Origin of the sequence: Staphylococcus pseudintermedius, from assembly GCF_001792775.2 — a bacterium.
Classification (GTDB): Bacteria; Bacillota; Bacilli; order Staphylococcales; family Staphylococcaceae; genus Staphylococcus; species Staphylococcus pseudintermedius.
Genome location: NZ_MLGE02000004.1, coordinates 57,672 through 115,342, shown reverse-complemented (window position 1 = coordinate 115,342; position 57,671 = coordinate 57,672). Strand labels below are relative to the sequence as shown.

General features: G+C 37.0%; 52 protein-coding genes and 2 pseudogenes (2 of these 54 cut by a window edge). 47 read left to right on the top strand and 7 right to left on the bottom strand.

Annotated elements, in window-relative coordinates; all coding sequences use genetic code 11:
- From plsX to ffh, 9 genes are all read left to right on the top strand, one after another.
- Positions 1-774: the 3' portion of a phosphate acyltransferase PlsX gene (gene plsX, locus BJK46_RS04555; RefSeq protein ID WP_103263441.1), read on the top strand. 213 nt of this gene lie to the left of the window's left edge; 774 of the gene's 987 nt are visible here — the last part of the coding sequence; its start codon lies off the left edge, out of view; its stop codon occupies positions 772-774.
- Positions 767-1,693 (top strand): ACP S-malonyltransferase, encoded by a 927-nt coding sequence (gene fabD / locus BJK46_RS04550; protein ID WP_014614125.1) that lies wholly within the window; start codon positions 767-769, stop codon positions 1,691-1,693. The genes plsX and fabD overlap by 8 nt, the downstream gene beginning before the upstream one ends.
- On the top strand, positions 1,686-2,423 hold the full coding sequence (fabG, locus tag BJK46_RS04545; protein ID WP_014614124.1) for a 3-oxoacyl-[acyl-carrier-protein] reductase: 738 nt from the start codon (positions 1,686-1,688) through the stop codon (positions 2,421-2,423). The genes fabD and fabG overlap by 8 nt, the downstream gene beginning before the upstream one ends.
- Before the next feature lie 228 nt (positions 2,424-2,651).
- A complete protein-coding gene (locus BJK46_RS04540) occupies positions 2,652-2,885 on the top strand; it encodes an acyl carrier protein (RefSeq protein WP_014614123.1) in 234 nt (77 codons plus the stop codon).
- Between the two features lie 893 nt (positions 2,886-3,778).
- Positions 3,779-4,510 carry a ribonuclease III gene (rnc, locus tag BJK46_RS04535; protein ID WP_014614122.1) on the top strand — a complete coding sequence of 244 codons (732 nt, stop codon included), beginning with the start codon at positions 3,779-3,781 and terminating at the stop codon, positions 4,508-4,510.
- A 3-nt stretch (positions 4,511-4,513) separates the two neighbouring features.
- Positions 4,514-8,086, top strand: a complete 3,573-nt coding sequence (smc, locus tag BJK46_RS04530) for a chromosome segregation protein SMC (protein ID WP_096535778.1) — start codon at positions 4,514-4,516, stop codon at positions 8,084-8,086.
- Between the two features lies 1 nt (position 8,087).
- Entirely contained in the window at positions 8,088-9,287 is a 1,200-nt protein-coding gene (ftsY, locus tag BJK46_RS04525; RefSeq protein ID WP_063278821.1) for a signal recognition particle-docking protein FtsY, read from the top strand.
- Positions 9,288-9,290: 3 nt separating this feature from the next.
- Positions 9,291-9,626, top strand: coding sequence for a putative DNA-binding protein (locus BJK46_RS04520; protein WP_014614119.1), 336 nt, complete (start codon positions 9,291-9,293; stop codon positions 9,624-9,626).
- A 13-nt stretch (positions 9,627-9,639) separates the two neighbouring features.
- A complete protein-coding gene (gene ffh, locus BJK46_RS04515) occupies positions 9,640-11,007 on the top strand; it encodes a signal recognition particle protein (RefSeq protein ID WP_103263440.1) in 1,368 nt (455 codons plus the stop codon).
- A gap of 632 nt (positions 11,008-11,639) precedes the next feature.
- On the opposite strand, the pseudogene BJK46_RS12620 reads toward ffh, so the two are convergent.
- Together BJK46_RS12620 and BJK46_RS04500 are read right to left on the bottom strand one after the other, a co-directional pair.
- Positions 11,640-11,822, bottom strand: a pseudogene (locus tag BJK46_RS12620) (IS3 family transposase); the annotation flags it as partial.
- 82 nt (positions 11,823-11,904) lie between these two features.
- Positions 11,905-12,795, bottom strand: a complete 891-nt coding sequence (locus BJK46_RS04500; RefSeq protein WP_275327423.1) for a helix-turn-helix domain-containing protein — start codon at positions 12,793-12,795, stop codon at positions 11,905-11,907.
- 613 nt (positions 12,796-13,408) lie between these two features.
- Between BJK46_RS04500 and BJK46_RS04495 the strand changes: the two genes are divergently transcribed.
- The 13 genes and pseudogenes from BJK46_RS04495 (at position 13,409) to rplS (ending at position 23,103) form a co-directional block, all read left to right on the top strand.
- Complete coding sequence (locus tag BJK46_RS04495) at positions 13,409-13,852, top strand: hypothetical protein (RefSeq protein WP_014614114.1); 444 nt, start codon at positions 13,409-13,411, stop codon at positions 13,850-13,852.
- Between the two features lie 223 nt (positions 13,853-14,075).
- Positions 14,076-14,642 carry a CYTH domain-containing protein gene (locus BJK46_RS04490; protein WP_014614113.1) on the top strand — a complete coding sequence of 189 codons (567 nt, stop codon included), beginning with the start codon at positions 14,076-14,078 and terminating at the stop codon, positions 14,640-14,642.
- Entirely contained in the window at positions 14,620-15,162 is a 543-nt protein-coding gene (locus tag BJK46_RS04485) for a hypothetical protein (protein ID WP_014614112.1), read from the top strand. The genes BJK46_RS04490 and BJK46_RS04485 overlap by 23 nt, the downstream gene beginning before the upstream one ends.
- A gap of 62 nt (positions 15,163-15,224) precedes the next feature.
- Positions 15,225-15,350, top strand: coding sequence for a hypothetical protein (locus BJK46_RS12560; RefSeq protein WP_257975747.1), 126 nt, complete (start codon positions 15,225-15,227; stop codon positions 15,348-15,350).
- A 77-nt stretch (positions 15,351-15,427) separates the two neighbouring features.
- Positions 15,428-15,886 carry a hypothetical protein gene (locus BJK46_RS12275; protein ID WP_041613231.1) on the top strand — a complete coding sequence of 153 codons (459 nt, stop codon included), beginning with the start codon at positions 15,428-15,430 and terminating at the stop codon, positions 15,884-15,886.
- Positions 15,887-16,219: 333 nt separating this feature from the next.
- Positions 16,220-17,428 carry an MFS transporter gene (locus tag BJK46_RS04475; protein WP_014614110.1) on the top strand — a complete coding sequence of 403 codons (1,209 nt, stop codon included), beginning with the start codon at positions 16,220-16,222 and terminating at the stop codon, positions 17,426-17,428.
- Between the two features lie 182 nt (positions 17,429-17,610).
- Entirely contained in the window at positions 17,611-18,801 is a 1,191-nt protein-coding gene (locus BJK46_RS04470) for an MFS transporter (RefSeq protein ID WP_014614109.1), read from the top strand.
- Positions 18,802-19,592: 791 nt separating this feature from the next.
- Positions 19,593-19,862: pseudogene (locus BJK46_RS04465) on the top strand (hypothetical protein); the annotation flags it as partial.
- Positions 19,863-19,930: 68 nt separating this feature from the next.
- Entirely contained in the window at positions 19,931-20,602 is a 672-nt protein-coding gene (locus BJK46_RS04460; RefSeq protein ID WP_014614107.1) for a hypothetical protein, read from the top strand.
- Between the two features lie 213 nt (positions 20,603-20,815).
- A complete protein-coding gene (gene rpsP / locus BJK46_RS04455; RefSeq protein WP_014614106.1) occupies positions 20,816-21,091 on the top strand; it encodes a 30S ribosomal protein S16 in 276 nt (91 codons plus the stop codon).
- Between the two features lie 322 nt (positions 21,092-21,413).
- Positions 21,414-21,917 (top strand): ribosome maturation factor RimM, encoded by a 504-nt coding sequence (gene rimM / locus BJK46_RS04450; protein WP_103263659.1) that lies wholly within the window; start codon positions 21,414-21,416, stop codon positions 21,915-21,917.
- Entirely contained in the window at positions 21,914-22,645 is a 732-nt protein-coding gene (gene trmD, locus BJK46_RS04445; protein ID WP_014614104.1) for a tRNA (guanosine(37)-N1)-methyltransferase TrmD, read from the top strand. Before rimM ends, trmD begins: the two co-directional genes overlap by 4 nt.
- 107 nt (positions 22,646-22,752) lie before the next feature.
- Positions 22,753-23,103: a 50S ribosomal protein L19 gene (rplS, locus tag BJK46_RS04440; protein WP_014614103.1), complete on the top strand. Its 351-nt coding sequence runs from the start codon at positions 22,753-22,755 to the stop codon at positions 23,101-23,103.
- Between the two features lie 267 nt (positions 23,104-23,370).
- On the opposite strand, the gene BJK46_RS04435 is transcribed toward rplS, so the two are convergent.
- A complete protein-coding gene (locus tag BJK46_RS04435; RefSeq protein WP_014614102.1) occupies positions 23,371-23,508 on the bottom strand; it encodes a beta-class phenol-soluble modulin in 138 nt (45 codons plus the stop codon).
- 503 nt (positions 23,509-24,011) lie between these two features.
- Between BJK46_RS04435 and BJK46_RS04430 the strand changes: the two genes are divergently transcribed.
- The 3 genes from BJK46_RS04430 (at position 24,012) to BJK46_RS04420 (ending at position 25,559) form a co-directional block, all read left to right on the top strand.
- Positions 24,012-24,440: a hypothetical protein gene (locus tag BJK46_RS04430; protein WP_015729030.1), complete on the top strand. Its 429-nt coding sequence runs from the start codon at positions 24,012-24,014 to the stop codon at positions 24,438-24,440.
- Positions 24,441-24,839 (top strand): hypothetical protein, encoded by a 399-nt coding sequence (locus BJK46_RS04425; protein WP_014614100.1) that lies wholly within the window; start codon positions 24,441-24,443, stop codon positions 24,837-24,839.
- 66 nt (positions 24,840-24,905) lie between these two features.
- Complete coding sequence (locus BJK46_RS04420; RefSeq protein ID WP_014614099.1) at positions 24,906-25,559, top strand: hypothetical protein; 654 nt, start codon at positions 24,906-24,908, stop codon at positions 25,557-25,559.
- 164 nt (positions 25,560-25,723) lie between these two features.
- Here the strand turns inward: BJK46_RS04420 and BJK46_RS04415 are convergent, their stop codons facing one another.
- The 4 genes from BJK46_RS04415 to BJK46_RS04400 form a co-directional block, all read right to left on the bottom strand.
- A complete protein-coding gene (locus BJK46_RS04415) occupies positions 25,724-26,356 on the bottom strand; it encodes a hypothetical protein (RefSeq protein ID WP_014614098.1) in 633 nt (210 codons plus the stop codon).
- A 226-nt stretch (positions 26,357-26,582) separates the two neighbouring features.
- Entirely contained in the window at positions 26,583-29,177 is a 2,595-nt protein-coding gene (locus BJK46_RS04410) for a YfhO family protein (RefSeq protein ID WP_103263430.1), read from the bottom strand.
- Positions 29,174-31,783 carry a YfhO family protein gene (locus BJK46_RS04405; protein WP_014614096.1) on the bottom strand — a complete coding sequence of 870 codons (2,610 nt, stop codon included), beginning with the start codon at positions 31,781-31,783 and terminating at the stop codon, positions 29,174-29,176. Before BJK46_RS04405 ends, BJK46_RS04410 begins: the two co-directional genes overlap by 4 nt.
- A gap of 19 nt (positions 31,784-31,802) precedes the next feature.
- A complete protein-coding gene (locus BJK46_RS04400; RefSeq protein ID WP_014614095.1) occupies positions 31,803-32,186 on the bottom strand; it encodes a GtrA family protein in 384 nt (127 codons plus the stop codon).
- 227 nt (positions 32,187-32,413) lie between these two features.
- On the opposite strand from BJK46_RS04400, the gene ylqF reads away from it, so the two are divergent.
- From ylqF to BJK46_RS04290, 22 genes are all read left to right on the top strand, one after another.
- Positions 32,414-33,286 carry a ribosome biogenesis GTPase YlqF gene (ylqF, locus tag BJK46_RS04395; protein WP_103263431.1) on the top strand — a complete coding sequence of 291 codons (873 nt, stop codon included), beginning with the start codon at positions 32,414-32,416 and terminating at the stop codon, positions 33,284-33,286.
- A complete protein-coding gene (locus BJK46_RS04390) occupies positions 33,279-34,064 on the top strand; it encodes a ribonuclease HII (protein WP_014614093.1) in 786 nt (261 codons plus the stop codon). The genes ylqF and BJK46_RS04390 overlap by 8 nt, the downstream gene beginning before the upstream one ends.
- A 91-nt stretch (positions 34,065-34,155) precedes the next feature.
- Positions 34,156-34,431, top strand: coding sequence for a hypothetical protein (locus BJK46_RS04385; RefSeq protein WP_014614092.1), 276 nt, complete (start codon positions 34,156-34,158; stop codon positions 34,429-34,431).
- Between the two features lie 266 nt (positions 34,432-34,697).
- Positions 34,698-35,864, top strand: a complete 1,167-nt coding sequence (sucC, locus tag BJK46_RS04380; RefSeq protein ID WP_014614091.1) for an ADP-forming succinate--CoA ligase subunit beta — start codon at positions 34,698-34,700, stop codon at positions 35,862-35,864.
- A 21-nt stretch (positions 35,865-35,885) separates the two neighbouring features.
- Positions 35,886-36,791: a succinate--CoA ligase subunit alpha gene (gene sucD / locus BJK46_RS04375; RefSeq protein ID WP_014614090.1), complete on the top strand. Its 906-nt coding sequence runs from the start codon at positions 35,886-35,888 to the stop codon at positions 36,789-36,791.
- 238 nt (positions 36,792-37,029) lie between these two features.
- Positions 37,030-37,917: a DNA-processing protein DprA gene (dprA, locus tag BJK46_RS04370; RefSeq protein ID WP_014614089.1), complete on the top strand. Its 888-nt coding sequence runs from the start codon at positions 37,030-37,032 to the stop codon at positions 37,915-37,917.
- A gap of 83 nt (positions 37,918-38,000) precedes the next feature.
- A complete protein-coding gene (gene topA / locus BJK46_RS04365) occupies positions 38,001-40,070 on the top strand; it encodes a type I DNA topoisomerase (protein ID WP_014614088.1) in 2,070 nt (689 codons plus the stop codon).
- Positions 40,071-40,097: 27 nt separating this feature from the next.
- Positions 40,098-41,402: an FADH(2)-oxidizing methylenetetrahydrofolate--tRNA-(uracil(54)-C(5))-methyltransferase TrmFO gene (gene trmFO, locus BJK46_RS04360; RefSeq protein ID WP_015729042.1), complete on the top strand. Its 1,305-nt coding sequence runs from the start codon at positions 40,098-40,100 to the stop codon at positions 41,400-41,402.
- Between the two features lie 99 nt (positions 41,403-41,501).
- Entirely contained in the window at positions 41,502-42,413 is a 912-nt protein-coding gene (gene xerC / locus BJK46_RS04355) for a tyrosine recombinase XerC (RefSeq protein WP_015729043.1), read from the top strand.
- Between the two features lie 6 nt (positions 42,414-42,419).
- Positions 42,420-42,962, top strand: a complete 543-nt coding sequence (gene hslV, locus BJK46_RS04350; RefSeq protein WP_014614085.1) for an ATP-dependent protease subunit HslV — start codon at positions 42,420-42,422, stop codon at positions 42,960-42,962.
- Between the two features lie 14 nt (positions 42,963-42,976).
- Positions 42,977-44,386 carry an ATP-dependent protease ATPase subunit HslU gene (gene hslU / locus BJK46_RS04345; protein WP_014614084.1) on the top strand — a complete coding sequence of 470 codons (1,410 nt, stop codon included), beginning with the start codon at positions 42,977-42,979 and terminating at the stop codon, positions 44,384-44,386.
- 19 nt (positions 44,387-44,405) lie between these two features.
- A complete protein-coding gene (gene codY / locus BJK46_RS04340) occupies positions 44,406-45,179 on the top strand; it encodes a GTP-sensing pleiotropic transcriptional regulator CodY (protein WP_014614083.1) in 774 nt (257 codons plus the stop codon).
- 166 nt (positions 45,180-45,345) lie between these two features.
- Complete coding sequence (gene rpsB, locus BJK46_RS04335; protein ID WP_014614082.1) at positions 45,346-46,143, top strand: 30S ribosomal protein S2; 798 nt, start codon at positions 45,346-45,348, stop codon at positions 46,141-46,143.
- A gap of 89 nt (positions 46,144-46,232) precedes the next feature.
- Positions 46,233-47,111: a translation elongation factor Ts gene (gene tsf / locus BJK46_RS04330; protein WP_014614081.1), complete on the top strand. Its 879-nt coding sequence runs from the start codon at positions 46,233-46,235 to the stop codon at positions 47,109-47,111.
- 151 nt (positions 47,112-47,262) lie between these two features.
- Positions 47,263-47,985, top strand: coding sequence for a UMP kinase (gene pyrH, locus BJK46_RS04325; RefSeq protein WP_014614080.1), 723 nt, complete (start codon positions 47,263-47,265; stop codon positions 47,983-47,985).
- 17 nt (positions 47,986-48,002) lie between these two features.
- Positions 48,003-48,557, top strand: a complete 555-nt coding sequence (frr, locus tag BJK46_RS04320; protein ID WP_014614079.1) for a ribosome recycling factor — start codon at positions 48,003-48,005, stop codon at positions 48,555-48,557.
- A gap of 243 nt (positions 48,558-48,800) precedes the next feature.
- Positions 48,801-49,562: an isoprenyl transferase gene (locus BJK46_RS04315; RefSeq protein ID WP_063278811.1), complete on the top strand. Its 762-nt coding sequence runs from the start codon at positions 48,801-48,803 to the stop codon at positions 49,560-49,562.
- Positions 49,563-49,576: 14 nt separating this feature from the next.
- Positions 49,577-50,359, top strand: coding sequence for a phosphatidate cytidylyltransferase (locus BJK46_RS04310; protein WP_014614077.1), 783 nt, complete (start codon positions 49,577-49,579; stop codon positions 50,357-50,359).
- Between the two features lie 16 nt (positions 50,360-50,375).
- The gene (locus tag BJK46_RS04305) at positions 50,376-51,506 is read left to right on the top strand and encodes a 1-deoxy-D-xylulose-5-phosphate reductoisomerase (RefSeq protein WP_014614076.1); all 1,131 of its coding nucleotides are present in this window, start codon (positions 50,376-50,378) and stop codon (positions 51,504-51,506) included.
- 6 nt (positions 51,507-51,512) lie between these two features.
- Positions 51,513-52,793: an RIP metalloprotease RseP gene (rseP, locus tag BJK46_RS04300; protein ID WP_103263432.1), complete on the top strand. Its 1,281-nt coding sequence runs from the start codon at positions 51,513-51,515 to the stop codon at positions 52,791-52,793.
- Between the two features lie 24 nt (positions 52,794-52,817).
- Positions 52,818-54,521 carry a proline--tRNA ligase gene (locus BJK46_RS04295; protein ID WP_103263433.1) on the top strand — a complete coding sequence of 568 codons (1,704 nt, stop codon included), beginning with the start codon at positions 52,818-52,820 and terminating at the stop codon, positions 54,519-54,521.
- 916 nt (positions 54,522-55,437) lie between these two features.
- Positions 55,438-57,671, top strand: the 5' portion of a protein-coding gene (locus tag BJK46_RS04290; RefSeq protein WP_103263434.1) for a PolC-type DNA polymerase III. The gene runs 2,074 nt beyond the window's last position; 2,234 of the gene's 4,308 nt are visible here — the first part of the coding sequence; its start codon is at positions 55,438-55,440; its stop codon lies beyond the right edge, outside the window.

The following is a 57,671-nucleotide window of genomic DNA, read 5'->3' as shown; positions in this document are numbered from 1 at the left end:
AAAAAAGACAGCTCTATGGTCCGTATGGCGGAAGCAGTGAAAAATGGAGAAGCAGACGGATGTGTCTCAGCAGGTAACACAGGCGCACTCATGTCGGCAGGCCTCTTTATTGTAGGGCGTTTGCCAGGGGTGGCGCGACCAGCGTTAGTCGTTACTTTGCCGACGGTGAGCGGTAAAGGTGTCGTATTTTTAGACGTCGGTGCAAATGCTGATGCGAAAGCGGATCATTTGTATCAAAATGCAGTACTCGGTCATATTTATGCGCAAAAGTTAAGAGATATTGCAGAACCGAGAGTGGCATTATTGAATATTGGGACAGAAGATAAAAAAGGGAATAGCTTAACAAAAGAAGCATTTCGTTTAATGTCTGAAACAGACCAATTCAAATTTACCGGCAATATTGAAGCAAAATCGATTATGGAAGATGAAGCTGACGTAATTGTGACAGATGGTTTTACAGGTAATATCGTATTGAAAAACCTAGAAGGCACTGCCAAATCATTCGGTAAAATTTTGAAAAATGATTTGTTATCGAGCCTTAAGAATAAATTAGCAGCACTCGTCTTAAAAAATGACATTAAACGTATCGCGAAACAGTTGGACTATTCCGAATATGGCGGTTCAGTGTTGTTAGGATTGGACGGTATCGTGGTCAAAGCGCACGGCAGTTCAAATGCAAAGGCGTTTTATTCAGCGATTCGTCAAGCGAAAATTGCGGGTGAAACAAAAATTGTTGAAAATATGAGAGCAAAGGTAGGCGACACTGATGAGTAAAACTGTGTTGATGTTCCCTGGACAAGGGGCACAAAAGGTAGGGATGGCACAAGACTTGTATCAACAAGATGAAGCGGCGACGAAAATTTTAGAAGCAGCCGCTGAACACATGCCATTTAATTTACTTGAGACGATGTTTGAAGATCCCAATCAAGTGTTAGGGCAAACTGAAAATACACAACCTGCACTGTTAACACATAGCATGGCACTTTATGCTGCGATGGGTCAATCGACTGCTGATTACACGATTGGTCACAGTTTAGGCGAATACTCAAGCCTTGTGATGAGCGGTGTTTTAAAGTTTGAAGATGCCGTACAAATCGTTCGTAAACGTGGCGAATTGATGGCACAAGCATTTCCAAATGGTGTTGGTGGTATGGCTGCAGTATTAGGTTTATCATTTGATGAAGTGAAAGCCATTTGTGATCAAATCTCAACAGAAGATGCTATCGTCGAGCCTGCGAATATTAATGCACCAGGACAAATCGTTGTGTCAGGTCATAAAGTTGCTGTGGATCGTTTAGTGAGTGAAGGTAAATCACTTGGTGCGAAAAGAGTGATGCCATTAGACGTTTCAGGACCGTTTCATTCGTCTATGATGCAAGTCATTGAAGATGAATTTAAAACGTATATCAATCAATTTGAGTGGCATGATGCGACAACCCCCGTCGTACAAAATGTTCATGCAAGACCTGAAACAGACGCAGAGACGATTAAACAACAAATGGTGAAACAATTGTATTCGCCGGTGCAATTTATTGATTCTGTTCAATGGTTAATCGATCAAGGTGTGGATCATTTCATTGAAGTCGGTCCGAACAAAGTATTATCAGGTTTAGTTAAAAAAATGAGTAGAGATGTAAAAATAACTTCGATTCAAACGCTCGAAGATGTAAAGGAATGGATTGGAAATGAGTAAAGTTGCATTAGTGACAGGTGCTTCACGTGGAATTGGCCGTAGTATTGCCTTACAACTTGCTGAAGAAGGATACAATGTTGTCGTTAACTACGCGGGTAACCAAGAAAAAGCAGAGGCCGTTGTTGAAGAAATTAAAAATAAAGGTGTCGAAAGTGTTGCTATGCAAGCAAATGTTGCAAATGGTGATGAAGTGAAAGCCATGATTAAAGAAATCGTCAAAACTTTCGGTTCACTTGACGTGCTTGTGAACAACGCAGGTATTACGAGAGACAACTTACTCATGAGAATGAAAGAACATGAGTGGGATGATGTGATTGATACAAACTTAAAAGGTGTCTTTAACTGTATCCAAAAAGCAACGCCACAAATGTTGAAACAACGTGCTGGACGCATTATCAACTTAACAAGTGTTGTTGGTGCAGTTGGGAACCCAGGTCAAATTAACTATGTGGCGTCTAAAGCAGGCGTTATTGGCATGACGAAAACTGCAGCGCGCGAATTGGCATCACGTAACATTACTGTCAACGCTGTTGCGCCAGGCTTTATCGTTTCAGATATGACTGATGCGTTAAACGATGACTTGAAAGAGACGATGAAAACACAAATTCCATTAGGTCGTTTCGGTCAAGATACAGACATCGCGCATACAGTAGCATTTTTAGCTTCAGATAAAGCAGCATATATTACTGGCCAAACGATTCATGTCAATGGTGGCATGCACATGGAATAATCATGACAGCGTATCGATTATGAAATCTTGAGTGAAAACAGAGATTTTTGTTCAACGCACATAAGATGTTAATGAAATGTATGTAGAACGCGGTGAACTTCATTGAAATGGGTTGTATTTAAGTCGATAAAATGGCAAAATATAACAGTCGAGTACTTCAATTCGATAAAAAAACGCGCAACATGCGTTACATAAACAAAGCATTATTTTATAAGGAGGTGAAACAACGTGGAAAACTTCGATAAAGTAAAAGACATCATCGTTGACCGTTTAGGCGTAGACGCTGACAAAGTCACTGAAGATGCATCTTTCAAAGACGATCTAGGCGCTGATTCACTTGATATCGCAGAGTTAGTAATGGAATTAGAAGATGAATTCGGTACTGAAATTCCAGATGAAGAAGCCGAAAAAATCAACACAGTGGGAGACGCTGTTAATTACATTAATACACTTGACAAATAATGATTATCGGAGCTGGGACATTAAGTTTCCTCAGCTCCTTTACTATATTTTGCTGTGTATACCGAGGAATGGGGCTTGGAAAAATTAAGCCTCAAGCCATACATAGATTGCTGATTCATTAATGACTTTAATACGGTCGGAAAATGAGGGTGAATGGGATAAAAATTGATGCTATTGTTTTCTTGACTTCATAAACTTGCCTTCAGTTCACGATATTTGATTTAAGATTGCTCAGAAGGCTGAGACTCCTGAGGGGATGAATCAAAGACTTAAATATGATTTCTGATATTTATTTAGTGGGTACTATTTATCGCAGTAGCTGTCTGACTTCTCAATGCGTTCCTTTTGAGAAGTCTAGTCAGTCTTTCGGGGGCAGTACGACGAACTCTTTGTTACACATGAGATTTCTGTACTGCTCCCAAAATCCACTAACGCCTCATCAAATGTAATAGTTTAATCAAGCGTGAGTTAGTTGTAGGGCTAGCCCCTAGGAACGCGAAGCCATGAAGGCAATCTAAAGTCATAAATCATAGGAAGGGAAGTTTAACAAAAATATTGCATCAATAGCATCCAATTTTTTATATCCCAATCCTATCCTGATATGAAGTTTAAAGTATGAGAAGTTTTAGTGAATGGATAGGTTTCGGTTTGGATATCACGTATAATGGTAATGGGTATGGATTTTGAAAAGATGGGTCTCACTTTTATTGAACACGATGACAATGTGATGTGCTCACTAAAAGTTTGAGAGCGTATTCAACTATAGCGGTCGTCACAACTTGTAGTATCCCATGTGCGTGTTAACAATGTGATATGCAACTGAGGATGGTCGGATAATCAAATTGAAAATGTCCATGCATCTGATTGAAAGAAATAAAGGAGGAAATGATGGCATGACAAAAGTGCGTAAGGAAACGCTCATCGCTGAGTTTCAAGAGAATTTTGCGAAAAAAATGAAAGCACTGAATTTGACGTATGATAATATGTCACTGTATCAACAAGCTTTTTCACATTCTAGTTTTATTAATGACTTTAACATGGACCGTACTGAACATAATGAACGGTTAGAGTTTTTAGGAGATGCGGTACTTGAATTAACTGTATCGCGTTATTTATTCGATGCATTCCCTAAGTTGCCTGAAGGAGAATTGACGAAAATGCGTGCGAATATCGTTTGTGAACCCTCGCTCGTTGTTTTCGCGCAACATATCAATTTAATGCCGCTTATCTTGCTCGGTAAAGGAGAAGAAAAAACAGGTGGGAGAACACGTCCATCGTTAGTTGCGGATGTCTTTGAAGCATTTGTTGGTGCACTGTATTTAGACCAAGGGCTTGAAGCAGTGTGGCAATTTGCAGAAGCAGTCATTTTCCCACACGTTAAAGGACGCCAACTGATCGGTGTCGTCGATTTTAAAACAAAATTTCAAGAATATGTTCATCAAAACTATTTAGGTGTGATTAAGTATCGGGTTGCAAAAGAAGAGGGACCTGCACACAACAAAACGTTCACCTCCGAAATCTTATTAAATGGGGAAGCCGTCTCTCGAGGTGAAGGTCGTACGAAAAAAGAGTCTGAACAAAAAGCAGCCGAACAAGCATACTTATTGATGACGCATAAGGAGTAGAATATGGTTTATTTAAAGTCAATTGATGCATACGGATTTAAATCATTTGCGGAAGCCACTCAAATTCAATTTGACAAAGGTGTCACTGCCATCGTTGGGCCAAATGGTAGTGGAAAGAGTAACATTACTGATGCGATTAAATGGGTGCTCGGTGAACAATCCGCACGTTCATTGCGTGGCAGTAAAATGGAAGACATTATCTTTTCTGGTGCACAGCATCGCAATGCTCAAAACTTTGCTGAAGTACAGTTGAAACTCGATAATAGCAAGGGTTTGTTGAATTTTGATGCGACAGAAGTTATCGTAACGAGACGCCTTTACCGGAATGGTGACAGTGAATTTTATGTCAATAATGAACGTCGTCGTCTGAAAGATATACATGAGCTCTTTTTAGATTCTGGACTCGGTAAAGAAGCGTTCAGCATTATTTCACAAGGCCGTGTCGATGAAGTGCTCAACGCGAAACCGACTGATCGCCGTCAAATCATTGAAGAGTCTGCAGGAGTATTGAAATATAAAAAGCGCAAAGAAGCATCATTAGAAAAGTTGTCCCATACCGAAGACAATTTAACGCGTGTGGAAGACATTTTGTACGATTTAGAAGGTCGTGTGGAACCGTTAAAAGAAGAAGCGGCGATTGCGAAAGAGTATTTGCAGTTGAGTGACATTTTAAAAGAAAGTGATATTCGTGTAACGGTGCATGACATCGTGTCGCATCAAACGCAAATTGCGGAACATGACACGGCATTGAATGAATTAAAGAGTCAGCAAGCCGATACGCATCATAAAAAGTCGCAAATCTCACATACGATGCAAAAGGCAAAAGGTGAACGTTTTGAAGTCGATCAGCAATTAGAAAAAGTCAACCAACAACTGATTGAAACGACAGAACAAGTGGAGAAGTTGACAGGGCAATATCAATTGATTGAAGAGCGTCAAAAGAATCAATCACAATCTAATGCGCGTATTGAAGAAGAACAAGCGTCTATTGCACAACATCAGCAACAATTAGATCAAGATGTGGCAGAAACTGAAAAAACGCTGAGTCAATTAAAAGAAAAGCGCCAACAATTAAATCAACACATTCAAACGCTCGAAGGACAATTGTATCAGTCTGACGAAACGATGGAAGAAGATGTTGAGACCTTAAAAGATACGTATTATCAATTAATGACTGAACAAGCGGATATTAACAATGACATTCGATTTTTGACGAAAACGATTGAAGAACATAAAGCGAAACAATCTCGTATCGATTCTAGATTGACTGAAGCATATGCGCAGTTAAAAGATGCCCAACAACATATGCACGACATCGAGCAACGTCAACAACAAAAAAAGCGGCAAATGACAAAAATCGAAAATGATTGCAAACAAATTGAGGCATCATTATCAAAAGCGAAATCTGAACAAACCGAGGCAGAATCACAACTGTATCAAGCTTACCGTTACAATGATAAGTTGAAAGCACGCATTGAAACGATGAAAATGAGAGAAGACGATTTGAGTAGCTTTTATCAAGGTGTTAAAGCAGTTTTAAAAGCGAAAGCTCAACAATTACAAGGGATTCATGGTGCAGTAGCACAACAAATCGATGTCCCTTCAAAATATACGAAAGCGATCGAAACGGCTTTAGGTGCGAGCATGCAACATGTCATCGTATCTGATGAAGCAGCAGCCCGCCAAGCGATTCAATTTTTGAAAACGAAAAAGTTAGGGCGCGCCACATTTTTACCGTTGAACGTCATTAAAGCAAAAACATTAGACCCACGCGTCGTCCAAACAGCCCAACAAATGACGGGATTTGTGACGCTCGCTAGTGAAGCGGTAAAAGTTGATACGACATACAAAGCGATTATCGACAATTTATTAGGCCGTACTTTAATTGTAGATGGCTTGAAAAATGCGAATGACATGGCCCGCGCGATTCAATATCAAACGCGCATCGTCACATTAGAAGGTGATGTCGTTAATCCAGGTGGTTCAATGACTGGGGGCGGTACACAACAACGTCAAAGCCTACTCGGACAAAAAGATGAACTGCAACAACTGCAAGCCCAGTTAGAGACATATCTCGAAAAGACGAAGCAATTGGAACTGTTTTGTCAAAATCAAAAATCACAACAAGATACGTTGAGTGAACAATATGTCACAGCACAACAAGATTTCAACACGTATAAACAAGCACTTCACGATTTGTCATTAGAACATGATCGTTATCGTGAAATCGAACAACGTTTAAAAAATGAACATGAAGAGTTTGAGTTTGAAAAAAATGATGGGTATCAAAGTGATAAAAGTGAAGCGACATTAAAAGATAAACAAGCGCGCCAAGTTGAAATTGCGGAACAGCTCGAACAAATGGAGCAACAAATTAAAGCAATGACAGAACAGCGCAAAGTGTCTCAAGCACAAGCATCACAATTACAACAACAACTTCATCAATACAAGTCTGATCTCGCTGTCGTTGTTGAACGTATCAAGACACAACAACAACAGCTCAAACGTATGGAAAAAGAACAACAACAAATCGATGCACAACAACAAAAACTAACGGATCAATTGGCACTGATTAATTCAGATGAAGTCAATGACCGTTCGACACTTGAAAAAATTCAAGCACAAATTACAAAATATCAAGACGCTAAAACACGTCATCTCGAACAACAGCGACAATTACGACAACAGCGTCAAGATATTGAAGACTTGATTGAATCGAATGAACAAGCGTTAGAGTCCATTCATCAAAAATTGTTAGAAATTGAAAACCAGTATCAAAATATCAAGTCTGCACAATCAAGGCTAGATGTCCTCATTGATCAAGCGTTGAAACATTTGAATGAAAAATATCATATGACATTCGAACATGCGAAATCGTCTTATTCGTTAGCCGATGCGAATATTGATGCATTACGCCAAAAAGTGAAGCTTACACAAATGTCGATTGATGAATTAGGCCATGTGAATTTGAATGCGATTGAGCAATATGAAGAAGTGTCTGCACGTTATACATTCTTATCGGAGCAACGCAATGATTTAAGAGAAGCCAAAGCGACGTTAGAACAAATTATTCAAGAAATGGACGCAGAAGTGGCGGAACGTTTCAGTACGACATTCCATGCGATCCAAGACCACTTTGCGAGCGTGTTCAAAAATTTATTCGGTGGCGGTCAAGCGGAACTCATATTGACGGAAAAAGATTACTTAACAGCTGGTGTTGATATTAAAGTCCAACCCCCAGGTAAAAAGTTACAGCACTTGTCGTTATTAAGTGGAGGAGAACGTGCGTTAAGTGCCATCGCCTTACTGTTTGCGATATTGAAAGTAAGGTCCGCACCGTTTGTTATATTGGATGAGGTCGAAGCAGCACTGGATGAGGCGAACGTCATTCGATATGCGACATACTTGAAAACATTGTCGAAAGAGACGCAATTCATTGTCATTACCCACCGTAAAGGTACAATGGAAATGTGTGATTGTCTTTACGGCGTGACCATGCAAGAAATGGGCGTGTCACGACTCGTAAGTGTGAATTTAAATACGATAGATGAAGTATTGAAGGAGGAACAAGCATAATATGAGCTTTTTTAAACGATTAAAGGATAAATTTGCGAAACCTGATAATGAACAACAACTCAAACAAGATTTGCAACAAGATGCGGTTGAACACCAGGAACCTGAACGCACACAACATACTGCTCCTAGTGAAACTGTCCATCAAGACAATGATTTAACTTCGGTTGAAGATGAATTTGATGATGGCTTGATGTCGATTGAGGAATTTGAAGAGCTCGAATCACAAAAAATTGGTGCGAAATTCCGTGAAGGACTCGAAAAATCACGTGAAAACTTCCAAAATCAATTAAACAATTTATTAGCACATTATCGTAAAGTCGACGAAGATTTCTTTGAAGCATTAGAAGAAATGTTAATCCAAGCCGACGTCGGTTTCAATACAGTGATGGAACTGGTCGATGAATTACGCATGGAAGCAAAACGTCGCAATATTACTGAAACAGAAGATTTGCGTGAAGCAATCGTCGAAAAAATTGTAGAAATTTATCAACAAGACGATGAAAAGTCAGAAGAGATGAATATTGAAGACGGCCGCTTGAATGTCATTTTAATGGTGGGTGTGAATGGTGTTGGTAAAACGACAACTATCGGTAAACTTGCACACCGCTATCAAGCACAAGGTAAAAAAGTGATGTTAGCTGCTGGAGATACATTCCGTGCAGGTGCGATTGAGCAACTTGAAGTATGGGGGCAACGTGTTGGTGTTGATGTCATTCGCCAAGGTGAAGGTTCTGACCCAGCCGCTGTCATGTACGATGCGATCAACGCTGCGAAAAATAAAGGTGTCGACATTTTAATTTGTGATACAGCGGGTCGTTTACAAAATAAACAAAACTTAATGAACGAACTTGAAAAAGTGAAACGTGTCATTAGCCGTTCAGTACCTGATGCACCTCACGAAGTATTACTGGCACTCGACGCGACAACAGGACAAAATGCATTGGCACAAGCGAAAGCATTTAAAGAAGTGACAGACGTGACAGGTATCGTCTTAACGAAACTTGATGGAACAGCTAAAGGCGGTATCGTCCTCGCCATCCGAAATGAATTGCATATTCCAGTGAAATACGTTGGCTTAGGTGAAAAACTGGATGACTTACAACCGTTCAACGCAGAAAGTTATGTTTACGGTTTATTTGCAGATATGATTGAACAAAATGTACCAGAAGTAGCGGAAAATCAACCTGAAAATGAGGGATAAACGATGCACCATGACGATGATTTAATTAAAACCGTCCGAATGAATTATCTTTTTGACTTTTATCAGTCACTACTCACTGAAAAACAGCGTAACTATTTACGTCTTTTTTACTTAGAAGACTATGCGCTCAGTGAAATTGCAGAGACATTTGAAGTGAGTCGTCAAGCGGTGTATGATAACATAAGAAGAACTGGTGATTTAGTAGAGGATTACGAACAAAAGTTAGGACTTTATCGCCGTTTTACCCGCAGACAAGAGATTTTTCAACAAATACGAAACCATATTCATGAACCAGAACACATTCAACAATATATCCAAGAACTTGAAGAACTAGAATAAGGAGGGTCACTTTATGGCTTTTGAAGGATTATCCGATCGACTGCAAGCAACAATGCAGAAAATAAAAGGTAAAGGTAAAGTGACTGAAGCTGATATCAAAGCAATGATGCGTGAAGTACGTCTTGCTTTACTCGAAGCGGACGTTAACTTTAAAGTCGTTAAAAACTTTGTCAACACAGTCTCAGAACGTGCATTAGGATCTGATGTGATGAAGTCATTAACACCAGGGCAACAAGTCATCAAAATCGTACAAGAAGAACTGACAACATTAATGGGTGGCGACAACACGTCGATTACGATGGCGAAAAAACCGCCTACCGTTATCATGATGGTCGGCTTGCAAGGTGCTGGTAAAACGACAACAGCAGGGAAACTTGCATTGCTCATGCGCAAAAAGTATAACAAAAAGCCGTTACTGGTAGCAGGTGACATCTACCGTCCAGCAGCGATTAACCAATTACAAACAGTTGGGAAACAAATCGACATCCCTGTATATAGCGAAGGCGATCAAGTGCCACCACAACAAATCGTCCAAAACGCGTTACAACATGCCAAAGCTGAACATTTAGACTTTGTCATTATCGATACAGCAGGTCGTTTACACATTGACGAAGCATTGATGAACGAATTACAAGAAGTCAAAGAAATTTCGAAGCCTGACGAAATCATGCTCGTGGTTGATGCCATGACAGGTCAAGATGCAGTCAATGTTGCAGAATTGTTTGACCAACAGCTCGACGTCACAGGTGTGACATTAACGAAATTAGATGGGGACACACGTGGGGGTGCAGCACTTTCTATCCGTGCCGTCACAGAAAAACCTATCAAATTTGTAGGTATGAGTGAAAAGTTAGATGGTTTAGAGTTGTTCCACCCAGAACGTATGGCATCACGTATTTTAGGTATGGGTGATGTATTGAGTCTGATCGAAAAAGCACAACAAGATGTCGATGAAGAAAAAGCAAGAGATTTAGAGAAAAAAATGCGTACTTCTTCATTTACATTAGAAGACTTTTTAGAACAACTCGATCAAGTGAAAAATCTTGGACCTCTAGATGACATTATGAAAATGATTCCAGGTATGAACAAGATGAAAGGGCTCGACAAACTCAATATGAGCGACAAACAAATTGATCATATTAAGGCGATTATTCAATCCATGACACCTGAAGAACGCGAAAACCCAGATAAATTGAATGTTTCAAGAAAACGTCGTATTGCGGCAGGTTCAGGGCGCACATTGCAAGAAGTAAACCGTTTATTGAAGCAGTTTAATGATATGAAGAAGATGATGAAGCAGTTTACAGGTGGCGGTAAAGGTAAAAAAGGCAAGCAAGCGCAATTGCAAAATATGTTAAAAGGTATGAATTTGCCATTTTAATTTCAGTATAGAAACATCGAGGTGTGTGAAGCATCTCGGTGTTTTTTTTGCGGCTTTTTGCGGAGTTTTTGACATTTCAGTTACATTGATTTTAGCAGGAATCTTTCAGGCTGTGAACCTTAAGGCTCGCGTTCTTAGGGGACTTGCCTCAACTAAATTCGGCTTGATTGAGGTGAACATTGTAATGAAACCGAATTGGATTTTGGGAGCAGTACAGTAATATCATGTGTAACAAAGATTTCGTTGTACTGCCCCCGCAAGGCTGACTAGGCTTCTCAAAAGCAAGCGTATTGAGAAGTCAGACAGCTACTGCGAAAACCATTAACCACTTTCAAGGTTTAAAGACATGCATTTGTATTGAAGTCTATCCCTCAAGAGCCTCGCCTGAGTTCACAACCTGGTGTGAGATTGTCGGAATGAAAAAACAGGGGAGCGAGTTGTTAGACATGTATGGATAATATATAAACGTCAAGATAAATATGTACAATTGTGCTTAAATAAGCATGTATTGATCTATGTCAAGAAATCGGACACAGAAAAAAGAGGATTCTACCGTGCTTCGCTTGCTGTCCTAGCCCATCATGTACTTTTTGATTTTTAAAAGTACATGATGGGCTAGGTGATTTTGTTGCGTATTTCTTCTCAAATTCAATGGGGCTCATATCATTTAACGTTGAATGCACGCTTTTAAAATTGTAAAAAGTAAGGAGATATGCCACAATGCTAAACATCGCTTCATTCCTGGTATTATAGTTCTGATGATGTATCAATTCCTTTTTGATGATGCTATGAAAAGATGCTATACATACGTCATTCTTAAACCGCGAATAAACGACATTTTCAAATCGCTATTGACACCAGAAAGGATGAAATATAAATAGTAGATAATCATTTCGTTTATTTATTGTTTACCAGTTTATCAAAATGGCTAGTATAACGTAATTTTAACTTGTCTTCTCCTAAAATATGAAGTATTTGTATAGCTTGTTTCATTTTTTCAATTCCGCTAATTGATTGGCGATGCTTAAATTCGAAGTAACCAGTTGCATAGAGAAAAACTGTCTGTTCATAAAAGTTTAATTCGTTATCTAACAAAGCTTTTATCTCATCAATTAAATAGAAGCAATTAGTAAATTCTTCCGTATCTATGCTAAGGATTAAACAATTTATAGCAAGTTGAGTGACAAGTTGTTTATTGGTTTTGTTCAATGAAGAGTATATGTGATTGTTTAACATTTCTTTCGTCAATAGAAAGTATGAGTTGTAGTTAATTGTTCGCACACAGTTGCCTAACAAAATGATTTCATAATACCCCCATTTTTTAACTTTAAAGAGATAATCTGTTAGTTGGAGCAATTCGTCGTCCGTTGGAAAGATATTTGAATCCATCGTGTAAAGAATTGATTTTACCATTGTTTTTTCAAAAGAATTTAAAGTGTAATTTGACGGAGCAGAAAGTAGAGATTTTATATTATCGATATTTTGTAATAAATATTGTTTACGAATATACTGGACCAAATTGGCGAATGATTCGGTTTTTGAGTAGCCTTCATTGTGTAAAATAAGAAACTCATCCAAAGTAATGTGTAATTTCTCTAATATATTAATCAATCGGATACATGATATTTCTGACTCTCCACGTTCAAAACGAGATATTTGCGATTTTGAAAGATGCTCATCAGCAAGAGAGCATAGACTGATTTGTTTGCCGTTGCGAACTTTTCTAAGTGTGATGCCAAGTTTTGAATTCATAATTTTCCCCATTTTCCCATTTTCCCATTTTCCCAACAAAAAGTTGACTATGTTTTATTTATTGTACAATGAATAAAAACTGAAAGGAAGTCTAAACATGAAGAAAATTCTAAAAATTCTCTCTATTTCCTTGTTAGTAATGGATGTTATTATCATTGTCGGTGGCTATATGCATAGGTTTACACCTAAATCTTTAGATACAATATAGAATTATTAAGATATTCACATTTCTAGTATATATAGTGAGTACCTTTGAAATGTATTTATGGCTAGAAAACGAATGTAAATTGTCTAAATAGCTATGAAATTTCGAAATTTTCATGCGAAAGAAATAAGGAGTTGTGTTGAGTATATTAGATTTTATAAAACCAAAGAAAGATTTTGTTCATGCACCGTTGAACAGTATTAGAATAAAAATCACAGATAGCTGTAACTGGAATTGTTGGTGGTGTCATAATGAAGGAAGCCATAATAGAAATCAGAAACTTAAAAAATATTGACTTTTTAGATAAAGCATTTTTCTCACATTTTCTTGAAGTTACTAAAAAAATAAATATTATGAGGTTCGCCTGACAGGGGGTGAGCCTAGTTTGCATACTAAAATTGACTATATAATCAGAAAGTTGAAGGAAAACGGATTGATCGCAAAATGATTTCTATTGGTGGTAACAAACGCGTCTTTGACAAAATAATCGAATCAGGAATTGATGGTATAAAATTCAGTTTATATGCGATAGATAAATATGAAATGTATAGCAGACAAATTGATCGTTCTGAGCGATGGATAGAACAGAACCATAAAAAATTGATAGAGTTGATAGAGTATGTAAGTTCTAGAGGTGTATACGTTAAAATAAATACTGTCGTAGCTTCATCAGATGATTATAAGAGAGCTTATGATGTGATGAGATGGGCTACAAAGAGAAAAATTGGTATTAGAATCCTTAATGAGTTAGAAAGAAATGAAGAATCGCTAGAAGCTATTAAGTGTTTCTTTGAATCGTTAGGGGGGGAATTGAGAAATATCGGAAGTATATTCGTGGCAGTTCATCCGGTACAATATTTTATGATGTTCCTGAAATTGGTGAAGTAGGTTTTAAGATATTGATTTCAAACTATTTACAAAGTATGTGTAAAGATTGTAAAGATAGAGAAAAAGGGGAGTGCGGAGAATATTTTTATGGAATACGTTTAGAAAACCTGATGGGAAATTATAACATAAGGCTCTGTGTCCATAAGACATCCCCTGAAACATATTACAGATTGAGTGAGTTTAAATATTCATCAGCTTTTAGTGAGTGACAAGGAGAAATTTAATGAAAGAATTAGAAGTTAGGTTTTCAATTGCTGATAAAGATGATTATCTTAAAGTGATTGAATTTTTAAATCAAAATTATCAATTTAAATCAGAGAATAGACAAATAGATAAGTATTATAAAGACCGTGGAAAAGAAACAGAAGAAGATGTTTCGGGGAGTTTTATTTATCGATTTCGTCAAGAAAATGATTCTACAATAGGTGTTTTTACTAGGAAAGACACAGTGAAACCTGGTTTCTGGAAGGAAGATGAAGTAGTATTAGAATCGCAACAAATGGATTTTGTGAAAAATATTCTAGATGCTGGTTTCTCTAATATCATGACTATTGACAAAGATAGAAAATCATATACTAATCTTGAAAAAAATAGAACTATAAACGCTGACATAGTGGAAGGGCTTGGATATTATATTGAAGTTGAAATCTTAGGCGACTTTTCTGAGGATGATTACGATTCCTTTGTAAAAGAAACAGAGACAGAGTTTGAATTTATCAATTCAAAAATTGAAACAAAGGGCTATGTACAATTAATGAGAGAAAAAAATGAACGTACAAGAGATAATTGATAAATTTTACCTCTATGGAAAGCGTAGGGGATTTCATGAACTAAAAGAAGGAAAAGTAGTTAGAGAATATGGTTCCGAGACAGTATTTAACATGTCTGCTATATCAGAACGCATTGATTTGTTTGATGAACTCTCTTCAACAGAATCTCTAGAAAAGTATGTAACAAAGCAATTATCTTATTTTCCAAATAAGCTAGATGGCGTTGGGTTTAATAGGTTAACCAATCCAATGGAAATAGGACTATCATTTCTAGTTAAAAACAGTAAATATCCGATAGATATCGTAAATCAATCGTTAGGGTTTATAGAAACTATAGGGTTGCTCAAAGACAAAATGTATATTAGATGTGATAAAGAAGTCGATTTTTTGGGATGGTATGTCAATACGGGGATTCCGAAAGATAACATATATGAATGGGAAAATATTGAAAAATTTCATATTGGTAAACATCGACCAACTGGAAATTATTCTTATTTGTCTATAAGTATCTTAACGGAATTGTTCCCTTTGGAGCAGTAGCTATCATTAAAAAACAGAATAATTATTATTTCGATATAGCTTTTTATGCAGGGCGTCTTGCAATGATACTTGAAAGAAAAGAAGCTATTTGGCAGATAGATGAAATTAACTTTTTAGCACCAGTAATAGAAAATTTGGAAATTAATACTAGTAATAAAGCTAGATTTACGCTTTTTTTAGAATTTTAGTTTTATTAATTCATGGTGGTTTAGGCGTTGTATCAAACAAAAAACACGGATATTTTTAAAAAAGAATTCTTCGAGAAATGGCTTTTTTGCTTGATGGAAAAACTATTTCAGAGTCGTACATTAGAGAGCTTAGTATGCGTTCTTCTGATATTGTTCTTTCTTTAGGATACACTGATTTAAATGACGACCAAAGGAAACAAGTCGAGCAAAACATGAGGAAAATAAATTATTTCTCTGTTGATATAATTGCTAGATTAAAAAAAGTAGAATCACTCATTACATGGATACCAGCACAAAATGGGTATGTAAAATCTATCCCAACATTAGATTTGGAAGGGCTTATCGATATAAGAACTAAACAATATAAGAATGTTCGTTTTACTGGATTAGAAAAACAGATGGATTACTTGTTAACTGTTAGTTTTTTTGGGAATGATATGAAAGAACTTCTTCATAAAGCTATTTATATAAAAAATTTTTATATCAAGTCGATTGATTGGTCGGAAACTATTATCGATACGTGGTTTACTACTTAGAATTTAGGTTCGCACTGTTATTTTGCAAAGCCCAACTAAGCTATTAAAAATATAGTTAAACCTAAAGATTAAGTGTATCGATTTTTCAATAGTAATTATAAAATATAGTTTAACTAACTTGGTGTAGCTCGTTGGTAATACAAATATTTTCTTCTTTCAAGAATTATTATAATTGAATTACTTTATCCCGCACCATAATAGTGATGATATCTTTTAGTGATAATTTTTTGTTGTAAAGTTACTATGGAATTAGATAGTGCTTGGCATAAATTATTACACCTATTAGACTTTGGTAATGGCTGATCTGACAAAAGATTAAATGGGGTAATGTTGATGAAAAATAAGGTTAAGAATGTAAGTTATCTTATCACGAGTAAAGGGATATCAAAAATTGGAGATATTTTATTTGACTTTGCTAACAATACGTTTCTTGCTAGCCTTAATCCAACATCTTTATCGATGGTCGCCATCTACCAATCATTAGAAAGTGTGATAGGTGTTCTATTTAATTTGTATGGTGGGGTTATTGCTGATAACTTTAAACGTAAAAAAATTATTATTGGAACTAATGTCTTAAGTGGCATAGCTTGTATGGTCCTTTCGTTCATAACCCAAGAACAATGGTTGGTTTATGCGATAGTTATAACAAATGTATTCTTGGCTTTAATGAGTGCTTTTTCTGCGCCGTCATATAAGGCATTTACGAAAGAAATTGTGAAGAAAGATTATATAACGAAGCTAAATTCCTATTTGGAAACAACTAGTACACTTATAAAAGTTACGGTCCCTATGGTCGCAATTTTCTTATATAATATACTGGGCATACATGGTGTATTATTATTGGATGGATTCTCATTTTTAATTGCTGCGTTACTGATTTTCCTTATTGTACCTATTAATGAAGAGGTGTCAAGTAAGGAGAAGATGACAATAAGTGGAATCTTTAATGATTTAAAAATAGGGTTTAGGTATGTTTATAGCCACAAGCCAATCTTGATGATTATCACTCTATCTGCTTTTGTTAATTTTTTTCTAGCAGCCTATAATTTATTGTTACCGTATAGTAATCAAATGTTTTTAGAAATTTCATCTGGACTTTATGGGACATTTCTAACGGCGGAGGCAATTGGTGGATTTGTTGGAGCAATATTAAGTGGTTTTGTCAATAAATCTTTGTCGATCAAATGTTTAATGGTCTTTTTAGCATGTTCGGGTTTGATGTTAATGCTAACAACTCCGATTTATTATATATTCCCTAACATTATTATTCTAGCTATTTCTCCTGCACTATTTAGTTTATTCCTTTCCATTTTTAATATCCAATTTTTCTCTATTGTTCAAAAAGACGTAGACAATGAGTTTCTTGGTAGGGTCTTTGGAATCATATTTACCGCTGCTTTTCTTTTTATGCCGATTGGTACAGGATTTTTTTCTGTGGTTTTAAATCCAAACAATCCATTTAATCTTTTTATTATTGGTGTATCTATAACTATATTATCACTAGTATTTGGTGAGTTATTTAAACGGTATAATATGCGTTGACTGAAAACTAATGTCATAATAATTTCCCCTTTCAAATTTTTATAATTCAGCTAAATTTATTGTGAGTCATTATCATATTTATCATTAAAATTCCACGCAATATATATTGGCGGAATTTTCGGAAATATAAAGGCTTTCAAAAAAATTTTTTTAGATTAAACTATTATAAAGGGGGAGATAGTATGAATAAATCAATAATATTAATAACTTTTGAAACAATATCTATATTTTTTTCTTCAATTTTTACCTTCGCATGTGGTTTTTATGTACTTAAAATAACTCATTCTGGTTCTACTTTTGGTACTTATTTAGCTATACTTGCTGTAATAACAACAGTTTCATCACCTTTTTTAGGTAATTTAATTGACAGAAATTCAAATAAATTAATTTTAATAATAGGCCAACTTTTAAGTATCAGTATTTTGTTTGTTTTCTTTTTAATATACAATGATGAAGTTTACGCAATATTTCTTGTAATGGCCGTCTTAGTTTTCGTGGACTCGATAGTAAAAACAGCCATTTCTTCTAATTTAAAATTTATAACCGGAGATTATTTAGAAAAAGTGGTGTCAATTAGACAAACAATACAATCATCGTCAGTTCTAATTACACCTTTATTGGGAGGTTTAATTGTCACTCTAATTGATCTGAAATATTTGGCATTAATCAATGCGTTTACAGAGTTTGTCGCATTTCTTTTATTATTACTTTTAAAATTTAAATCAGGAAATATAACAAGTAGAAGCCAGAAATTCACACATAGTTTTTTGGATGGGATAAAGCATTTGATTTCTATAAATAACCTGAAGATTATTTTTATCATTAACTTATTTATTAATTTCTTGTGTAATTCTCTTATTGTAGGATTGCCGATTATAATCATTAATCATTTAAATATGAATGCTAAATATTTGGGATTAGCGGAAGGTACTTTAGGGGGTGCAATAGTAGCTTCATCACTATTAATTTCAATATTAAATATCCAAAATCGATTGAAATTTTTATATTTATTTTCAATGCTACTACAAGCCATATCTTTATTTATCGTCTCCCTGACTTATTTTGATACTATAACTAAATTTTACATATTTATTATTATATTAATATCAAATCTATTGTTGGGTTTCTCAGTTGCATTAAATAATATACCTTTTCAAGTCATGTTACAAAAGATTGTTGATGAAAATTATAAATCCAGAGTTTTCTCAATAATTCAAAGTATGAGTTCATCAATAACTCCAGTATCTTATGTATTATTTGGTTTCTTAATTCCATTGAATTATTTCTTAATTTACTTTTTTTGTTCGATAGGTATGCTTATTTTATTAGTTATATTCAAGATAAAATTTAAAGATGCATATGAACACATTTAATTTTTTTCATTATTAAAATCTAGCCCATTCACTATACTACTTATGAGCGATGGGTTAGATTTTAAAAAGCACTAACTTTATAAATTTTATAAAAATCACTCATGCTCAAATACCTGTAATTAAGTATATGTTTGACCTATCACGCCTCTAATCGATGCGTTTTTTGTTCAAAAATTAGAGTTGTCCAAATGGAAAAACATCTTTTGCTCTAACTATCTTGTTTTTGATCTACTGCTGACCGACCTGTACCCTAAGTTAATGTGATAGTTTTATCTTCTATTATCTCTTTGTAATGTAAATAAGAACCCTTTATAAATCTCTAAAGCATCATGATTGAACATTTAAATGGCGTTATAGTGATTTCTTTTCATCATAAGAATACAATGAATAATGGAAGTTTTGTGGCCAGTTACACCTCTCAAAGTGTGTAAAAAAAATGCAGCGCTGAAAAAATACGGTTACATTTATGTGATGAAACTAAAATGAGACTCCATAGCCTTTGGTTGTAACTGAAAATCTATCCTGTGTCACTTATATATTTTTTTAAAACAATAACACGCTCCCTATATTATATCAATAGGGCTTATTCTAAATATCAATGAAGAATCGTTCAGCAATTAATAAGGTTGTAAATACATATGTTACGGAAATGGTCTAAAACACTTCAAACCTTTCCAATACACAATATATCGTTTTCTAATGATTAAAGCACGAATAAATATAAAAATCCCACCACACAAATGCATAATATATTATAATAAATTGTAAGAGAAACAAAGGTAGGGGATCTTATGGTTTACCAAAGAGAATTCGCATTAGAAAAAGAAATGATGGCACAATTAAAATCTAATGGCTATGAACCTGTGACCATTCGAAATGAACAGCAGCTATTGGATAATTTTCGTCAAATATTAAACGAACGCCATGCAGATAAATTAGAAGGCAAACCACTGTCAGATAAAGAGTTTCAACGCTTACTAACGATGATTAATGGTAAAGGTATTTTTGAAAGTGCGCGTATTTTACGTGATAAATTGCCGTTGAAACGTGATGATGAGTCTAATGAAGAAAAAGTGTGTCATTGATTGAGGGAATCAATGTCGTAGGGTGAAGTAAGGGGGAATGTCTAATGGTGGAAGATATTGCGTCTCAATTGCAAAGTGTTTTACATGAGGATGAGTGGATGTTGTCGCTAACGCAGTCTGATTCCAATGGTTCGATTTATGTGTTGTTTCGAAAGGGTGCTTTTGCGTATATACCGATTCGTATTAGCAACCATAAAAATCATTCGTATTTCTCCAATAAAACTTTTTATACGACAATAGAAGAAGATGTTTTACTCGATCAAATCAGAACACATTTGGATCATAGTGATTGGTATATATTTAAATATGAAGACTACTTCACACTTAAGATGTTAACGAAGCTCACTATGAAAAATTTAAGGATTTACGTTGATAACTCAATGGGGATATACGATGGCGCGCTGATGGGCTTGTTGTTCTATCAAATTCGATATTTTAATCGAAACCATAAAGAGATGAATACGGTGTCAGAATCGTTTCAAAAATATTTGAGGCGGTTGTTTGCGGCAGGACTGTTGAATGGTTATAGACAAGCGAACAATGATTTGTCTGTATATGTGACGCAAATGGGGAAATCCATGCTTACAGAGTATTGGCACGTCTATCAGGAGCGTTATCTCACTGATATAAAAAAGATTGATTATCGGTATGTTGAAGTGCCTATGGATGAAATTTTATATACAATTGATGACGACCATAAGATTATACAAGCGTGATGAACGTATGATGTCATTGTGAGACGGATGATTGTATGGACGGTAAAAAGGGATTGGGATATAGAAAATTTTTGTGTCCCATCTACATATGTAGCACAGTGCGACAGAAATTTTAAAATGGTAAAGTATTTTCTCTTTACAAAACCATGAGTTCCTGTTATTATAATTTCTTGTAGATAACAAAACTTATGACATTAAAGGAGAGAATTATAAATGGCAGTTAAAATTCGTTTAACACGTTTAGGTTCAAAAAGAAACCCATTCTATCGTATCGTAGTAGCAGACGCGCGTTCACCACGTGACGGTCGTATCATCGAACAAATCGGTACATACAACCCAGCAGCGGTAAATGCACCGGAAGTTAAAATCGATGCAGAATTAGCACTTAAATGGTTAAAAGACGGTGCAAAACCAACAGATACAGTTCACAATCTTTTATCACGTGAAGGTATTTTAAAAACTTTTGACGAACAGAAAAAAGCAAAATAATGTAAGCGTATCAACGGGGAAGGGATAGACACCTTTCCTATTTGATTTTAGGCGTTAACGTTTGTTGACGTCGCGGTGATTCAAGCGGATAGGGCATGACAGGGTCGATAAGCGTAGTCGTGCAAGAAGTGACTGACTTTAAAACAGTAAATTTCAAGTTTTAAAAATCGAGTCGCCTTTTTAGAGTTCAAGTTGAGAGATGCTTTGAAACTCTACATAAATGGAATCACCAATCATGAGGTGAGACGAGAAGTGACTTGATGAGAGGTGCTTCGGTCTCATCTCTTTTTTGTATAAATAGTGATAATAGGAGGCTCCCGATATGAAAATAGAAGTGGGTAAAATTGTGAACACACACGGGATCAAAGGCGAAGTCAAAGTTCAGTCTCATTCGGACTTTACAGAGATTCGCTTTCAACCTGGCGAAGTGTTACAAGCAGAATATCAAGGTCAAACGCTCCTTTTAACGGTGAAGTCCCATCGTATGCATAAAGGATTACATATGTTAACGTTTGAAGGTTATACGAATATTAATGACATCGAACATTTGAAAGGGACACATCTCTATCAAGAGCGTGATCATGAAGCGATTGAATTAGATGAACATGAATTTTATTACTCAGACATTATCGGGTGTACGGTGTTTGACGGTGATCGTCCGATTGGTCGCGTCACGGAAATTTTTGAAACAGGTGCGAATGATGTGTGGGTCGTGAAAGGTGACAAAGAACATCTCATTCCATACATTGCAGATGTTGTGAAAGAAGTCGACATTGAAGGACGTCGTATCGTCATTACACCGTTAGAAGGGTTGTTAAACGAATGAAAATCGATTACTTAACGCTCTTCCCAGAAATGTTTGAAGGTGTGCTCAATCAGTCTATTTTAAAACGTGCAAGAGAAAATGAGGCATTAACGACGCGATTGATTAATTTTCGTGATTATGCCAACAATAAACACAATCAAGTCGATGATTATCCTTACGGTGGCGGACAAGGCATGGTATTGAAGCCAGAACCGATTTTTAATGCGATGGCAGATTTGGAAGTTTCAGATGACACACGCGTGATTTTGATGACGCCACAAGGACAACCGTTCAATCAAAAGTTGGCGGAATCTCTTGCTGAAGCGGAACATCTCGTTTTTATTTGCGGCCATTATGAAGGCTATGATGAACGGATTCGCGAACATTTAGTTACAGATGAAATTTCTGTCGGCGATTATGTGCTGACAGGGGGCGAGTTGCCTGCGATGGTCATGACAGATGCGATTGTGCGTCTCATCCCGGGTGTACTAGGGAATCAAGTGTCGCATGAAGATGATTCATTTTCGAGCGGCTTATTAGAATATCCACAATATACGCGTCCTAGTGATTATGAGGGGATGACGGTACCTGCTGTGCTATTGTCTGGAGATCATGCGAAAATTGCACAATGGCGTCATGAGCAATCATTGACACGTACTTGGTTGAAACGTCCTGATTTATTGGACCATTATCCATTGACAGACCAAGACCAGAAATTTATTCAAACGTTAAAAAGAACATTGAAATAAGACCGAATGTATGCTAGTATATTTTAAGTGTGGAAACACGAATATCACTATGATCCGCTGCTATATATTGTCGAGGCAAGAACATAGGTTGAAGGAGAGAATTAATCATGACAAATCACAAATTAATTGAAGCAGTAACAAAATCACAATTACGTGACGATATCCCATCATTCCGTCCTGGTGACACTTTACGTGTACACGTACGTATCATCGAGGGTACTCGTGAGCGTATCCAAGTATTCGAAGGTGTTGTCATCAAACGTCGTGGTGGCGGTATTTCTGAAACATTCACTGTTCGTAAAATCTCATCAGGTGTAGGTGTTGAACGTACGTTCCCATTACACACACCAAAAATCGAGAAAATCGAAGTGAAACGTCGCGGTAAAGTACGTCGTGCGAAACTTTATTACTTACGTAGCCTTCGTGGTAAAGCTGCACGTATCCAAGAAATTCGTTAATTTGAGTCTTAAGGACACGCATATCAAACAGGGTTGGGACAATTCAGTGTCTCAACCCTGTTTTATTGATGTAACGATTTAATTGCAATGCATTATTGTTGTTTGAGGACTGTGATCAGGGCTAGGATATTTATTCACCCTAGCCCCCAAATGTGATTGAATCAGAAGTTACAGTTCATATCTCTGATGTGTGTTTGCATTTTATGCTTTTCATTTTCCAAGTTCTCCAGTGGGCGTGATTAGGAGATTTTTCTATAGTTTGCATTCCTAACCCAAACCGAATAATTTTGCGATTAATTCGACACCGTGCTGTACTGTAGCGACAATCGCAGCACCCATGTTCACCCAGTCGTGCTGAATGGCAGAAGTTACAATGTTTGTGATTGACTCAAACAAATCACCCATTCGAAACACCTCCTTTTATTGTATAACTTTATTTTAAATCCTCTTATACATAAATTTATGATTATTTCATAGTTAGAAATATAATATGCTTAAATGCAAATCATTTTATATAAAAATACGTTAAGGCATGCCTAAATGTCGAAAATGAAGACGATATAGAGTGCATAACTGAATGTGATGAATAGCGTTTTCGGGGGAAGTAGAACTAATTGATATTCTTTAATAAGTTGAAAATGAATAGAGCATACATTTCAATAAACATATTAAGTCATTCTATTTTTGTAATATAGAATGTTTCCCAAAGTCCATGCTATGGTGTATATTATATATAAACTGACTATACTGAAACCATTTCGTAAGTACACAAATTGTAACTGTATCTTTGGCAACTTAATTTAGAGGACGCATGTAACATAGAGACTAAATAGCTGTAATTATTGTTGAGACACAGTGAAGATCTAGAAATGAAACAGAACTTTATCGTTATAAGGGAGGGGTATATGATGAATCATTCATTCATAAAAACGTATGAAATGATAGACTTCGATAATAATAAGGATAGGTTGTTTAAAGAATTTTTAAGTCTTGCAGAAGAAGTACTGATTTCATTTCAAACTAGAGAACGATATTTAGAAAAAGAAATCAAATGGATTAATCAACACTTTATATCCTTAATTAAAGATATAAGTCTAATAGATCAAAGGAAACATAAAAAAAGTTTGTTGGAAATGGCCATTTCAGAATTAGAGTTACTCATTGATTATGATGATGATGACGAAGATAAAGCCTTTGATTTTATTGAATTGGTAATTAATTTAATTAATAAAGTAAAATACTTAAATCAAAAACAAGATGATATAAAGGCTTATTTTGTGAGCAATGAGAATTATGAAAGATATGCTAATTTAGGAAAAGAAAGCGTTGCAAGTTAAATGGATAATAAATTTCATATTCAGTTAGATGAGTTCAATTTACAAGCTATTAACTTTATTAAATTTGATAATTACGATGAGTCTCTTGATTCAGCAAAAAGTGAAGATAAAGACCCTAAGTATGAGGTTTTTATAGAAAAAAATACGTCTTCCGTAAAAATAGTATTTTTGCATGTCACTCTTGAAACAGCTGAGTATAATTTGAATGCAATGTTTAAAGGTGTGTTTAAAGATATTAACAATGAAAGCATCGACAATAAGAAATTAAGTTCAATAGCACTTTCGCTTATGTTGCCACTTGCTCGACCTATTATTTACCAAAACCTATTACAATCTAATTTAAACGCTGTATTTTTGCCTATTTTAGATATTCAAAGACATTTGGAATCATATGATTAAGCCAAAAAATCTGGTCTAGGTAAACAAAAAAGGTTTTTTAATGAAATAGAAAGTGTAGCAATTAGTTTGAATTTCTTAAAAAATAAATTTCAAGTTATCTATGATGAGTCTTTAGATTTGATCAATGGGATAGTTAGAAACCTACACTCTTTTAATAAAAATAGATGCAAAGAAAATATGGCTAGGAAAACTGAAATAGCTATAATAAAAAAATTAGATGATTTCGAATTAAACCACCTTAATTGGAAACATGCGGGACTGAAAATGCATCTTCCAAATTTATCTAAAAAGATTAAAAAGATTGCTTATGAATTAGACACACTGAGTGAGAGAGAAGTAAATGATATTAGAGGATTGCTCACAGAAGCTGTTGCGTGTTCTTTTTTAGGAGATGTTAGAGCTCAGAATAATCTTATCTGGGATTGTTCGTTTTTTAATAACAATAAATGTATAAGCGTTGGTAAGACTAAAACTACCGATATTTACTATAAAGACTTTCATGTACATCTGTATGAATGTAAAACTAAACCTTATTTTAAAACAGCACAATTCGATTTTATGTGTAAAGTTCAGGAAGAATACGCTAAAGAAGGAACACAAGTTAGTTTGTTTACTTTTGTTTTACAATATAGCCATCATCCAACATTCGACGAAGAAATAAGAAAAATTCCTAATCACTTTGAAATAAAAACATTAGAGAGTTTAAAACAGTGTCATTAATGCCGCTATTTTAGATAAAATAATAACTCAAGTTTTTATGAACCCCCTCATTTTGATATTGAGGGGGTTTTTCTTATTTTGAATATGCGATTGATTAATGTGAAAATCGGAGTATAATGATAAAGCTCGTATTCCTCCGCTATAATCTTTATTCCAAAATCCATTTACTTCTTTTCTTTATGACTTTCTGCAAGCCCCATATACGTTAATTCGATAAACCGTCTATATTTCGCGATAAAGGCCTCATCAAATAAAACGCCACTATTTCTTTTAATATCCATGGCTGTGTCATAAATGTTAGCTATAATTTCGCTCGGGCGGTGATGGTCTTTCGCATAATCCATCGTAAGGAAAAGATAAGCGTTGTACAAATTTTCAATCGTTTTGAAGTAGCCGTACTTTGCGATCGATTGACACGTGAATGCAGGTGTATGAACGAGATTAAAATAATAATCATATGGTGTCATTTCATTTTCTAACATCGGGTTCGGGTCGATATTCACACGATTCCTTAAATCTTCCCCGTATTCACGAATTTGTTCATGTTCTGACCCTTCCATTTGTGATTCCAATTGCTTCATATTTGAAAATAACACACTCACTTTACCGGCACTGCTTTCATAATCAACGCCACTCACTCGCGTCAGCATTTTTGAAATATCTTTCCTAAAAATAATGATGACGATTAAAATGAGCCAAGGAAAATTAAAATGTTCATATAAGGATGTTAAAACATGAGAGAGTCCACTTAAACTTTGAAGTAAAAAATCTAGAAAAACATTTTCAGTGTGGTTCAAAAAATCACCGCCTCTATTTATTTGTCATGTGACATCATTTTAACCTTTAGACATATAAAATTCCACAATGATACGATAAAAAAATATTTGTTTGGTGAATTTGGAATGTGCGATAGGGAATGTATGATAAATCAAAAGCGATGCCTCGACTTAACTCAATAGTAGCTAAAATTTGTGAATTTGCTCAATTCTAACATACTGAGTCGACGAAGCATCGCGCATTCGGTTAATATTTGATTGTTCGACGGAGCCACCAGCGATAAACGATGGCACCTACAACACCTAATATAGTCAGCAGGCTTAAAATATGCCAATATGGTAGTGAATAGGTCACCGTTACGTCACGATCCCCTTTTTCGACAGGCACAACGGTCATTAAGCCATTGCCTTGAAGTACAGGTCTTGGTTCACCATTGACTTCAGCGTGTAAACCTTGTCTGTAAGGTATCGGGAGTACAAGGTATTGGTCTTTGTCTGTTTTGAAATGTGCATGGATGTGTTGACGATCCTGCTCAATTTGTACGGGTTCGACTTCTGAAGCGGCTCGTTTAAGCGTACTGTAATCTTCGCCGTAAATGCCTTTAAGCTCAAAACGATAATCACCTTGTTTTAACTTCAGTTGCATCGTGTCACGAACCGGTACACGCACGGTAATTGGTGTGATAAAACGACGATAGGCATAGTTGAGTTTGGTACGACGTTGATAAAAGTCATCCAGTTTTAAATAGTGCGGTTGATTCGGTGATAACAGTTCGATGTCCATCTCTACATAATAGTCGTTGTACCGTGCTTTTACATTTTGAGGTAAATCGATATTCACACCACCGTCTTTTTCGTGAACGGTTAAAATTTTACCATTCATCGATGCATCTCGAGGTGTCACTGTCGCTGTGGATAACAAGTTTGGATTCGCTTGGAATGTTTCATTGGCTTGTTGATGATGGAGTACTACACCTTGTAACATTGCTTGTTCACGATCTAACGGTGATTTTAAATCTTTGGCATCATAAACACGTGAGGTCAGATGTGCGCTTGGATAATCGATTGTTTGATGCGAATGGATCCAAGCATGGTTGTCATCTTGAATCGTTTGCACTTTTTTCATTCCATACGGCATTGTACGGTCGGATGCATCTTTAATACGGTCTGTCACACCCCATAATGCATATAAATTTTCACGGTCACCTAATAAACGATAGGTACTGTTACTGTCATATTCCATGTTAATTTGCATTTGACGGTCATAGTAATCAAAAATATTGCCGTCGAAAATGCTGGAATACAGTGCGACCCCATTAAAGTCGTAAATCATACTAGAGTTCACAGCGTAAGTGCTCATGTAATCGATACGTTGTAACGGTGACTGGTCATGCTTTATCGTATCGATCTGCTGTTGTAAAGTTGCACTATGATAATTCGGTGCTTTCATATCGTCCATCGTTGACTGATACGGGGCAATATTGTTGTGATGATAGTTCAGTAATAAAATGAATTGTTGCACGATAAAGAGTAATAACATGACGCCCTGCATCCAACCTGTCAGTGGACGACGTTGGTAAATATGATAAGCAACCACCATTAAAATGATGACACTGACAAGCATCCACCACATGGCTCCGCGTGAAAAGAATACTGTTGCAATCGCAAGTACCGCAATCGGAATGAGTGATTGTAGAAATGATTGTATAGTCAACTCGGTCAAATATTTGAGCCATAATGCGATTAATGCACTTGTTGTTAATGCAAGGATATACACCCAACGACGCTGGGGGAATGAAAAGCCGTTAAATGCACTGTCAAAATAGGGTGAAAACGAACCGATTAACAAAATCCAAGTGAAAATCGCGACCATTTTGTAATGATAATGACGATACAGCTTGAACGAAAACAGTGCGACGAGTGCAATAAACGTCACTGTAATGTAAAAACCATTTGTAAAGATATGGTACTTTTGAGAAAAGTCGATAATCGGTGAAATAAAAACATCATTCGTTTGACGATCATTATTTAAAAATGACCGGACACCGGTTAAAAAACCTAACGCTGCGATACACAAACTACAAAGGACAGCTGGAATCAGTAAATACAATTTTTGCCAGCGACCGACTTGATCATCACGATGCGGCCAAATCATGCGATAAACTAAGTACACTGTTAAAATAATTGCTTCATAATAACTAAAGTAAAAGTTAGAAAATAATGTTAATGCAATTGCGATAATAAATAATCCGATGCGCCGACTTCTGAAAAAGCGTTCAATTCCCCAAATTGAAAGGGGCAAGTAAATTAAAATATCGCCAAAAAATGACCATGTAAAATTAAAGTAATAGACCACAGTAGAAGTGGCATAAAGGATGGCACCTAAATAGCAATAAAAGCGTTCGAGTTTAAATTGACGAAACATGCCATAAGCGGCAAGAAATGTAATGACACATCGCAAATACGCCGTGAAAATTTGGTTGCCTGGCCAAAATGCAATGTCACTCGGATTGATATGTAATAGCCATTGCCCGAGACCTACAAAAATGAAGTTCACATACATCATAGGTGAGGTCGTGTAATAGTAGGCGAGGTCTGTAAAATAATCACCACCGAGTCCAAAACCATTGTCATAAAGCGAGCGGAGATGAGAAAAATGTTCATACAAAAAGCGTTGGAAAGGCATCATTTGTTTAAAACCATCGCCGTTTCCACTATAAATGATGCCGTCATGTATGAAACGAAACGCGACCGGTACGTATACGATACATCCGACGAGGCAGGCCGCAATAAAGACGATTAAAACGCGTGATAAATGACTTTTTTGTTTCTGTTTTTTCAATGTTTTTCACTCTTTCTCGATTGTTTATGTTGATACCAGCGACTGTAAATGATGCTGCTGATAATAGAGATAATGGACAAGACGACCATCGTGTTGAAATAAGGTGGCCGGTAGTGAATGACAATTTGTTTCGCATGCGGCCCAATTTTGATCCCCGTCATCATGCCATTGACCTTTTGTGGTGTGACAGCGTGTCCGTCAACGATAGCGGTCATACCTTTACGATAAGGGATATTGATGACCGCCACACCCCCAGAATGTTCGGCTAACTGAACTTTAATCTTTCCTTGATGTGCTTCATAGTGATGAGGGGCTTGATTATGATATGCCCGTTTTAACGTATCGTAATCTTCACCGTATAAACCTTGTATATTGAATTGGTACGATCCTGTTGGTGATATACCGAGATGAATTTGGCCATTGTTGTCAGGTTGCACACGATACAGCAAAGTGTTTTGACCTGTACGATATTTCGAATTGTTAAATAGGCGGTGATTTTTATAGCCACTGACATCGAGTGTGCTATTACTATCTGGCGCATTACGTTTAAAATAGACAACAAGATAAAAGTCTTCGTACTGTTCGCGCAATGTTTCTGGAAGTTGCAGCGTCACACCGCCATTCAGTTCAGTAACTGTTAACGTATCTGAGCGCGTCCATTGGGCATCATAGGTCGTCATTTCAACTTCATGAATAAGGTTTTGCGCTTTTTTAGGATATGTTTGACCTTGATGATCTAATACGACGCCATCTAACATCGCATGTTCACGATCAATCGGTGTCGTTAAATCTTCCCCGTTATAATATTGATGGCTCACACGTACAGCAGGTAATGGATATTGATTTTCGTATATGACATATTGCCCATATTGATGCACTTTTTCAAAATTCGCAGGTTGCTGGTGCTGATAGTCTTTCTCCATTTGATAGCGCACAGACAACAGACTCGCAATGTTTGATCGACCACCTGTTGATTGATAACGGCTGACAGATTCTTCTTTTAAGTTAATCATTAAATAGCGATAATAAAATTCAATGAGCTGTCGGTCGAAAATACTCGAATATAAACTTAACCCTTTAAAATGTTGATACATCGGTGTATTATCCTGCTCATTCACACGCCAATCGATGCGTTCATCTTCGTGTTTTTCGGTATTCATTTTGTCGACCAACGACTGCTGTAAAGGTGTATTGTACAAACTGGCCTGTGCATAAAACGTATTGGCACGTTTTTCATGATCTGTATGGAAAACTTGATTTTTAATAAACACTGCCGATATCGCAAATTGTAAGATAATGAGTGCGCATGCAAAGCTTACTGTTACGAAATGACGAGGCTTATTATCATGACGTGCAATCGTTAAGACAAGTAATCCGATGAGAAATACGATAGGAATGAGACCAACCCACCAGACTACCCGATCATACGCGTATGCACTGATGAAAACGACAGCCATTGTCGGTATCGCGGTTAAGCTATATGTAAGGCGTGATAATGATTTGAAATGTTGTACATAAGTCGCAACTAAACCACTTGTCACAAATGCTAATAAGTAATGCCAACGCTTTTGTGGTGCTGAAAAGCCGTTGAAAATACTGTCCACATACGGTATAAATGCTGCGATAATGGTTAAAATGCTCAGTATTGCGAACAATCTAAAGTAAAAGTGACGGTACAATTTGAATGAGAGTAACGCTTGAATCACGACAAATGAAATGACGATTAAATAGTTGTCATAAAAAAGATTCGTATTTTCATTGAATGGTTCAATGAATGGAATGTCACCTTCAAAAGGGATACGTTGATTGTTGAAAAAGCTACGTGCCCCATGAAAGAAAAAGAATAAACTTGAACCGACACCTAAAACAGCTGCAACGCTAAGTGGTAGAACAGTTTTCATGCCTCTTTTTTGATCATCAGGATGTGCGTGAAACATGCGCAGGTTATAGTAAATGAGTCCCATCAACACTTGATAATAGGCGAAGTAAAAATTGTTCGCAAAAGAAATCGCTGTCATGATAATAAATAGACCTAACTGACCTGATTTCAAAAAACGTTCAATACTGAGCAAGAGTAATGGTAATAAAATAAATACATCACTAAAAAAAGGCCAGTACACGGTGAATCGGAAATAAAGGGGCGACATGGCGAATAACACCGCAAATACGACCGATGAGACGTGTTGAAGTTTTAACTGACGTGCATAGTAATACGTTCCAATCATGGCACCGGTACATTTTAAAATTGAAACAACCCATGCTTGGGTGAACCAATACATCATGTCTTTAGAATCTACAAGATGTGTAATGGATAAAAGCCATGTGATGCCTGCAGTTAAAATAAATATGAAGTTTGTCGAAAAATAATACGATAGATCTGTAAAAAAATCACCGCCAAGTCCAAAATCGGTGGCATAGAAAAAGGTACCTTCAGACCATTTTTCGTATAAAAACATCTGAATCGGTACCATTTGTTCCATACCGTCATTGGGACCCGTAAATAACAGACCGTCTGCAAAAAAACGATACAAAATATAAGCATGCCCTATAAGTGACATGCATAAAAATAAAACAATAAAGCTGATGGGTTGAATGTAACGTCTCATAATCCGAACCTCACTTTGATTATCGATCTTTAAGAATAAACTTAGATAAAATATAAGTAATTGGTATCGTAACGATGAGTCCTACAAACGGTGCAAGGGCTGCGTTGAAATGCATGAGGTCCACAAAAATAAAAATGAGTAACGTTTGTGTCCCCATATTGACCACTTGTGTGAGTGGAAAGGCTAGAAATTTCTTTAACGTCGGTCGTACTTTATAGACAAAGTAACAATTTAAATAGAAAGAAACGACGAACGAAAAAATGAAACCGACAATATGGCTGATGAGGTAATGGACATCAAATAAACGCAATAATATTAAGTATACGATATAATAATTCAGTGTATTAACACCACCGACTAATACAAAACGGAAAATTTCAAAAAAACGTGCTGAGTTCACCATTTAATATACCTACCTTTATTCAACGATATGTGATTGTAAATAGCTATTGACGATAAAGTTGATTATACTTAAAGTGGTGTATATCAAATTTTGTTATACAATACATGATGCGGATGCTTTAATTCGTCATGCAATATCATATGTTTATATCTTTAAAACTAACAATTAATATAACATATAACATTAAAAAAAACGATTTGGAAGAATAATTAAGAGGAGTTAAAACTATGGTGATTCAATGGTATCCAGGTCATATGGCCAAAGCGAAACGAGAAGTAACGGAACAACTGAAGAAAGTGGATGTGGTCTTTGAATTAGTTGATGCACGCATTCCTTTTAGTTCAAGAAACCCTATGATTGATGAGGTGATTCAACAAAAACCACGCGTCGTCATTTTCAATAAAAAAGATATGACCAATTTAAAAGAAATGGAAAAATGGTATGCGTTTTTTAGAGAAAAAGGGGCTTATCCTGTAGCCGTTGATGCGAAACATGGTAAGGGCTTGAAAAATGTAGAAGCGGCTGCGATTGAAGCAACACGTGAAAAGTTTGAACGTGAAAAGGTAAAAGGGTTAAAACCGAGAGCCATACGCGCAATGATCGTCGGTATCCCTAACGTGGGGAAATCGACTTTGATTAACAAGTTAGCGAACCGTTCGATTGCACAAACAGGGAATAAACCGGGTGTAACGAAACAACAGCAATGGATTAAAGTGGGCAAATCTTTACAGTTGTTAGATACACCGGGGATTTTATGGCCAAAGTTTGAAGACCAACTGATTGGTAAAAAGCTGAGTTTAACAGGTGCAATTAAAGATAGCATCGTCCATTTAGATGAAGTGGCGATTTACGGATTAGAATTTCTCATTGAACATGATTATGAAGCATTGCTCGCCCATTTTAAAATTGATGTCCTGCGAGATGCAGAAATGCTGGATTGGTTTGATGCGATAGGACGTAAACGTGGGCTGTTACAACGTGGAAATGAAGTGGATTATGAAGCGGTCATTGAGGCACTGATTTATGACATCAGAAATGCAAAAATCGGGACATATTGCTTTGACTTATATTCTGAGTGGCAGGCTGAGACCGATGCGTAAAGGAAAAACAATTCAAGCGATTAAAGCAGAATTGAAACACTTGACGTCGTTAAAGGAGTTAGCGCAACATCCTGATTTCCAAGATGAACGAAAAGGGGTCCAACAAGCTTTTGTGCAACGTCAACGTCAACTTGAAAAAATAGCGTTACAACAACAAAAATATCGTGACATGTGTATATACGAAACAGAAATTTTAAATGTGCAACCAGAGGCATTGATTTGTGGTGTAGATGAGGTTGGACGCGGGCCTCTTGCTGGACCTGTCGTCGCAAGTGCAGTCATTTTACAGCCCGGACATGACTTTGTAGGTATTAACGACTCCAAACAGTTGTCTGTCACACAACGGAATTTGTTGAACACGTCATTAAAAGAGCAAGTGCGTGCTTGGGCAGTGGGAGTTGCAACACCTGAAGAAATTGACGAACACAATATTTATGTGGCAACACAAATCGCGATGTACCGTGCGATTGAAAATTTGTCAGTCACACCGACACATTATTTAATTGATGCGATGACGCTCGATCATTTGACTGCACCACAACAAGCGATTATTAAAGGAGATGCGAAAAGTGTGTCCATCGCTGCAGCCAGTATTATCGCAAAAGTGTATCGTGATGACTTGATGGCAGAATATGCAAAACAATATCCTGGTTACGATTTTGCACAGAATGCTGGTTATGGTACGCAAAAACATTTAGATGGTTTGAAACAATACGGCGTGACAACTATTCACAGGAAGACTTTCGAGCCTATTAAATCAATGGTTTCAAAGTTTTAAACGAAATAGATCAGCATATAAAAAGTTTTCAAAAAGTTAGAATTATGTTTTACTAGTAGTAATTTCTAATAAAGAAAGGAATAAGAAACTCATGGATGAAACATTGCGAAAATTATATAAAGTGCTCGTACACTTTGAAGAAAAAGAAGTTGAAATTACTGAAGATGAAGCGAAGTTAAAGAAGATTAAAGAAGAGATTGAAGAGAATTTGAATATTTCGATTGAGGATGAACAGCAGGCGGAGTTGATTCGTTTGTTGAAGGAGCATCAGTTTGTGGTGGAGTCAACTGAGGATGAGCAAAAGATTGTGCAAGTACCGATGGATGATGATACACAAATTTCGTTCCAGGTGAATGATGAGGGTTAGTGTAGTGTATCATAGGCTAGGATGAGGCGGAGTTGTTTCCGTTTTGTCCTAGTTTTTATTTTAGGAACATTTTATTTGCGTTAAGCTCTGTGTGCTAAAAAATAATTTTTATCATTTGATATCTGCTGAAACAATGTATTGTGTGTGATGCAAGAGGTGTTAGCCTTTATAAAACATCTTGATACGAAAGGGAATCTGTTTACAATAGCGCTTACATTTCCTATAATTGTACTTGAACTTAACCTTAAGAAACAGGAGGATGGAGTATGAATATCCATGAGTATCAAGGAAAAGAAATTTTTCGCTCAATGGGCGTAGCAGTACCAGAAGGGCGTGTGGCTTTTTCTGCTGAAGAAGCCGTTGAGAAAGCGAAAGAGTTAGTCACAGATGTATATGTTGTTAAAGCGCAAATCCATGCGGGAGGACGTGGTAAAGCTGGTGGTGTGAAAATCGCTAAGTCTTTATCAGAAGTTGAAGCATATGCAAATGAGTTGCTTGGAAAAGTTCTCGTGACACACCAAACAGGTCCTGAAGGTAAAGAAGTGAAGCGTCTTTACATTGAAGAAGGTGCCAATATCCAAAAAGAATATTATGTCGGCTTTGTTATTGACCGTGCGACAGACCGTGTGACTTTAATGGCGTCTGAAGAGGGTGGCACTGAAATTGAAGAAGTTGCAGCGAAAAACCCTGAAAAAATCTTCAAAGAAACAATTGATCCAGTCATTGGTTTAGCGCCTTATCAAGCACGCCGTATCGCGTTTAACATCAATATTCCTAAAGAATCAATTAACAAAGCGGTTAAGTTTTTAATTGCTTTATATAATGTGTTCATTGAAAAAGATTGTTCAATCGTTGAAATTAATCCACTTGTTTTAACGGGTGAAGGTGATGTTTTAGCACTTGACTCTAAAATCAACTTTGATGACAACGCATTATTCCGTCACAAAGATATCGTTGAATTACGCGATTTAGAAGAAGAAGATCCAAAAGAAATTGAAGCTTCTAAATACGATTTATCTTATATTGCATTAGACGGTAATATCGGTTGTATGGTGAACGGTGCAGGTTTAGCGATGGCAACAATGGATACGATTAATCACTTTAATGGTAACCCAGCTAACTTCCTTGACGTAGGTGGCGGTGCAACTAAAGAAAAAGTTACTGAAGCGTTCAAAATTATTTTAGGCGATGACAACGTTAAAGGTATTTTCGTTAATATCTTTGGTGGTATTATGCGTTGTGATATTATCGCTGAAGGTATTGTAGCGGCAGTAAAAGAAGTGGAATTAACATTGCCATTAGTTGTACGTCTTGAAGGTACAAATGTTAAAGAAGGTAAACAAATCTTAAAAGACTCAGGTTTAGCAATTGAACCAGCGAATACAATGGCTGAAGGTGCACAAAAAATTGTTAAACTTGTAAACGAAGCGTAAGGAAAGGATGGGACAACTACAATGAGTGTATTTGTAGATAAAAATTCAAAAGTAATCGTACAAGGTATTACAGGGTCAACTGCCCTTTTCCATACTAAGCAAATGTTGGAATATGGTACGCAAATTGTTGCAGGGGTAACACCAGGTAAAGGTGGACAAGTTGTTGAAGGCGTACCTGTTTTCAATACTGTTGAAGAAGCGAAAAAAGAAACTGGCGGCAACGTATCTGTTATTTACGTACCAGCACCATTTGCAGCTGATGCGATTTTAGAATGTATCGACGCTGAATTAGACTTAGCAATTTGTATTACTGAACATATTCCTGTTATTGATATGATTAAGGTTAAACGTTATCTTGAAGGTAAAAAGACGCGCTTAATTGGACCAAACTGCCCAGGTGTCATCACTTCAGATGAAACGAAAATTGGTATTATGCCAGGATACATCCACAAAAAAGGCCATGTCGGCGTTGTTTCACGCTCTGGCACTTTAACATATGAAGCGGTACATCAATTAACTGAAGAAGGTATCGGCCAATCTACAGCTGTAGGTATCGGTGGGGACCCAGTTAACGGTACAAACTTTATCGACGTGTTAGAAGCATTCAACAATGATGATGACACGAAAGCTGTTGTGATGATCGGTGAAATTGGTGGTACGGCAGAAGAAGAAGCTGCTGAGTGGATTAAAGCGAACATGACCAAACCTGTTGTCGGCTTCATCGGTGGTCAAACAGCACCTCCAGGAAAACGCATGGGTCACGCTGGTGCAATCATTTCAGGTGGTAAAGGGACAGCTGCAGAAAAAATCAAAACATTAAATGAATGTGGCGTTAAAACAGCAGCAACGCCTTCTGAAATCGGTTCAACTTTAATTGAAGCCGCTAAAGAAGCAGGCATTTACGAATCATTACTTACTGTTAAATAATTGAATTTCAATACAAACATCAGCGGTGTGTCAGGCAACTGAACTGATACACCGCGATTTTGAAGCTATTCATACATGGGCTGTTAATGTATCATCACTAACAGGGCGTGTGATGATAGCTTGATTTTGATATCCTTTTTTATTCCCCTTTAAACATGCCGTTTATGTTTGGCACAACTTCTTTTATTTTCCGCATCATCCATCACGCTTATTCTACATCAAGAGGTGACCACCACGTATGAAACAATTACTACTATTATTACTGTACGCTGGATTTTCAACACAACAAATTCAATACTATTACCCTAAACTTTGTACTTTAACAGGAAATCTACCTCAGCGCATTCAAGCCTTCAAATCGATGCTTTCACACATGTCGCAATTCCATTTACAACAAAAGCTCATACGACTCGATATGCTTAATATTCATACGATTGAAGCGACGTTACATGAACATCAAATTGTCCCGATTATGATAGACGAACCGCTTTATCCACCACTGTTAAAAGAAATTTATGATCCCCCGTTGATTTTATTTTGTAAAGGACGACTTGAACTGCTTCAACATTCTACTAATAGTCTTGGCATTGTAGGCGCAAGGCAACATACAGCATACACGCCACAAGCGCTTGAAACACTTTTTAACACATTTCAACATTTTCCACTAACGATTATTTCAGGGCTGGCACACGGTACAGACGCACTCGCACATCATTATGCGATTCGACATGACTTGTCCACGATCGGTGTGCTCGCCTTTGGGCATTTTCATCATTATCCTAAAAACACACAAGCATTACGCCAGAGGATGGAACAACATCATTTGACTATAAGCGAATATCCACCTTACACGCCTATTGCTAAATTTAGATTTCCTGAACGCAATCGCATTATTAGTGGTTTGTCGAAAGGAATACTTATCACTGAAGCAAAAGAAAAAAGTGGCGCGCTCATTACGTTGGATCAGGCATTAGAACAAAATCGTAATGTTTATGTACTGCCGGGGGATATGTTCAACGTGCATACGAAAGGTAATATGCTACGTGTCAAAGAGGGAGCAGAAATTGTATTATGTGCCCAGGATATATTGAAAGATTATGCAAATTTAAATGTTAACGCTTTGTGAAATAAATACAAAAGATTGACAAATATAAAAATAACCGTTTATCATTTATCTTTGTAAACAGAAAAAGCAAGGGGGTAACTACTTTGGCAGATAATCTTGTCATTGTTGAATCGCCTGCAAAAGCGAAAACAATAGAAAAATATTTAGGCAAAAAATACAAAGTGATTGCATCAATGGGTCATGTGAGAGATCTACCACGTAGTCAAATGGGCGTAGATGTTGAACATGACTATGAACCTAAATATATTACTATCCGAGGTAAGGGGCCAGTTGTTAAAGATTTGAAGAGACATGCGAAAAAAGCAAAAAAAGTTTTTCTCGCAAGTGACCCCGATCGTGAAGGTGAAGCAATTGCATGGCACTTGGCAAACATTTTAGAACTAGAAGATAGTAAAGAAAATCGCGTGGTTTTTAACGAGATTACGAAAGACGCTGTAAAAGAAAGTTTTAAACACCCACGCGGTATCGAAATGGATTTAGTCGATGCGCAACAAGCTCGACGTGTATTGGACCGTTTAGTAGGTTATAATATTTCTCCTGTATTATGGAAAAAAGTAAAAAAAGGTTTATCAGCTGGACGTGTACAATCTGTAGCGTTACGTCTTGTGATTGACCGTGAAAATGAAATTCGTAACTTTAAACCTGAAGAATATTGGTCGATTGAAGGCGAATTTCGTTATGGAAAATCAAAGTTTAATGCCAAGTTTCTTCATTATAAAGATAAACCGTTCAAGTTAGCGACGAAAGATGATGTGACAGTCATTACGAAAGCGTTAGACGGTAATCAATTCACAGTATCTAATGTGACGAAAAAAGAAAAAACACGTAAACCTGCCAACCCATTTACAACCTCCACTTTGCAACAAGAAGCGGCTCGGAAATTAAATTTCAAGGCGCGTAAAACGATGATGGTGGCACAACAACTTTATGAAGGTATTGACTTGAAGCGTAAAGGTACAATTGGGCTTATTACTTATATGAGAACGGATTCGACCCGTATTTCGAAAGATGCGCAAAATGAAGCGAAACAATTTATCGAGTCAGAATATGGTAGTGCGTATTTATCTAAAGTGACGAAAAAGGGTAAACAAGGTGACCAAGATGCCCATGAAGCGATTCGTCCAACGAGTACGTTAAGAACACCTGCTGAGATGAAAGACTATTTAACACGTGATCAATATCGCTTGTATAAATTGATTTGGGAACGCTTTGTGGCGAGTCAAATGGCACCTGCAATTTTAGATACGGTTGCTGTCGATTTAACGCAAAATGATGTGAAATTTAGAGCAAACGGTCAGACGATTAAGTTTAAAGGTTTTATGACACTGTATGTTGAAACAGATGATGACAAAGGTAAAGAAAAAGAAAATCGTTTGCCAAAGCTTGAAGTCGGTAATGAAGTGTTGGCGACTAAAATTGATCCGGCACAACACTTTACACAACCACCACCACGCTATACAGAAGCACGTCTCGTTAAAACATTAGAGGAACTTAAAATCGGTCGTCCTTCAACATATGCGCCAACAATTGATACGATTCAGAAGCGTAATTACGTGAAGAATGAAAGTAAACGTTTCGTCCCAACTGAATTGGGAGAGATCGTGCATGAACAAGTGAAAGAGTACTTCCCTGAGATTATCGATGTCGATTTCACTGTGAACATGGAAACGTTACTCGATAAAATTGCGGATGGCGATGTAGCTTGGAAAAAAGTGGTGGGTGACTTTTTCAATAGCTTTAAACAAGACGTTGAACGCGCGGAAAAAGAAATGGAAAAGGTTGAAATTAAAGACGAACCCGCAGGCGAAGATTGTGAAGTGTGTGGCAATCCAATGGTCATTAAAATGGGACGCTACGGTAAGTTCATGGCATGTTCTAATTTCCCTGATTGTCGTAATACGAAAGCGATTACGAAGCCGATTGGTGTGACATGTCCGAAATGTAAAAAGGGCGATGTCGTTGAACGTAAATCTAAGAAAAACCGTATTTTCTATGGTTGTTCAAATTATCCAGAGTGCGATTTTGTTACTTGGGATAAACCGATTGGCCGTGATTGTCCGAAATGTCAACATTACTTGGCAGAGAATAAAAAAGGACGTGCGACACAAGTTGTATGTTCGAATTGTGACTATAAAGAAGAAGTTCAAAAATAATATGTGTATTAAAGTGAGGTAAAAACCATGACATCTGTTAATATTGTCGGCGCTGGTTTAGCAGGGTCTGAAGCAGCATTTCAATTGGCGGAACGTGGCATTCACGTGAACCTTTATGAAATGCGACCAGTGAAACAAACACCGGCGCATCATACGAATCAATTTGCTGAACTCGTATGTTCCAATTCATTAAGAGGGAACGCGCTTACGAATGCTGTCGGTGTATTAAAAGAAGAAATGCGCCGTTTAGATTCATTGATTATTGCAGCAGCGGATCATGCCCGTGTACCTGCGGGTGGTGCGTTAGCTGTAGATCGCCATGACTTTGCAGGATATATCACTGAAAAGCTAAGAAATCATCCGAATGTGACTGTGAGTAATGAAGAGGTGACGTCTATCCCTGAAGGTCCAACGATTATCGCGACCGGTCCATTAACGACAGAACCACTTGCGAAAGAAATCGTTGCATTAACAGGCAAAGACCAACTGTATTTCTATGACGCAGCTGCACCGATTATTGAAAAAGACTCTATCGATATGGATAAAGTGTATTTGAAATCACGTTACGATAAAGGTGAAGCCGCTTATTTAAACTGTCCAATGACTAAAGAGGAGTTTGACCGTTTTTATGAAGCCGCGCTCGCAGCTGAAGTCGCACCGATGAATGATTTCGAAAAAGAAAAGTATTTTGAAGGTTGTATGCCGTTTGAAGTGATGGCAGGCAGAGGTGAAAAAACGTTACTGTTCGGACCGATGAAGCCAGTCGGATTAGAAGACCCAAAAACTGGAAAACGTCCTTATGCTGTCGTTCAATTAAGACAAGATGATGCTGCAGGGACTTTGTACAACATTGTAGGTTTCCAAACGCGTTTGAAATGGGGCGCACAAAAAGAAGTGATTCGTCTTATTCCAGGACTTGAAAACGTCGATATTGTAAGATATGGCGTGATGCACCGTAACACATTTATCAACTCTCCAGAAGTGTTGAGTGAGATTTATGAATTTAAAAATCGCAAAAACTTATTCTTTGCAGGTCAAATGACAGGCGTGGAAGGTTACGTGGAAAGTGCTGCAAGTGGTATGATTGCGGGAATTAACTTAGCGCATCGTATGTTAGGTAAAGCAGATGTCGTCTTCCCTCGTGAAACAATGCTCGGTAGTATGGCGTATTACATTTCACATGCAACGAACAATAAAAATTTCCAACCGATGAATGCGAACTTTGGTCTCGTACCGCCGCTTGAACAACGTATTAAAGATAAAAAAGAGCGTTATGAAACTTTAGCAAATCGTGCATTAGAACATTTGGATCACTTTAAACAGACGTTGTAATGAAACTGTAATTAATGGCAAAATAAGCAAAATTTTGATAAATATAAAAATTCAATGTATAATCAATGCAGTTCCCCTCATCATTATGCTACAATGCTAATGATGGAGGGGTTTTTTGAATTGAAACAAATCCAAGAGCAATTTTTAGATATGTTAAAAAGGGAACGTTTTTTCTCAGACCACACGTTGAAGGCTTATCATGATGATCTCGTCCAATTTAATCGATTTCTTGCACAAGAACAATTATCGCTCACGGCATTCAAATATATAGATGCAAGAAATTATTTACAGACGCTTTATGATTTGGGACTTCAACGGACTACAGTATCTCGAAAAATATCTACATTACGGAGTTTTTATGCATTTTGGATGACGCAAGACCACGAGATAGTGAATCCATTTGTTCAGTTGGTCCACCCGAAAAAAGAACGATATTTGCCAACGTTTTTTTATACTGAAGAGATGGAAGCCTTGTTTCAAACGGTCATGCAAGACGCACACAAAGGATTGAGAGACAGAGTGATTTTAGAGTTGTTTTATGCAACAGGAATTCGTGTTTCTGAATTAGTGTCTTTAAAAACAGAAGACGTTGACCTTGAAATGTGTTGGATTAAAGTGTTGGGTAAAGGTGGCAAAGAACGTATCGTACCTTTTGGAGAATTTTGTAGACAAAGTATCGAACAGTATTTGGCGGAGTTTGCACCGATTCAAAATGTACAGCACCCATATTTAATTACGAATTTAAAAGGTCAGCCGATTACAGAACGAGGTGTGCGTTATGTGTTAAATGATATTGTCAAACGTACAGCGGGTGTCACATCGATACATCCACATAAACTGCGACATACATTTGCGACACATTTGTTGAATGAAGGGGCAGACCTTAGAACTGTTCAAAGTCTACTTGGACATGTTAATTTATCAACAACAGGACGTTACACCCATGTGACGAATCAACAATTAAGAAATGTTTATTTACAGGCACATCCACGTGCGAAAAAAGGAGAGTAATCATACATGAGTTCATCAATACATGCAACAACGATATATGCAGTGAGACATAATGGTGGCGCAGCGATGGCAGGTGATGGCCAAGTCACTTTAGGTGAAAAAGTGATTATGAAACAAACTGCCAAAAAAGTAAGAAAGCTATATAATGGCAAGGTCATTGCAGGTTTTGCTGGTAGCGTGGCAGATGCTTTTACACTTTTTGAAAAATTCGAAGCCAAATTACAACAATATAGCGGTAATCTTGAAAGAGCAGCTGTAGAACTTGCGAAAGAGTGGCGTGGCGACAAACAATTACGTCAACTGGAAGCGATGCTCATTGTGATGGATAAAGAACATATCCTCGTCGTGAGCGGGACAGGCGAAGTCATTGCGCCGGATGATGATTTGATTGCAATCGGTTCAGGTGGCAATTTTGCGTTAAGTGCCGGTCGCGCGTTTAAAAGACATGCATCACACTTAAGCGCACGTGAAATGGCATATGAAAGCTTGAAAGTAGCCTCAGACATATGTGTATTCACGAATGACCATATCACAGTGGAAGAACTTTAATGGAGGTATCGAGCATGGATCGTAATGCGATTAAATTTACACCCAAAGATATTGTAGATCGATTAAATGAATATATTGTAGGTCAAGAAGAAGCTAAGAAGAAAGTTGCCATTGCATTGAGAAATAGATATCGTCGTAGTTTGCTTGATGATGAAGTGAAACAAGAAATTGCACCTAAAAATATTTTGATGATGGGGCCGACAGGTGTAGGGAAAACTGAAATTGCACGCCGTATGGCCAAAATTGTCGGTGCACCGTTTTTAAAAGTAGAAGCAACGAAATTCACTGAGGTGGGGTACGTCGGTCGCGATGTTGAAAGTATGGTCCGAGACCTAGTTGACGTTGCTGTTCGTTTAGTTAAAGATCAGAAAAAAGCAAATGTTGTTGAAGCAGCGACACAAAAAGCGAATGATAAATTAGTGAAATTGCTTGTGCCGAGTTTAAAGAAAAAAGCAAGTCAAAATACCAACAATCCATTAGAGTCTTTATTTGGTGGCGCCATCCCGAACTTTGGACAGCACAACGAAGAAGATGAGGAAGAACCACCAACAGAAGATATTAAAACAAAGCGCTCTGAAATTCGTGTACAGTTACTGAACGGACAGCTTGAAGAAGAGAAAGTTAAAGTGAAAGTAGAGCAAGACCCGGGCGCCCTAGGTATGCTCGGCACGAACCAAAATGAGCAGATGCAAGAAATGATGAATCAACTGATGCCGAAGAAAAAAGTTGAAAAAGAATTGCCGGTGAAAACAGCACGTAAAATTTTAGTTGACCAATTTGCTGATGAGATGATTGATCACGAAACAGCGAACCAAGAAGCACTTGATTTAGCAGAGCAAATGGGTATCATTTTTATTGATGAAATTGATAAAGTTGCAACGTCAAATCAAAATAGTGGTCAAGATGTTTCGAGACAAGGTGTACAGCGTGACATCCTGCCTATCCTTGAGGGTAGCGTAGTTAAGACGAAATATGGTACTGTTAGTACGGAACACATGCTTTTTATTGGCGCTGGAGCTTTTCATGTATCGAAACCAAGTGATTTAATTCCGGAGCTACAAGGACGTTTTCCAATTCGCGTAGAATTACAAGATTTATCAGTAGATGATTTTGTACGTATTCTTAAAGAACCGAAATTGTCCTTAATTAAGCAATATGAAATGTTATTGAAAACAGAAGAGGTTGTTGTGAACTTTACAGATGAAGCCATTTATCGACTGGCGGAAATGGCATATCATGTCAACCAAGAAACGGACAATATCGGTGCGCGTCGTCTGCATACGATATTAGAAAAAATGTTAGAAGACTTGTCTTTCGAAGCACCCAATATGCCGCATGCACAAGTGGACATCACACCACAATATGTTGATGATAAATTAAAAACGATTTCGACAAACAAAGATTTAAGCGAATTTATTTTATAAGAAAAAAAGGAGTAATGACATGAGCTTATTATCGAAAACAAGAGAATTGAGTAGTTTGTTACAAAAACATAAGGGCATCTCAGTAGATTTCAAAGATGTTGCACAAACAATTAGTAAAGTGACTGTAACTAATGTGTTCATTGTTTCTCGTCGCGGTAAAATATTAGGTTCTAGCTTAAATGAATTACTTAAGAACGAACGTATTATTAAAATGTTGGAAGACCGACATATCCCTGAAAAATATACCGAAAAGTTAATGCATGTTTATGAAACGTTATCTAACATTTCAATTGATGATGAATTATCTGTATTCCCACCAGAAAATGAATCAGTATTTAAAGATTCAAAAACAACTGTATTCCCAATTATTGGTGGTGGCGAACGTCTAGGTACACTCGTTTTAGGACGCGTGTCTGACGAGTTTGAAGATAATGACCTCATACTTGGTGAGTATGCTGCAACAGTAATCGGTATGGAAATATTGCGTGAAAAACATTCAGAAATTGAATCTGAAGCGCGTGATAAAGCAGCAATTTCTATGGCGATTAACTCATTATCTTATTCAGAAAAAGAAGCAATTGATCATATTTTTGAAGAACTTGGTGGTAAAGAAGGTTTACTGATTGCTTCTAAAGTAGCTGACCGCGTAGGTATTACACGTTCAGTGATCGTTAACGCATTAAGAAAATTAGAAAGTGCGGGCGTGATTGAGTCTCGTTCACTCGGTATGAAAGGGACATTCATTAAAGTTAAAAAAGAAGCATTTTTAGACGAGTTATCTCGCACAGAATAAATGGCTTGACTTGTTGCAATTTGTCACATCTTGTGATATATTAATATGCGGCTGAAAAAGTCAAAACACACACGTGCATCAAAGTATAAGAGGGTGCGATAAGGTTATTTATCGTTTTTATACGAGTGGACGTGGCGGATGTAAACCAATAGGAGGAATTTATATTATGGCAGTAATCTCAATGAAACAATTATTAGAAGCTGGTGTTCACTTCGGTCACCAAACACGCCGTTGGAACCCAAAAATGAAAAAGTACATTTTCACTGAAAGAAATGGCATCTATATCATCGACTTACAAAAGACAGTGAAAAAAGTTGAAGAAGCTTACAACTTTGTTAAACAAGTTTCTGAAGAAGGCGGTAAAGTTTTATTCGTAGGTACGAAAAAACAAGCGCAAGAATCAGTGAAGGCTGAAGCAGAACGTGCTGGCCACTACTATGTCAACCAAAGATGGTTAGGCGGAATCTTAACAAACTACAAAACAATTTCTAAACGTGTTCAACGTATTTCTGAAATTGAAAAAATGGAAGAAGACGGTACTTTCGATGTACTTCCTAAAAAAGAAGTTGTAGAACTTAAAAAAGAATATGACCGTTTAATTAAATTCTTAGGCGGTATTCGTGAAATGAAATCAATGCCACAAGCATTATTCGTAGTTGACCCACGTAAAGAGCGTAATGCAATTGCAGAAGCGCGTAAATTAAACATTCCTATCGTAGGTATTGTTGATACAAACTGTGATCCAGATGAAATTGACTACGTTATCCCAGCGAACGATGACGCAATCCGTGCGGTTAAATTATTAACTGGTAAAATGGCGGACGCAATCTTAGAAGGTCAACAAGGTGTATCAAACGAAGAAGTGGCTGCTGAACAAGACATCGACTTAACAGAAGATGAAACAGCAGAAGGCGAATCAACTGAAGCGACAGAAAACACTGAAGCAACTGTTGAATCTAACTAAGACGCATCTTGAAATGGGTGATAAGATAAATATGCTTATCACCTTTTTTTAAAATAAATTAAGCATTTTTTAAATTGGAGGAATTATGAATGGCAATTTCAGCTAAACTTGTTAAAGAATTACGCGAAAGAACTGGCGCGGGTATGATGGACTGTAAAAAAGCTTTAGAAGCAACAGATGGAGATATCGAAAAAGCGATTGACTACCTTCGTGAAAAAGGTATTGCCAAAGCAGCTAAAAAAGCTGACCGTATTGCAGCTGAAGGTATCACACATGTTGAAGTGAAAGGTAATGAAGCAGTTATCGTTGAAATCAACTCTGAAACGGACTTCGTTGCTCGTAACGAAGGTTTCCAACAGCTTGTAAAAGAAATTGCTAACCAAATTCTTGATACAAAAGCAGCAACTGTAGAAGAATTAAATGAAACAACATTACCAAATGGTAAAAAAGTTTCTGAACATATGACTGAAGCAATTTCAACAATCGGTGAAAAATTAAGCTTACGTCGTTTCGAAATCAGAACTAAAACTGATAACGATGCATTCGGTGCTTATTTACACATGGGTGGTCGTATTGCAGTACTTTCTGTTGTTGAAGGTACAACTGATGAAGACGCAGCGAAAGACGTTGCAATGCACATCGCAGCAATCAACCCTAAATATGTATCTTCTGAGCAAGTAAGCGAAGAAGAACTTAACCACGAAAGAGAAGTTTTAAAACAACAAGCTTTAAATGAAGGTAAACCAGAAAACATCGTTGAAAAAATGGTTGAAGGCCGTTTACGTAAATATTTACAAGAAATTTGTGCAGTTGATCAAAACTTCGTTAAAAACCCTGATCAAACAGTTGAAGCATTCCTTAAATCTAAAGGTGGCAAACTTGTTGACTTCGTACGTTACGAAGTAGGTGAAGGCATTGAAAAACGCCAAGAAAACTTTGCTGATGAAGTTAAAGGACAAATGAAATAATTAACACGGTTTTGTATAAGAAAGAAGACACCTTTCGTGTCCTCCTTAGCATGACTTCAATGCATGATTGAAGCCGTGTACAAGGAAGATACCTATTGTGTCTTCTTTACTTGTATTGTTTTACATATTACGAATAGAGAGGTTAAAAATAATGACTGAAACTTCCAAATATAAGCGAGTAGTTTTGAAATTAAGCGGAGAAGCACTAGCAGGCGATAAAGGTTTTGGTATTAATCCAATGATTATTAAGAGTATCGCAGAACAGGTGGCAGAAGTAGCTAAAATGGACACTCAAATTGCTGTAATCGTAGGCGGTGGTAACATTTGGCGTGGGAAAACAGGTAGCGATTTAGGTATGGATCGTGGTACAGCTGACTATATGGGGATGTTAGCAACTGTCATGAATGCATTAGCTTTACAAGATAGTCTTGAGCAATTGGATTGCGACACACGTGTATTAACTTCAATCGAAATGAAACAAGTTGCCGAGCCGTACATTCGTCGTCGTGCAATTCGTCACTTAGAGAAAAACCGTGTCGTTATTTTTGCAGCTGGTATTGGAAACCCTTATTTCTCAACAGACACAACTGCAGCATTACGTGCAGCCGAAGTGGAAGCAGATGTGATTTTAATGGGTAAAAACAATGTGGACGGCGTTTATTCAGCAGATCCTAAAGTTGACCCAAATGCTAAAAAGTATGATCGCTTGACTTATATCCAACTATTACAAGAAGGTTTACAAGTAATGGATTCAACAGCCTCTTCATTCTGTATGGACAACAATATACCGTTAAAAGTCTTCTCTATTATGGAAGAAGGCAATATTAAACGTGCTGTTCAAGGTGAAGATATCGGTACAATCATTACAAAATAATATAGAGGTGCGAAACAATGAAAGAAATTATTCAAGATGCAAAAACGCGTATGAAAAAGTCAACTGAGAATTTATCTCGTGAATTAGCTCAAATCAATGCGGGCCGTGCGAACTCAAACTTACTAGCAGGTGTTCAAGTCGATTACTATGGTGCGCCTACGCCTGTACAACAACTTGCAAGTATTAACGTTCCCGAAGCACGTTTACTCGTTGTATCTCCATATGACAAAACGTCTTTGGCTGACATTGAAAAAGCAATCATCGCAGCAAATTTAGGGGTTAACCCAACGAGTGATGGTGATGTCATTCGTATTATGGTACCTGCTTTAACTGAAGAACGTCGTAAAGAGATTGTTAAAGAAGTGAAAAAAACGGGTGAAAACGCGAAAGTTTCTATCCGTAACATTCGTCGTGATGCGAACGATACGTTAAAAAGACAAGAAAAAGATGGCGATATTTCTGAAGATGAGTTACGTAACGGATCTGACGAAGTGCAAAAAATTACTGATAGTTCAATCAAAGAAATCGATCAGTTAGTGGCAGACAAAGAAAAAGATATCATGTCAGTCTAAATCGCGCTGTCATTCACCTTATCATGTTGGCTTAATCTATGTAAGGTGTGTGAACTCAGTCCAATTTAATAGGAAGACTGTAGAAAAAGTTTGTCTACTTTTAAGCTGTACCGAATACGACTTTGGTACAGTTTTTTTCTTTGTTTATTCAATGCGGGTATTGAGTGTGATAAAATGGTAGATAATTGTACGCTTATGAGATTATAATATTTTAAGAGACGAAATAGGCTCGGAGGAACACGCATGTTTAAGAAATTTATGAAAAAAAATGACACTCAAAACCATATCGAAGCGCTCGATCTACATAATATACCTGAACACATTGCAATTATTATGGATGGCAACGGGCGTTGGGCGAAACAGCGTAAAATGCCAAGAATTAAAGGGCATTATCAAGGCATGCAAACGATCAAAACAATTACGCGTGCGGCAAGTGATTTAGGGGTTAAGTATTTGACCCTTTATGCTTTTTCAACGGAGAATTGGTCGCGACCGGATGAAGAAGTCAACTACATCATGGGCTTACCTGTTAATTTTTTAAATACGTTTTTGCCAGAATTGATTGAGAAAAATGTGAGAGTCGAAACGGTTGGCTTTATTGATGAATTGCCAGAAAAAACGATTCAGGCGATTGAAGAAGCGAAAATTAAAACAGCTGACAATACGGGATTGACTTTAATATTTGCGATTAATTACGGTGGTCGTGCGGAGATTGTTTATGGTATTCAAACATTGATGAAAGAGATGCGTCATGCGTCTGATCAAGATATCGATGCGTTAACAGAACAACATTTTCAAAAGTATCTCATGACTCGTGATTATCCTGATCCAGAATTATTGATTCGTACGTCTGGGGAACAACGCGTTAGTAATTTCCTGATTTGGCAATTGTCGTACAGTGAATTTATTTTTAATTCTAAAATGTGGCCAGATTTTGATGAGGAAGAGTTAAAAGCATGTATTAAAACATATCAATCACGACAAAGAAGATTTGGAGGATTGTAGATAGGAGTAGTGGGATGAAGGTTAGAACAATCACAACGATAGTGGCACTCATTGTTTTTTTACCTATTTTGCTCATTGGTGGATCAACATGGATGTATTTTACATTTTTACTTGCATTAATTGCGTTAAAAGAACTTTTAAACATGAATAGAATCCAATTATTGTCAATACCTGGTCTTTTGAGTGCATTGGCATTAGTCATTATGATGCTCCCGCAAGATTTTGGGGAGTGGGTTATCGTTTTGCAACAAAAATCACTGATTGCGATGAGTTTTATTATTTTAAGTTATACAGTGATGTCAAAAAATAGATTTAGCTTTATGGACTCTGCCTTTTGTTTGATGTCTGTCGCATACGTAGGTATTGGTTTTATGTATTTTTATGTAACGCGAGAAGCAGGGTTAGAATTTATCTTATTCGGATTACTGATTGTATGGTTGACAGATACTGGGGCATACATATTTGGACGCCTTTTAGGAAAACGTAAATTATGGCCAACGATTAGCCCGAACAAAACGATTGAAGGATTTATCGGTGGGTTAATTTGTAGTTTAATTGTGCCACTGGCATTTATGTTTTTCGTTGATTTTGATTATCCAATGGTAGGACTCTTACTCATCACCGTCGTATTGAGTATGTTCGGACAATTGGGCGATTTAGTAGAATCAGGGTTCAAACGTCATTTTGGTGTCAAAGATTCAGGACGTTTACTACCAGGACATGGTGGGATTTTAGACCGCTTTGACAGCTTTATGTTCGTATTACCTTTAATGAATATTTTCTTAATTCAAATGTAAAGAGAAGTGAGAAATGATGAAAAATATCGCTATTTTAGGTGCGTCAGGCTCTATTGGTCAACAGGCTATTGATGTCATTGAACGTCATCCTGAAAACTTTAATTTAATCGCATTCACTGTAGGAAAAAACATTGATTTTGCAATTGAAGTGATACAAAAATTTAATCCTGAGATTGTTGCTGTACAGGAAGAAAGCGCAGTTGCACAATTGAAACCTTATCACAGTCATATTGTCAGTGGTCGTGAAGGGTTAATTGAAGTTGCGACTTACAATAAAAATGATTTAGTGTTAAATTCATTGCTAGGTAGCGTAGGGCTTGAACCGACGATGAAAGCAATTGAAGTAGGGAAAGATATCGCATTAGCCAACAAAGAAACGTTAGTCGTTGCAGGTGAATTAGTGATGGCACATGCGCGTCAACATGGGGTCAATATTTTACCAGTAGACTCAGAACATGCTGCGATTTTTCAATGTTTAAATGGCGAAGAGATGCGCAAAGTGAAAAACGTGGTCATTACGGCAAGTGGTGGTTCATTCCGTGACTTGACACGTGATCAATTGGCTTCAGTTACGGTGGAAGATGCCTTAAATCACCCGAACTGGTCTATGGGTCATAAAATTACGATTGATTCTGCAACGATGATGAATAAAGGCTTCGAAGTGATTGAAGCGAAATGGCTGTTTGACTTAGATATTGATCAAATTCAAACCATTTTGCATAAAGAAAGTATCATTCATTCAATGGTCGAATTTGTTGATACGAGTGTGATGGCACAATTAGGTACGCCAGATATGCGCATGCCGATTCAGTACGCTTTCACATACCCTGAACGTATAGAGCATCAAGCGCCATCATTAAACCTTGCAGAAGTAGCGCAATTGAATTTTAAACCTATGGACTTTGATCGTTATCGCTGTTTACAATATGCGTATGATGCACTGCGTATCGGTGGTACGATGCCGGTCGTATTAAATGCTGTTAATGAAGTAGCAGTGGCTAAGTTTTTAAACCGAGAAATTGCCTTTTTAGATATTGAAAAAATAATCGAACGTGAAATGGCCGCACATGAGGTCATTCAAAATCCAACTCTGGAACAAATTTTAGAATTAGATTATTACTATAAAACAAAAGAATATGAGGTGTAAGTAACTGTGCTCATAACCCTTATTGCATTTATTATTGTCTTTGGTGTACTCGTATTTGTACATGAATTTGGTCATATGTATTTCGCGAAACGTGCGGGCATTATGTGTCCTGAGTTTGCGATTGGTATGGGTCCAAAGATTTTTAGTTTTCGAAAAGATGAAACACTTTATACTATTCGTTTGTTGCCGGTAGGTGGCTACGTGCGTATGGCGGGAGACGGGATGGAAGAGCAACCTGTTCAACCTGGTATGCATGTGAGAATCAAAACAAATGACGCGAATGAAGTGACGCACATCATTTTAGATGATCAACATAAATTTCAACAGATCGAAGCGCTAGAAGTGAAACAAGTCGATTTAACTGAGGACTTATTTATTGAAGGTATAACGGCTGATGATGATGCACGTCATCGTTTTAACATTGCTGAAAAAGCATTCTTCGTACAAAATGGGAGTTTGATCCAAATTGCACCACGACATCGTCAGTTTACGCATAAAAAGCCGTATCAAAAGTTTTTAACACTTTTTGCTGGTCCATTATTCAACTTTATTTTAGCTTTTGTGTTAATTATCGGTTTGGCGTATTATGAAGGTGTCCCTGTGCCTAAAATTGCGCAAGTTGGAGAAAAATCACCAGCGCAACAAATTGGCTTGCAAAAAGGTGATGAAATTAAAAAAATCGGTAATCATGAGATCCATCGTTTTAATGATGTGAAAAAGCAACTTGAAGCAACAGAAGGCAAGCCGACAACCATCGTCATTGAACGTGACGGTAAAACGATTGAAAAAGAATTCTCACCGAAAAAAGTAGAAATTCAAACGACAAAAACAACTAAACAAACAGATTATCAGCTGGGTTTTATGCCTGAAAGAGAGCGTTCGCTGTTTGAACCGCTTCTATTCGGTATCCAACAGACGATAGAATACGGTAAAATTATTTTCGTTGCTGTAGCCAGTATGATTGCGAGTATTTTTACAGGTGACTTTAGTTTTGATATGTTAAATGGTCCAGTCGGTATTTACAAAAATGTCGATACGGTAGTTAAAACGGGAATTATTAACTTAATCAGTTGGACGGCCGCATTAAGTGTGAATTTGGGAATTATGAATTTATTACCGATTCCTGCACTGGATGGTGGGCGTATTTTATTCGTGATTTACGAAGCGATATTTAGAAAACCTGCCAATAAAAAAGCAGAAACAGTTATTATTGCAGCAGGTGCGGTTTTTGTATTAATCATCATGGTGCTCGTCACTTGGAATGATATACAACGTTATTTCTTATGATAGGACAAGGAGGAACAATCTAGGATGAAGCAATCAAAAGTTTTTATTCCAACATTGAGAGAAGTACCTGCTGAAGCTGAGGCAATAAGCCATCAATTGTTATTAAAAGCAGGGTTAATTAAACAAAATGCTGCGGGGGTATACAGTTATTTGCCAGTAGCAACACGTGTCATCCATAAAATTTCAGATATTATCCGTCAAGAAATGGAACGTATTGACGCAGTAGAAGTTGTGATGCCGGTATTGCAACAATCTGAACTATGGAAGGAATCAGGACGTTGGGATGCTTACGGTATGGAATTGATGCGTTTACGTGATCGCAACCAACGTGAATTTGCATTAGGGCCAACACATGAAGAAGTCGTAACATCACTCGTACGCGACGAATTACGTTCATACAAACAGCTTCCATTAACGTTGTTCCAAATTCAAACAAAATTCCGTGATGAAAAGCGTCCACGTTTCGGTTTATTACGTGGTCGTGAATTCATTATGAAAGATGCGTATTCTTTTCACACTGATGAAGAATCACTCATGGAAACGTATCAAAATATGTACAACGCATACAGCACAATTTTCAAACGCGTTGGCTTAAATGTGCGCCCAGTTGTAGCAGATTCAGGTGCGATTGGTGGAAATCATACACATGAATTCCATGCATTAAGTGCCATTGGTGAAGATACGATTGTATATAGCAATAACAGTGATTATGCTGCGAACATTGAAAAAGCTGAAGTGACATATTATGAAACGGTAAACACTGCTGAGGCATTACAACCGTTAGAAAAAGTAGAGACACCTAATGTTAAAACGGCGCAAGAGCTTGCAGACTTTTTAGGCCAACCGTTAGAAAATATCATTAAGACGATGGTCTTTAAAGTGAATGGCGCGTTTATTTTATTACTCGTTCGTGGTCATCATGAAGTGAATGACGTTAAAATTAAGGATTACTTTAAAACAGATGATGTCGCTATGGCAACGGATGATGAAATTCGTAATTTATTAGGTGCATCACCAGGTTCATTAGGCCCTGTGACAGATCGAGATGTCAAAGTATATGCAGACCAATTCGTGCAATCATTACGCAACTTAGCGATTGGTGCAAATGAAGATGGTTACCATTACGTGAATGCAAATGTTGAGCGTGATTTCCAAATTGAAGGTTATGGCGATTTCCGTTTCATTCTTGAAGGCGAGCCATTGGCAGATGGTTCTGGCCCAGCGCAATTTGCGGAAGGTATCGAAGTGGGTCAAGTATTCGTACTCGGTGAAAAATATTCTGAAGCGATGAAAGCGACGGTGTTAAATCAACAAGGGCGTGAACAAAACTTAACGATGGGTTGTTATGGCATTGGTGTCTCAAGAACATTGAGTGCGATTATTGAACAACACCATGATGATAACGGTATTATTTGGCCGAAATCAGTGACGCCATTTGATGTCCATTTAATTTCAGTGAATCCTAAAAAAGACGAACAACGTGCATGTGCAGATCGATTGTATGATCAATTATTAGGTACTTATGATGTATTGTATGATGACCGAAATGAGCGTGCAGGTGTGAAATTTAACGATGCAGACTTAATAGGTATTCCAGTTCGTGTCGTTGTCGGTAAAAATGCATCAGAAGGTATCGTAGAAGTGAAGCGTCGTGATACTGGCGACAGTGAAGATGTGCATGTGAACGATTTAGTGACACACCTTGAAAAATTATACGAACAAATTTAGTAGCTATCATGACTGAATTTGTTATAATACGATTAATCGTTGAACAATGTGAAGTATGATGGATGAACATTTGATATTTTGTTTTTATTGGTTGTTCACTTGGGCTCGCATTCCTAGGCGCCTCACTTCCACTAACCAACGCTTGTATGAATTATTATATTCTTGAAGCGTTGGTGGATTTTCAGTTTCGGCTCTATGCCTCAGGAGTCTCGCCCAGATTCACAATACAATCAGTCCAGGTGAATCATCATCGTTTGCTGTTTCAATAAAATTTGAAATATCATGGTTGTCAATGTATTTCACAATTTTAACTGATATCATTTGAGGAATAGCAAAGTTAACGTCTTGGACAGTTCTTACAAACATAGAAAGTGTTATTGAAATTCAAAAGTGGATAGGGTGAAGTGATGCATTGTTGATAACGCGAATAGCCCTAGTGCAGTGTAAGGCTTAAATTGATTTTAGAGGCTGGGACATTCAGTTTGTCCAGCCTTTTCTATTGTTTTCATGTACATGTGTAAAATTAAAATGCACAATCAAATTATTATTAATGGAAACCAAATTTTTGATACTCAATTGAGCTTAATTCCAACTTTTTGATTTCATTGATTAGTGGTCCTTGGTATCAAATTGCTAAAATGGATGAGACTCCCGAGGGATCAGCTGAACCGGAAAATCCACCAACGCTTCAACAATGTAATAGTTCAATTAAGCGTTGGTTAGTTGGAGGTTTCAGTCCCTGGGAAAGCGAATCCATGGCGGCAATTGTAATTAATATAGCAATCATATCAAAATAGATAAGTTTAGCAATTAAAAGAAAAGCAAATCTAAAAATGAACCGATCGTATTCATGAAAATTGTTCAACATTAATGAATCCAACGCATACACGGCTATTCAAATAAGGTGGTTAGAAAATTGACATTACAGAATCAAGAAAAATTTAAGATTCTTCTTAAACAAGTGAATATGTTAGACCATTTTGATCAAGACTTCATTGATCAAGGCCAATTGACACGTGTAGATGTATCCCCAAAATCACGAAAATGGACGTTTTATATTCGGTTGCCACGATTGTTAAAATATGAAGATTATGCAGTCTTTACCCATGCGATGAAAGAAAGCTTCCAACATATTGCAGATGTAGATTGGAAAATTACGGTCAATGATGTGTCACAACAAGATGAATATTTACTGAAATATTTAGGTGATTGTATAGAACAAACACAATTGTCGCCTAAAGTGAAAGGGCAACTAAAACAAAAACGTATGATTGTCTCAGGTGATGTTGTTAAAATTCTCGTCCAAAATGATATTGAGGGGAACCATTTCAATAAAGTGTGCAACGGCAGCTTAGTGCGCGCGATGCAACGATGTGGTTTTAATATTCAAAAAGTTGTATTTGAAACAGATGAAAGTGGTCACGACGAAGATTTAGCATCATTAGAAGCTCATATTCAAGAGGAAGATGAACTAAGTGCACGCGAAGCAACTGCTAAAATTGAAAAAATGAAAGAACAACGTGCACAACAAGATGATGAAGTGGCCGTCGAACGTTGTCAAATTGGTAAGCCGATTCAAGTTGAAAATGTTCGACCGATTGAATCGATTATTGAAGAAGAGTTTAAGGTGGCAATTGAAGGTGTCATTTTCGACATTAATTTAAAAGAGTTGAAAAGTGGCCGTCACATCGTTGAATTAAAGGTGACAGACTATACGGATTCACTCGTACTTAAAATGTTTACACGTAAAAACAAAAACGACTTAGACCATTTCAAATCATTAAAAGAAGGTCAATGGGTGCGTGCACAAGGTCGTATTGAAGAAGATATGTTCATTCGCGACCTCGTGATGATGATGTCTGACATTGAAGCGATTAAACGCACACCAAAAATGGATAAAGCTGCGGAAAAGCGTGTAGAATTCCATTTGCATACATCAATGAGTCAAATGGATGGTGTGACGCATATTGGTGATTATGTCGCACAAGCTGCACAATGGGGACATGATGCGATTGCAGTGACGGATCATAACGTCGTACAAGCTTATCCTGATGCACATGCTGCAGCTGAAAAGCATGGTATTAAAATGATTTATGGAATGGAAGGCATGCTCGTTGATGATGGTGTGCCGATTGCGTATAAACCGTCGGATATTATGCTCCAAGATGCGACATATGTTGTATTTGACGTCGAGACTACCGGATTATCCAATCAGTACGATAAAATCATCGAGTTGGCCGCCGTGAAAGTGAAAAATGGTGAAATTATTGATAAGTTCGAACGATTTAGTAATCCGCATGAAAAGTTAACTGAAACGATTAAAAACTTGACGCATATTACAGATGATATGTTAAAAGATGCGCCTGAAATTGAAGAAGTGCTTACTGAATTTAAAGCATGGGTAGGCGATGCGATTTTCGTTGCACATAATGCATCGTTCGATATGGGCTTTATCGATACCGGTTATGAACGTCTCGGGTTTGGTCCTTCGGCAAATGCGGTTATTGATACACTTGAGTTGTCACGTACGATTAACACAAGTTATGGCAAACACGGCTTGAACTTTTTAGCTAAAAAATATGGCGTGGAGCTCACACAACATCACCGTGCGATTTATGATACGGAAGCAACAGCTTATATTTTCGTGAAGATGTTGGCGCAATTAAAAGCGTTAGATGTGCACAACCACCAAGATATCAACAAAAAATTATCGAATGAAGATGCTTATAAACGTGCACGCCCGCAACACGTCACATTAATTGTGCAAAATCAAACCGGTCTTAAAAACTTGTTTAAAATTGTCAGTGCGTCTCTCGTGCAATATTATTACCGTACACCACGTATTCCACGGTCATTACTAGATGAACATCGTGAAGGCTTGTTAGTCGGTACCGCATGCGATGAAGGTGAAGTATTTACTGCCGTCATGCAGCGAGATCAATCTGAAGTTGAACGGATTGCGAAATATTATGATTATATTGAAGTGCAACCGCCTGCTTTGTACCAAGATTTACTAGATCGTGACTTGATTCGTGATAATGAAACGCTTGTCGAAATTTATGAACGTATTTTAAAAGTGGGAGAAACGAATCAAATTCCAGTAATTGCGACAGGCAATGCCCACTATTTACATGAACATGATGCGATTGC

What these genes read in the sequence shown, in the direction of transcription:
- fabD (WP_014614125.1), top strand. Translation starts at nt 767, where the DNA reads ATGAGTAAAACTGTGTTGATGTTCCCTGGACAAGGGGCACAAAAGGTA.
- fabG (WP_014614124.1), top strand. Translation starts at nt 1,686, where the DNA reads ATGAGTAAAGTTGCATTAGTGACAGGTGCTTCACGTGGAATTGGCCGT.
- rnc (WP_014614122.1), top strand. Translation starts at nt 3,779, where the DNA reads ATGACAAAAGTGCGTAAGGAAACGCTCATCGCTGAGTTTCAAGAGAAT.
- smc (WP_096535778.1), top strand. Translation starts at nt 4,514, where the DNA reads ATGGTTTATTTAAAGTCAATTGATGCATACGGATTTAAATCATTTGCG.
- ftsY (WP_063278821.1), top strand. Translation starts at nt 8,088, where the DNA reads ATGAGCTTTTTTAAACGATTAAAGGATAAATTTGCGAAACCTGATAAT.
- BJK46_RS04520 (WP_014614119.1), top strand. Translation starts at nt 9,291, where the DNA reads ATGCACCATGACGATGATTTAATTAAAACCGTCCGAATGAATTATCTT.
- ffh (WP_103263440.1), top strand. Translation starts at nt 9,640, where the DNA reads ATGGCTTTTGAAGGATTATCCGATCGACTGCAAGCAACAATGCAGAAA.
- BJK46_RS04495 (WP_014614114.1), top strand. Translation starts at nt 13,409, where the DNA reads ATGATTTCTATTGGTGGTAACAAACGCGTCTTTGACAAAATAATCGAA.
- BJK46_RS04490 (WP_014614113.1), top strand. Translation starts at nt 14,076, where the DNA reads ATGAAAGAATTAGAAGTTAGGTTTTCAATTGCTGATAAAGATGATTAT.
- BJK46_RS04485 (WP_014614112.1), top strand. Translation starts at nt 14,620, where the DNA reads ATGAACGTACAAGAGATAATTGATAAATTTTACCTCTATGGAAAGCGT.
- BJK46_RS12560 (WP_257975747.1), top strand. Translation starts at nt 15,225, where the DNA reads ATGATACTTGAAAGAAAAGAAGCTATTTGGCAGATAGATGAAATTAAC.
- BJK46_RS12275 (WP_041613231.1), top strand. Translation starts at nt 15,428, where the DNA reads ATGGCTTTTTTGCTTGATGGAAAAACTATTTCAGAGTCGTACATTAGA.
- BJK46_RS04475 (WP_014614110.1), top strand. Translation starts at nt 16,220, where the DNA reads ATGAAAAATAAGGTTAAGAATGTAAGTTATCTTATCACGAGTAAAGGG.
- BJK46_RS04470 (WP_014614109.1), top strand. Translation starts at nt 17,611, where the DNA reads ATGAATAAATCAATAATATTAATAACTTTTGAAACAATATCTATATTT.
- BJK46_RS04460 (WP_014614107.1), top strand. Translation starts at nt 19,931, where the DNA reads ATGGTGGAAGATATTGCGTCTCAATTGCAAAGTGTTTTACATGAGGAT.
- rpsP (WP_014614106.1), top strand. Translation starts at nt 20,816, where the DNA reads ATGGCAGTTAAAATTCGTTTAACACGTTTAGGTTCAAAAAGAAACCCA.
- rimM (WP_103263659.1), top strand. Translation starts at nt 21,414, where the DNA reads ATGAAAATAGAAGTGGGTAAAATTGTGAACACACACGGGATCAAAGGC.
- trmD (WP_014614104.1), top strand. Translation starts at nt 21,914, where the DNA reads ATGAAAATCGATTACTTAACGCTCTTCCCAGAAATGTTTGAAGGTGTG.
- rplS (WP_014614103.1), top strand. Translation starts at nt 22,753, where the DNA reads ATGACAAATCACAAATTAATTGAAGCAGTAACAAAATCACAATTACGT.
- BJK46_RS04435 (WP_014614102.1), bottom strand. Translation starts at nt 23,508, where the DNA reads ATGGGTGATTTGTTTGAGTCAATCACAAACATTGTAACTTCTGCCATT.
- BJK46_RS04430 (WP_015729030.1), top strand. Translation starts at nt 24,012, where the DNA reads ATGAATCATTCATTCATAAAAACGTATGAAATGATAGACTTCGATAAT.
- BJK46_RS04425 (WP_014614100.1), top strand. Translation starts at nt 24,441, where the DNA reads ATGGATAATAAATTTCATATTCAGTTAGATGAGTTCAATTTACAAGCT.
- BJK46_RS04405 (WP_014614096.1), bottom strand. Translation starts at nt 31,783, where the DNA reads ATGAGACGTTACATTCAACCCATCAGCTTTATTGTTTTATTTTTATGC.
- BJK46_RS04400 (WP_014614095.1), bottom strand. Translation starts at nt 32,186, where the DNA reads ATGGTGAACTCAGCACGTTTTTTTGAAATTTTCCGTTTTGTATTAGTC.
- ylqF (WP_103263431.1), top strand. Translation starts at nt 32,414, where the DNA reads ATGGTGATTCAATGGTATCCAGGTCATATGGCCAAAGCGAAACGAGAA.
- BJK46_RS04390 (WP_014614093.1), top strand. Translation starts at nt 33,279, where the DNA reads ATGCGTAAAGGAAAAACAATTCAAGCGATTAAAGCAGAATTGAAACAC.
- BJK46_RS04385 (WP_014614092.1), top strand. Translation starts at nt 34,156, where the DNA reads ATGGATGAAACATTGCGAAAATTATATAAAGTGCTCGTACACTTTGAA.
- sucC (WP_014614091.1), top strand. Translation starts at nt 34,698, where the DNA reads ATGAATATCCATGAGTATCAAGGAAAAGAAATTTTTCGCTCAATGGGC.
- sucD (WP_014614090.1), top strand. Translation starts at nt 35,886, where the DNA reads ATGAGTGTATTTGTAGATAAAAATTCAAAAGTAATCGTACAAGGTATT.
- dprA (WP_014614089.1), top strand. Translation starts at nt 37,030, where the DNA reads ATGAAACAATTACTACTATTATTACTGTACGCTGGATTTTCAACACAA.
- trmFO (WP_015729042.1), top strand. Translation starts at nt 40,098, where the DNA reads ATGACATCTGTTAATATTGTCGGCGCTGGTTTAGCAGGGTCTGAAGCA.
- xerC (WP_015729043.1), top strand. Translation starts at nt 41,502, where the DNA reads ATGATGGAGGGGTTTTTTGAATTGAAACAAATCCAAGAGCAATTTTTA.
- hslV (WP_014614085.1), top strand. Translation starts at nt 42,420, where the DNA reads ATGAGTTCATCAATACATGCAACAACGATATATGCAGTGAGACATAAT.
- hslU (WP_014614084.1), top strand. Translation starts at nt 42,977, where the DNA reads ATGGATCGTAATGCGATTAAATTTACACCCAAAGATATTGTAGATCGA.
- codY (WP_014614083.1), top strand. Translation starts at nt 44,406, where the DNA reads ATGAGCTTATTATCGAAAACAAGAGAATTGAGTAGTTTGTTACAAAAA.
- rpsB (WP_014614082.1), top strand. Translation starts at nt 45,346, where the DNA reads ATGGCAGTAATCTCAATGAAACAATTATTAGAAGCTGGTGTTCACTTC.
- tsf (WP_014614081.1), top strand. Translation starts at nt 46,233, where the DNA reads ATGGCAATTTCAGCTAAACTTGTTAAAGAATTACGCGAAAGAACTGGC.
- pyrH (WP_014614080.1), top strand. Translation starts at nt 47,263, where the DNA reads ATGACTGAAACTTCCAAATATAAGCGAGTAGTTTTGAAATTAAGCGGA.
- frr (WP_014614079.1), top strand. Translation starts at nt 48,003, where the DNA reads ATGAAAGAAATTATTCAAGATGCAAAAACGCGTATGAAAAAGTCAACT.
- BJK46_RS04315 (WP_063278811.1), top strand. Translation starts at nt 48,801, where the DNA reads ATGTTTAAGAAATTTATGAAAAAAAATGACACTCAAAACCATATCGAA.
- BJK46_RS04310 (WP_014614077.1), top strand. Translation starts at nt 49,577, where the DNA reads ATGAAGGTTAGAACAATCACAACGATAGTGGCACTCATTGTTTTTTTA.
- BJK46_RS04305 (WP_014614076.1), top strand. Translation starts at nt 50,376, where the DNA reads ATGAAAAATATCGCTATTTTAGGTGCGTCAGGCTCTATTGGTCAACAG.
- BJK46_RS04295 (WP_103263433.1), top strand. Translation starts at nt 52,818, where the DNA reads ATGAAGCAATCAAAAGTTTTTATTCCAACATTGAGAGAAGTACCTGCT.